Annotated in this window: 43 protein-coding genes, 2 tRNA genes and 1 pseudogene (1 of these 46 only partly in view); 17 read left to right on the forward strand and 29 right to left on the reverse strand. The window is 63.6% G+C overall.

Annotation, left to right across the window (positions count from 1 at the left end; all coding sequences use genetic code 11):
- The 7 genes from ACODSO_RS17460 to ACODSO_RS17490 form a co-directional block, all read right to left on the reverse strand.
- On the reverse strand, window positions 1-344 hold the start of the coding sequence (locus ACODSO_RS17460) for a class I adenylate-forming enzyme family protein (RefSeq protein WP_489038039.1). It extends 1,354 nt beyond the left edge of the window; the window shows 344 of its 1,698 coding nt (coding positions 1-344); it begins with the start codon at window positions 342-344; its stop codon lies off the left edge, out of view.
- Complete coding sequence (locus ACODSO_RS17465) at window positions 341-1,288, reverse strand: SMP-30/gluconolactonase/LRE family protein (protein WP_489038040.1); 948 nt, start codon at window positions 1,286-1,288, stop codon at window positions 341-343. Before ACODSO_RS17465 ends, ACODSO_RS17460 begins: the two co-directional genes overlap by 4 nt.
- Entirely contained in the window at window positions 1,285-2,433 is a 1,149-nt protein-coding gene (locus ACODSO_RS17470) for a CaiB/BaiF CoA transferase family protein (RefSeq protein ID WP_489038041.1), read from the reverse strand. Before ACODSO_RS17470 ends, ACODSO_RS17465 begins: the two co-directional genes overlap by 4 nt.
- Window positions 2,433-2,828 carry a Zn-ribbon domain-containing OB-fold protein gene (locus tag ACODSO_RS17475; RefSeq protein ID WP_489038042.1) on the reverse strand — a complete coding sequence of 132 codons (396 nt, stop codon included), beginning with the start codon at window positions 2,826-2,828 and terminating at the stop codon, window positions 2,433-2,435. Before ACODSO_RS17475 ends, ACODSO_RS17470 begins: the two co-directional genes overlap by 1 nt.
- Window positions 2,825-4,006, reverse strand: a complete 1,182-nt coding sequence (locus ACODSO_RS17480) for a thiolase family protein (RefSeq protein ID WP_489038043.1) — start codon at window positions 4,004-4,006, stop codon at window positions 2,825-2,827. The genes ACODSO_RS17475 and ACODSO_RS17480 overlap by 4 nt, the downstream gene beginning before the upstream one ends.
- Before the next feature lie 107 nt (window positions 4,007-4,113).
- A complete protein-coding gene (locus ACODSO_RS17485) occupies window positions 4,114-5,226 on the reverse strand; it encodes an NDMA-dependent alcohol dehydrogenase (RefSeq protein ID WP_489038044.1) in 1,113 nt (370 codons plus the stop codon).
- 33 nt (window positions 5,227-5,259) lie between these two features.
- Window positions 5,260-6,765, reverse strand: coding sequence for an aldehyde dehydrogenase family protein (locus tag ACODSO_RS17490; RefSeq protein ID WP_489038045.1), 1,506 nt, complete (start codon window positions 6,763-6,765; stop codon window positions 5,260-5,262).
- A gap of 180 nt (window positions 6,766-6,945) precedes the next feature.
- Here ACODSO_RS17490 and ACODSO_RS17495 point away from each other — a divergent pair, with 180 nt between their 5' ends.
- The 4 genes from ACODSO_RS17495 (at window position 6,946) to ACODSO_RS17510 (ending at window position 11,060) form a co-directional block, all read left to right on the forward strand.
- Window positions 6,946-7,674 carry a GntR family transcriptional regulator gene (locus ACODSO_RS17495; protein ID WP_489038046.1) on the forward strand — a complete coding sequence of 243 codons (729 nt, stop codon included), beginning with the start codon at window positions 6,946-6,948 and terminating at the stop codon, window positions 7,672-7,674.
- A gap of 175 nt (window positions 7,675-7,849) precedes the next feature.
- On the forward strand, window positions 7,850-9,154 hold the full coding sequence (locus ACODSO_RS17500) for an MFS transporter (protein WP_489038047.1): 1,305 nt from the start codon (window positions 7,850-7,852) through the stop codon (window positions 9,152-9,154).
- Between the two features lie 183 nt (window positions 9,155-9,337).
- Complete coding sequence (locus ACODSO_RS17505) at window positions 9,338-10,693, forward strand: MFS transporter (RefSeq protein WP_489038048.1); 1,356 nt, start codon at window positions 9,338-9,340, stop codon at window positions 10,691-10,693.
- 28 nt (window positions 10,694-10,721) lie between these two features.
- Window positions 10,722-11,060: a WhiB family transcriptional regulator gene (locus ACODSO_RS17510; RefSeq protein ID WP_489038076.1), complete on the forward strand. Its 339-nt coding sequence runs from the start codon at window positions 10,722-10,724 to the stop codon at window positions 11,058-11,060.
- A gap of 647 nt (window positions 11,061-11,707) precedes the next feature.
- Here ACODSO_RS17510 and ACODSO_RS17515 read toward each other — a convergent pair.
- A pseudogene (locus ACODSO_RS17515) lies at window positions 11,708-11,911 on the reverse strand (hypothetical protein); the annotation flags it as partial.
- A gap of 486 nt (window positions 11,912-12,397) precedes the next feature.
- Here ACODSO_RS17515 and ACODSO_RS17520 point away from each other — a divergent pair.
- Window positions 12,398-12,700 carry a hypothetical protein gene (locus tag ACODSO_RS17520; RefSeq protein ID WP_489038049.1) on the forward strand — a complete coding sequence of 101 codons (303 nt, stop codon included), beginning with the start codon at window positions 12,398-12,400 and terminating at the stop codon, window positions 12,698-12,700.
- 101 nt (window positions 12,701-12,801) lie between these two features.
- A complete protein-coding gene (locus ACODSO_RS17525; protein WP_489038050.1) occupies window positions 12,802-13,248 on the forward strand; it encodes a tyrosine-type recombinase/integrase in 447 nt (148 codons plus the stop codon).
- On the opposite strand, the gene ACODSO_RS17530 is transcribed toward ACODSO_RS17525, so the two are convergent.
- Together ACODSO_RS17530 and ACODSO_RS17535 are read right to left on the reverse strand one after the other, a co-directional pair.
- Window positions 13,214-13,287: transfer RNA gene (locus tag ACODSO_RS17530), tRNA-Lys, on the reverse strand. The two genes, ACODSO_RS17525 and ACODSO_RS17530, sit on opposite strands and share 35 nt — an antisense overlap.
- A 93-nt stretch (window positions 13,288-13,380) precedes the next feature.
- The gene (locus ACODSO_RS17535; RefSeq protein WP_068376457.1) at window positions 13,381-13,602 is read right to left on the reverse strand and encodes a DUF3618 domain-containing protein; all 222 of its coding nucleotides are present in this window, start codon (window positions 13,600-13,602) and stop codon (window positions 13,381-13,383) included.
- 92 nt (window positions 13,603-13,694) lie between these two features.
- Between ACODSO_RS17535 and bcp the strand changes: the two genes are divergently transcribed.
- A complete protein-coding gene (gene bcp / locus ACODSO_RS17540) occupies window positions 13,695-14,168 on the forward strand; it encodes a thioredoxin-dependent thiol peroxidase (RefSeq protein ID WP_489038051.1) in 474 nt (157 codons plus the stop codon).
- Here bcp and ACODSO_RS17545 read toward each other — a convergent pair.
- Both ACODSO_RS17545 and ACODSO_RS17550 read right to left on the reverse strand, forming a co-directional pair.
- Window positions 14,157-15,503 (reverse strand): dipeptidase, encoded by a 1,347-nt coding sequence (locus ACODSO_RS17545; RefSeq protein WP_489038052.1) that lies wholly within the window; start codon window positions 15,501-15,503, stop codon window positions 14,157-14,159. The genes bcp and ACODSO_RS17545 overlap by 12 nt on opposite strands.
- Window positions 15,504-15,575: 72 nt before the next feature.
- Window positions 15,576-16,949, reverse strand: a complete 1,374-nt coding sequence (locus ACODSO_RS17550; protein WP_489038053.1) for a DUF7159 family protein — start codon at window positions 16,947-16,949, stop codon at window positions 15,576-15,578.
- A gap of 349 nt (window positions 16,950-17,298) precedes the next feature.
- Between ACODSO_RS17550 and ACODSO_RS17555 the strand changes: the two genes are divergently transcribed.
- Window positions 17,299-17,928 (forward strand): TetR/AcrR family transcriptional regulator, encoded by a 630-nt coding sequence (locus ACODSO_RS17555; protein ID WP_082897913.1) that lies wholly within the window; start codon window positions 17,299-17,301, stop codon window positions 17,926-17,928.
- Between the two features lie 216 nt (window positions 17,929-18,144).
- Here ACODSO_RS17555 and acpS read toward each other — a convergent pair whose 3' ends face one another.
- Window positions 18,145-18,537 carry a holo-ACP synthase AcpS gene (gene acpS / locus ACODSO_RS17560; RefSeq protein WP_489038054.1) on the reverse strand — a complete coding sequence of 131 codons (393 nt, stop codon included), beginning with the start codon at window positions 18,535-18,537 and terminating at the stop codon, window positions 18,145-18,147.
- Between the two features lie 2 nt (window positions 18,538-18,539).
- Window positions 18,540-27,821: a fatty acid synthase subunit beta domain-containing protein gene (locus ACODSO_RS17565; protein WP_489038056.1), complete on the reverse strand. Its 9,282-nt coding sequence runs from the start codon at window positions 27,819-27,821 to the stop codon at window positions 18,540-18,542.
- A gap of 436 nt (window positions 27,822-28,257) precedes the next feature.
- Here ACODSO_RS17565 and ACODSO_RS17570 point away from each other — a divergent pair, with 436 nt between their 5' ends.
- Window positions 28,258-28,956: a DUF8548 family protein gene (locus tag ACODSO_RS17570; RefSeq protein ID WP_489038057.1), complete on the forward strand. Its 699-nt coding sequence runs from the start codon at window positions 28,258-28,260 to the stop codon at window positions 28,954-28,956.
- A gap of 6 nt (window positions 28,957-28,962) precedes the next feature.
- On the opposite strand, the gene ACODSO_RS17575 is transcribed toward ACODSO_RS17570, so the two are convergent.
- Window positions 28,963-29,733, reverse strand: coding sequence for a TetR/AcrR family transcriptional regulator (locus ACODSO_RS17575; protein WP_489038058.1), 771 nt, complete (start codon window positions 29,731-29,733; stop codon window positions 28,963-28,965).
- A gap of 156 nt (window positions 29,734-29,889) precedes the next feature.
- Between ACODSO_RS17575 and ACODSO_RS17580 the strand changes: the two genes are divergently transcribed.
- Window positions 29,890-29,971, forward strand: a tRNA-Leu gene (locus tag ACODSO_RS17580).
- Window positions 29,972-29,996: 25 nt separating this feature from the next.
- Here ACODSO_RS17580 and ACODSO_RS17585 read toward each other — a convergent pair.
- The 3 genes from ACODSO_RS17585 to ACODSO_RS17595 form a co-directional block, all read right to left on the reverse strand.
- On the reverse strand, window positions 29,997-31,595 hold the full coding sequence (locus ACODSO_RS17585; RefSeq protein WP_489038059.1) for an ABC transporter permease: 1,599 nt from the start codon (window positions 31,593-31,595) through the stop codon (window positions 29,997-29,999).
- Between the two features lies 1 nt (window position 31,596).
- Window positions 31,597-32,508, reverse strand: coding sequence for an ABC transporter ATP-binding protein (locus ACODSO_RS17590; RefSeq protein ID WP_489038060.1), 912 nt, complete (start codon window positions 32,506-32,508; stop codon window positions 31,597-31,599).
- 91 nt (window positions 32,509-32,599) lie between these two features.
- Window positions 32,600-33,580, reverse strand: coding sequence for an HAAS signaling domain-containing protein (locus ACODSO_RS17595; protein WP_489038061.1), 981 nt, complete (start codon window positions 33,578-33,580; stop codon window positions 32,600-32,602).
- 152 nt (window positions 33,581-33,732) lie between these two features.
- On the opposite strand from ACODSO_RS17595, the gene ACODSO_RS17600 reads away from it, so the two are divergent.
- Together ACODSO_RS17600 and ACODSO_RS17605 are read left to right on the forward strand one after the other, a co-directional pair.
- Complete coding sequence (locus tag ACODSO_RS17600; RefSeq protein ID WP_068377990.1) at window positions 33,733-34,122, forward strand: transcriptional regulator; 390 nt, start codon at window positions 33,733-33,735, stop codon at window positions 34,120-34,122.
- A 41-nt stretch (window positions 34,123-34,163) separates the two neighbouring features.
- Entirely contained in the window at window positions 34,164-34,490 is a 327-nt protein-coding gene (locus tag ACODSO_RS17605) for a DUF3817 domain-containing protein (protein ID WP_489038077.1), read from the forward strand.
- Window positions 34,491-34,494: 4 nt separating this feature from the next.
- On the opposite strand, the gene ACODSO_RS17610 is transcribed toward ACODSO_RS17605, so the two are convergent.
- The 8 genes from ACODSO_RS17610 to clpS form a co-directional block, all read right to left on the reverse strand.
- Window positions 34,495-35,283, reverse strand: a complete 789-nt coding sequence (locus ACODSO_RS17610; protein WP_489038062.1) for an esterase/lipase family protein — start codon at window positions 35,281-35,283, stop codon at window positions 34,495-34,497.
- Between the two features lie 13 nt (window positions 35,284-35,296).
- On the reverse strand, window positions 35,297-35,908 hold the full coding sequence (gene rdgB / locus ACODSO_RS17615; protein ID WP_489038063.1) for an RdgB/HAM1 family non-canonical purine NTP pyrophosphatase: 612 nt from the start codon (window positions 35,906-35,908) through the stop codon (window positions 35,297-35,299).
- Window positions 35,901-36,689 (reverse strand): ribonuclease PH, encoded by a 789-nt coding sequence (gene rph, locus ACODSO_RS17620; protein WP_489038064.1) that lies wholly within the window; start codon window positions 36,687-36,689, stop codon window positions 35,901-35,903. Before rph ends, rdgB begins: the two co-directional genes overlap by 8 nt.
- 20 nt (window positions 36,690-36,709) lie before the next feature.
- Complete coding sequence (locus ACODSO_RS17625) at window positions 36,710-37,468, reverse strand: cyclic nucleotide-degrading phosphodiesterase (protein ID WP_197480898.1); 759 nt, start codon at window positions 37,466-37,468, stop codon at window positions 36,710-36,712.
- Window positions 37,469-37,563: 95 nt separating this feature from the next.
- Entirely contained in the window at window positions 37,564-38,193 is a 630-nt protein-coding gene (locus tag ACODSO_RS17630; protein WP_489038065.1) for a rhomboid family intramembrane serine protease, read from the reverse strand.
- 52 nt (window positions 38,194-38,245) lie between these two features.
- Complete coding sequence (locus ACODSO_RS17635; protein ID WP_489038066.1) at window positions 38,246-39,304, reverse strand: P1 family peptidase; 1,059 nt, start codon at window positions 39,302-39,304, stop codon at window positions 38,246-38,248.
- Between the two features lie 12 nt (window positions 39,305-39,316).
- Complete coding sequence (aosR, locus tag ACODSO_RS17640; protein WP_489038067.1) at window positions 39,317-39,883, reverse strand: oxidative stress transcriptional regulator AosR; 567 nt, start codon at window positions 39,881-39,883, stop codon at window positions 39,317-39,319.
- A gap of 52 nt (window positions 39,884-39,935) precedes the next feature.
- The gene (clpS, locus tag ACODSO_RS17645; protein WP_489038078.1) at window positions 39,936-40,262 is read right to left on the reverse strand and encodes an ATP-dependent Clp protease adapter ClpS; all 327 of its coding nucleotides are present in this window, start codon (window positions 40,260-40,262) and stop codon (window positions 39,936-39,938) included.
- 91 nt (window positions 40,263-40,353) lie between these two features.
- Between clpS and ACODSO_RS17650 the strand changes: the two genes are divergently transcribed.
- Both ACODSO_RS17650 and ACODSO_RS17655 read left to right on the forward strand, forming a co-directional pair.
- On the forward strand, window positions 40,354-41,688 hold the full coding sequence (locus ACODSO_RS17650; RefSeq protein ID WP_489038068.1) for a nicotinate phosphoribosyltransferase: 1,335 nt from the start codon (window positions 40,354-40,356) through the stop codon (window positions 41,686-41,688).
- Between the two features lie 68 nt (window positions 41,689-41,756).
- A complete protein-coding gene (locus ACODSO_RS17655; protein WP_489038069.1) occupies window positions 41,757-43,808 on the forward strand; it encodes an ATP-dependent DNA helicase in 2,052 nt (683 codons plus the stop codon).
- Between the two features lie 13 nt (window positions 43,809-43,821).
- Here the strand turns inward: ACODSO_RS17655 and glgP are convergent, their stop codons facing one another.
- Window positions 43,822-46,404 (reverse strand): alpha-glucan family phosphorylase, encoded by a 2,583-nt coding sequence (gene glgP / locus ACODSO_RS17660; RefSeq protein WP_489038070.1) that lies wholly within the window; start codon window positions 46,402-46,404, stop codon window positions 43,822-43,824.
- Between the two features lie 171 nt (window positions 46,405-46,575).
- Here glgP and ACODSO_RS17665 point away from each other — a divergent pair, with 171 nt between their 5' ends.
- From ACODSO_RS17665 to ACODSO_RS17675, 3 genes are read left to right on the forward strand one after another with little or no spacing between them, the layout of a single operon-like run.
- Entirely contained in the window at window positions 46,576-48,585 is a 2,010-nt protein-coding gene (locus ACODSO_RS17665) for a maltotransferase domain-containing protein (RefSeq protein WP_489038071.1), read from the forward strand.
- A gap of 12 nt (window positions 48,586-48,597) precedes the next feature.
- Window positions 48,598-50,787, forward strand: a complete 2,190-nt coding sequence (gene glgB, locus ACODSO_RS17670; RefSeq protein WP_489038072.1) for a 1,4-alpha-glucan branching protein GlgB — start codon at window positions 48,598-48,600, stop codon at window positions 50,785-50,787.
- A complete protein-coding gene (locus tag ACODSO_RS17675) occupies window positions 50,788-52,260 on the forward strand; it encodes a neutral zinc metallopeptidase (protein ID WP_489038073.1) in 1,473 nt (490 codons plus the stop codon).
- A gap of 1 nt (window position 52,261) precedes the next feature.
- Here ACODSO_RS17675 and ACODSO_RS17680 read toward each other — a convergent pair whose 3' ends face one another.
- Window positions 52,262-53,149, reverse strand: a complete 888-nt coding sequence (locus ACODSO_RS17680) for a co-chaperone YbbN (RefSeq protein ID WP_489038079.1) — start codon at window positions 53,147-53,149, stop codon at window positions 52,262-52,264.
- Window positions 53,150-53,393: 244 nt separating this feature from the next.
- The gene (locus tag ACODSO_RS17685) at window positions 53,394-53,762 is read right to left on the reverse strand and encodes a DUF3817 domain-containing protein (RefSeq protein ID WP_489038080.1); all 369 of its coding nucleotides are present in this window, start codon (window positions 53,760-53,762) and stop codon (window positions 53,394-53,396) included.
- Window positions 53,763-53,907: the final 145 nt, after the last annotated feature.

Below are 53,907 nucleotides of genomic sequence, written 5' to 3' on the forward strand. Positions count from 1 at the left end.
TTGTCGTAGTAGAACAGCACTTCGATATCACCGTGGACTAGCGCGTACTGCAGTTCGCTTTCGCGGTACCACGTGTTCAGCGGCACCACTACTCCCCCGACCCGGGCGGTTGCCATTGCGACATAAAGCCATTCCGGACGGTTACCCGCCAGAATACCGACGTGCGTGGAGCGTCGAACGCCCGCAGCGATCAGGGCCTTGGCCCAGCGATCGACCTCTCGGTCGAGTTCGAGGAAGCTGGTGTCGTGACCGTCGAACGAGACCGCCGGGCGGTCAGGGAAGCGGTGTGCCATCTCACCGATCAAGGCGCCGATGGTGCGTGCTTGCGGTCGTTGTGTGCTCATCGTTGATCGCCTCCATTCGAATCCGTTGTCTCGGCCTCTGGACTGAGTAAGGCTGCCCGCGCGGAACGTGGTGTGGACAAACCGGCAGTGTCGATCGACAAGGCAAGGACCCGTCCACCTTTCGCGGCGGTGACTACGAGCGTGTCCAGGGTAGGGCCTGCGAAGCACACGCTGGTCGGCATGGTTCCTTTGCCTACGTCGAGTTCATCGGTCACGCGGCCGTCGACGTCGAAGTGGGTGAGCAAACCGGATTTGCTTCCGGCGACCCACAGTCCGCCGGCCTCGTCGACGGCAAGGCCGTCGGGAGTCTCCACTGCGAAACCGTCAGCGGGAGTGTCATTGATCAAGTGTCCGTCACCGAACCGGAAGCGTGACACGCGATTACGAGCGGTCTCGGCGACGTACAGGTGGCTGGGGTCGGCGCCGAACGCGATTCCGTTCGGAAAGTAGACATCATCGAGCATGACGTCGAGCTGGTGCGTCGTCGTGTCGTATCGGAAGACTCTGCCGGGCAGTGCATCGTCGCCGAACCCATGTCCGTTCGGATCGGTGAACCAGAGGCAGTTCGAGTCGAAAGTGCAGTCCGACGGTGAGGTCAAGTCCGTTGTGGTGGAGACCATCCTGGGTTTTCTATCGGCGCCTGGATGCCACGCTTGCAGACTGGGTGCTGCCGGCAGTTCCGATCGTGTGGGCATGACTTCGCCTCCGTTCTGGGTGATCCACAACGTGCCGTCGGGCGCGAGTGTCATACCGTTGGGTCCCCCGCCGGTCTCCACGGCGGGCTCCGCGGGCCGGCCGTCGAGGAAGACTTCGTACAGCAGTCCGCGGCTGACGCTGGTCACGAACAGCCTGCCGTCGTCGGTCCAGACCGGGCCTTCGGTGAACCCGATGTTCGACGCCACCGTGTGCAAATCCGACGTGGTATAGACCAAACCGGCGCTCATCGCGACACCTCGCTCTCTAGCTGGGCGACGCCGAGCTCCGGTCGTTGCCCACCCAGATCGACCCAGTCGGTGACATCGTCAGCGACGGCAGAGCGATCTATCGGAATCAGTGGGGTCCTACTGAACAGCGGAGCGGGGCCAGGCTCGGTGCGACCATCGTTGTCTCGCAGTGTTCCTCGGTCGCGGAGGTGGGGTACGTGAACTGCTTCCTTCATCGAAAGGACCGGGCTGACGCATGCGTCCAGGCCCGCAAAAATTCCGGTCCACTGCTCACGCGTTCGACCAGCGAAAATGTCGGCGAATAGCGTCTTCGTCGTCGCCCAGCTCGTCTCGTCGTTCTGGTCCGGTAGGTCAGCGTCGGTCAGTCCCAACCCGGTCAACAGTTGCCGGTAGAACTGCGGCTCGATGCTGCCCACTGCCATGTATTCTCCGTCTGCGGTTCGGTAAACGTTGTAGAACGGTGCCCCGGTGTCGATGCTGTTGGTGCCGGGTTCGTCTCTCCAGGTACCGGCCGCGGCCCGATTCCAGATCCCTGTCATCAGCATGGTCGCCCCGTCGATCATCGCGACATCGAGAACTTGACCTTTCCCGCTGCTGTGGCGTTCGAACAGCGCTGTGAGGATGCCGTTGTACAGCAACATTCCCCCGCCGCCGTAGTCTCCGACCAAGTTCAGCGGCGGAAGCGGGGCTTCGCCGCTGCGTGCGATGGACCGCAGCGTTCCGGTCAGCGCCAGGTAGTTGATGTCGTGCCCGGCTGTGGAGGACAGCGGGCCGCTCTGACCCCAGCCGGTCATTCGCGCATACACCAGGGTGTCGTTGCGTTCGTGAACCAGGTTCGGACCCAAGCCGAGTCGCTCCATCACCCCTGGCCTGAATCCCTCGATGAAGACGTCTGCGTAGTCGACGAGCCCCAGTAGTTGTTCGCGGTCTGCATTGTTCTTGAGGTCGAGTGTCAGCGAGGCGGCTCGGTGTCGGCCGAGAATTCCTGCATCTGCCGTCGATTGGCCGGGGCGATTGACACGCAGGACGGTTGCGCCGGCATCGGCCATCATCATGGTTGCGAACGGCGCGGGCCCAAGCGCCGCAATTTCGATGACGCGCAGGCCGCGGAGCGGCCCGGTGAGGCGCTCGGTCGGTGGATACATCACAAGTCCTTGGTCGTGGGGGCAAAGGTAAGGCCTGTGCGGCCCGGTGCCAGTTCGGTGAACTCGGCACGCATCGACATACCGATCTGCAATTCGGAAGGTCGAGATCGAACAATGTTGGTATAGATCTTCGAGCCCTCGTCCAGTTCGATCACAGCGACCGTGTACGGCACAGGCAAAGGAAAGCTGTCGTCATACCGTTTGTGGAAGGTGGAGAAAGACCACAATGTGCCGAGCCCGGTTGCCTCTTTCCACACCGGCTCGCCCGCTTCGCCGCACTCTGTGCACACTGCGCGGGGAGGAAAGTTGAGTGCGGAGCAGTTGCCGCACCAGCTCAGTAGCAGCCGGTGATCCGCGATGGCATCGGTATGGGGTGTGATCCGCGACGTGTTCATCGCGTCGCCCCGTAGAGCACCGAGGAGACTACAGGAGCCGCGCACACGTACTGAGCGAGAGTGGCGTCGGCAACCTGACGGGACCCACACTGATGCCGAATCTGTTTGACTGCTTCGATATTGAGCGCCCATCCCTGCATGTAACTTTCCGACAGATGGCCACCGGAGGTGTTGACGGGAAGTTCTCCACCCAGCGCGATGCGGCCGTCTTGAATCCAGTAGCCGCTCTCACCGGCTTCGCAGTACCCGAGGCCTTCCAGTGTGAACAGCACATTCGGGCTGAAGTTGTCGTACGCCATCAGGACGTCTACGTCCGTTCGTGTGCAGTCGGCCATTGCGTACGTGTCTTGACCCACTTGGTTCAGGGCGCTGCGCCAGAAATCGTCCGGTGGAAAGTTCGAGTCACGCAGTCGCCCTTGCTGTCCGAATCCGAGTATGTGGACCGGGGGCTGTCGACAGTCTCTGGCCCGGTCGTCCGAGGTCATGATGAGCGCTGTGCCGCCGTCGTTGATCAGGCAGTAGTCGTAGATGCGCATAGGTTCAGCGATGAATCGCGCACCGAGGTAGTCGGAAAGCGAGATTGCCTTGTTGAATACGGCTGCAGGGTTGTGCGCGGCGTGACTGCGAAAGGTCTGCGATATGGTTGCCAGTTGTTCGGAGGTCGTTCCGTAGAGCTGCATATGCCGTTCGAGCATCATCGCGTAGAACGCTCCTGGTGAGGTCATTCCGTACGGGGTGGTGAGATTGGGTTCGGTTCCGTACCCCTCTGCCGCCGGCGCCGCGGTTGCTCCTCCGCCACCGTACGAGTGCCCCTTCGACCGTCCGTCGTTGCCGTAGACGAGCGCGACCGTTCGTGCCGAACCGGTCGCGATCGCGGTGGCTGCCACCTGTATCGCGGGGCCCGTCATTCGTCCCTCCGCTGGGAGCTGGGCAACCCAGCGAGGTTCGATTCCACTTGCAGCTGCGATGGCTTCGGTGCTTCGCGCTCTGCTGACGATCAGACCGTCGATATCGCGCGGGTCCAATCCTGAGTCAGTCATGGCCTCGGTCAGGGCGTCCAGTGCCAAGCTGTCCGCCGTAGCCGCAGGGAAGCTGCCGTATGGTGTGGCACCGACGCCGACCACCGCCGCAGCGCTTTTCCCCGGGTCGATGCCGAGGGTGCTTCGGTGAGTGGTCATGACATTCCTTGACTTCAGTAGCGGAGGTGGCCGCGGTTGGATTCGCGAACTGCGGCCACCTTCGACTACGCGGAGCGATCCGTACGGGACTTGTCAGCCGCTGGCCGTCATAGCGAGAAGTCGATGATCCCGCGAATATTCACTCCGTCTCGGAGGTCCTGATAGCCCTGGTTGATCTCTTCGAGTTTGTATCGGGTCGTGATCAGTTCATCGAGCTTGAGTTGACCCGCGTCGTACATGCGCAGCAACTTGACGATGTCGTACTGGGGGTTCGATGATCCGAACAACGTTCCCTTGATGGTTTTCTCCATGAACACCATCTCTTGGCCGGACACGTGGACGGTTAGGTTGGCGGCATTGGACACACCGGTGACGACCACGGTCGATCCCTTACCGATGATGTTGAACGCTGCGGTGATGGTTTCTTCGTTCATGACGCCGATGAGAACGAGTGCTTGATCGGCGCCCTGACCCCAGGTGAGTTCGGTGACCTTGGCCTGGGCCTCTTCTGCTGTCGAAAACACGTGCGTTGCACCGAATTTGAGGGCGGTCTCACGCTTGAACTCGATCGGATCGATGCAGACGACAAACTTCGCGCCCGCAGCAAGCGCGCCCTGTACCGCGTTGATTCCCAGGCCGCCGACTCCGTAGATGACAGTCGTGTCACCGGGCCGGACGTTCCCTGCGTTCACTGCGGTGCCCCATCCGGTCGGAACGCCGCAGCCCACCAGGACTGCGCTTTGGAGGGGGAGCCATTCGTCGACTTTGACAACCGAGAATTGGGACACTGTTGCGTACTCGGAGAACGCGCCGAGCATGCAGAATGCGCTGTAATCGGTTCCGTCCTTGTGAAGCCGGAAGGTTCCGTCCGGCATGCTGCCTTCGAGGATGGTCGACCCGGCGTCGCAGAGGTTTTGGCGGCCGGTCGAACAGTAACGACAGGTTCCGCAGCTCGGCGTGAAGCTGCAGACGACATGGTCGCCTTCAGCGACTTTGGTTACTCCCTGGCCTACCTTGGTCACGATGCCGGCTGCTTCGTGTCCGCCCACCATGGGATAGCGGACTACCAGATCGCCTTCCATCATGTGCAGATCCGAGTGACACAAACCGGCAGCGGAGAGTTTCAGCATCACCTCGCCGGGACCGGGATCGTCGATCTCGAGCTCCATGATCTCGAATGGGGCATGTGGTGCGGTCAGTACTGCTGCGCGAGTCTTCATTTGATTATCTCCGATGTTCGGCGGTGCATGGGGTTAGTTGAGGAAGGTCCACACGGATTTGGTTTCGAGGTAGGCGTCGAGGCTCTGCGGTCCGAGATCTCGGCCGTATCCGGATTGGTTGTATCCGCCGAACGGTGCGGCCGGATCAGTCAGGCCCCAACCGTTCACATAGACGGTTCCGGCTCGGAGCCTGCTCGTGACCTTGTGTGCGGTCTTGAGATCGGAGGTCCACACTCCAGCGGCCAGTCCATAATCGGTCGAGTTTGCCCGATCGATCACTTCGTCGATGTCGTCGAAGGGCAGCACCACCACTACCGGTCCGAAAATTTCCTCGCGAACGCATTCCATGTCGTCGGTGGCGTCGGCAATCACGGTCGGTCGGTGAAAATTTCCACTCAGACCCTCGGTGTCGGAACTGGCGTAATGAACCGACGCGCCGGCATCTTTCGCCCGTTCGACGTAGCCGCGTATTTTCGAGAGTTGCGCTGGATTCACGATCGGTCCGAAATCGACGCCGTCATCGAGTCCGTGTCCGATGGTCAGGCCATTCGCGGATTCGATCAGCATTCGGACTACTTCCTCATGCACGTCTCTGTGCACGAACAGCCTGGAGGGAGCGCTGCACGTCTGACCGGAGTGCCAGAAGATTCCGCCCGCGGATCCGTTGACTGCCTGCTCGAGGTCGGCGTCGGGAAGGATGATGTTGGCGCTCTTTCCACCCAGCTCCAGGGTGACCCGCTTGACCTGGTCAGCGGCGTTACGCGCGATCTGCTTGCCGACTGCGGTCGAGCCGGTGAAGGTCAGTTTGCGAACATCGGGATGGTTTACCAGGGCTTCGCCCGCCTCCGGTCCGATACCTGGGACTACGTTGAGAACACCGTCCGGAAGCCCTGCCTCGCTCGCAAGTTCGGCCAACCACAGCGCGGACAGTGGTGTTTCCTCGGATGGCTTGAGTACCACGGTGCAACCCGCCGCCAGGGCCGGTGCCAGCTTCCAGCCGCACAGCAGGAGCGGGAAATTCCACGCTGTGATCGCACCGACCACTCCAACCGGTTCGCGCTCGGTTCGAATGTGTACGTCGGGGTGTGAGACTGGAACGGTCGAACCAACGATCTTGGTCGGCCATCCGGCAAAGTAGTGGAAGGCGCGTCCGGCGAATTCGACATCGATTGCCCTGGCGGCGCCCCGAACTTTGCCGGCATCGAGAACTTCGAGCTCGGCGAACTCGTCAGCGTGGAGGTAGACGAGGTCGCCGATTCGGTGCAGGATCCGCCCACGGTCGAGGGGGCTCATACGCCGCCAGGGTGCGTCGGTTTCGCCTGCGATACGGGCCGCGTCCACCGCTCGCGCGATGTCGGCAGCGTTTCCGCAGGCGGCGGTGGAGATCCTTTCGCCCGTGGCCGGGTCGAGGACCGAGAGCGTATCCCCGCTGAGGGCGCCGACCCGCGCACCGCCGATGTACAGGTGCGGTTCGATCTCCAGTCGGTCGCGTACGCCGGTCGACAACCTGCGGCTTGTGGTGGTCTCAACTAACGACATCATTCCTCCATTTGGATATTTGATACATATAGAGTGACTCAGGTTACGTTCACTGTCAAGGAAGCTGCTAGGAAGTGGCACTATCGGCGCAGTCTTCGTGCTTCTACAGGCGGAAGTCAGCTGCGCGTGCGCTCTGCGACTGTATGTTGATCAAGTATCACTCAACGGAAGGATCCGAGCATGTCCGATCGAACTCGCGCAGACATGCAGGCGACTACCCGCCGGATGAGTCGCGGCAGAGACCAGAACGCCCCAGTGTCCAGGAAGAACATGAGCGGTCAAGTCATCGATCGCATCAAGGAGATGATCTTCGACGGCTCGCTCCTCAGGGGGCAGCGGGTACCGCAGGACAGCATTGCCGCCGACCTGGGCGTGAGCAGACTCCCGGTACGCGAGGCGCTCATTTCACTCGAAGCCGAAGGTTTGATCGACTCGGAACCGCATCGCGGGTCTTTCGTGGTTCCGATTCGCCGCGAGGATATCGACGACCATTATCGGATCTACGGGATGGTCCAAGGGCTGGCCAGCAGGCGAGCAGCCAGCAGAATAACAAGCCCGACCCTGGATCGTCTTCGACAATTGCATGAAGACATGCAGGCCAGCGATGAAGCCGACCTGGTGCACAACTTGAATTGGGAGTTTCACAGCCTGATCAATCAGACCGGAGGTAGCCGCCGACTGCTGTCCATCCTTCGTCAACTGGCAAGAAACCTACCTCGGAGCGTCTACGAAGCGCCCCCGGCGGCAAGTCCAGAGGCCAACCGAGGCCATCAGCGAATACTCGACGCGCTGATCGCCGGTGATGGTGATGCCGCCGACGCTGCATCGCGTGCTCACGTTCAGACCGAAGGCGAGTACGTCATTGCAAAACTGCAACGGGACGGCATCCTGGCAGACGAAAGCTATTGAGTCGGCGCATGGCGCGGCCCGGGCGTGCATTCGATCTAGCTATTGATACTTGATACAAAATGCGTCATGATGGTGTGGCGCGCAACACAGCAGCGCACCTCTTCCTCCCCCGGTCCCAGGGCCCGCCTATCGCGCTCACCCTGTAGTGACCCCATCCTGCGCAGGAGACACTGCCATGCCCATCTCGACCGAAGATGGAGCGACCGAACAGTCAGTCGCTCACGACCCCGACACGCTGCGCCCGTATCACTGGATAGTGATGCTGCTCGGCGTGCTCGGATACGCCACCATCGCCGCGGACGCCGCAATATTTCCCACCAGCTACCCCCTGATCCAGTCCAGTCTCGGCTTCTCAGACAGCGCAGTCGGCTACATCTATGCCGCTGGCTTCTTCACATGCGGCGTCATAGCCATGTTCATGATAGGACCCCTCACCGACCGCTTCGGCCGCAAGCCACTCTTCATCTCGGCGATCTTGATCTGCTCCGTGTTTACCATTCTCGCCGGATTCGCTTGGAATACAGTGTCATTCGGCGCACTGCGGGCAGTGGCCACCATCGGCTACGTGTCGTGGGGATTGGCGACGGTACTCATCGCAGAATCAGTGCCGGCTCGCCATCGCGGCTGGATGACAGGAACGGTGCCCGTTGGATGGGCCATCGGTTTCGGATCGTCCGCATTCTTCTCCGAACACATCGCAGTCGATCTGGGATGGCGAGCGGTTTTCTGGATCGTCGGTGTCCTTCCGCTCTTCTTCGGGATCGCGGTCTTCTTCATCATCAAGGAAACTCCGCATTTCGTTGACTTGGCCAACGCCCGGCGCACTGGCAAGAGTGTATTCAAGGTCGATGTAGACAAGGCAGAGGGCGGACTTCTGACCCAACTCTGGGCGCCCGACATGCGAAAACGCACCATCGGAGTGACGGTCTTTTTCCTGTTCATCGTTCCGCAATATGCAATCATGTCGTACTTCGGACTGAGTTTCCTCCAATCCAACGACATCACCTTTCAGGATTCCAATAGAGCTATATCAATTGCAAACTGGTCGGGAATCATCACTATTCTCGTCGCGAGTTTCATTACTCGCGGTCGTGGCGCGCACTTCACGTTGACCGCAGTCGGCTTATTAGGCTCGATCTGCGCGGTATGCATGGTTCTTCTAGCCACCCCCAGCACAATTATCCCGTGGTTCATCGTGTACGTGCTGATCACCATCGGCCTCTGGGGTGGATCATCGAACTTCCTTCAGGAGGCGTTCCCTACCCGTATCCGGGGCACCGGTGGGGCGTGGGGGTCCGGAATGCTCTGGGCGAGCTATGGAACACTCGCGCTGATCGTCACTCCCCTGCTCGAGCATTTCTCCTGGAACCAGCTAGTCCTGTTCTTTGGCGCCGCCCTGCCTCTCGTGGCACTGGTCGGTCTGTGGTTGGTGCCGCGCCCAAATGCGCTCAACTCCAATCTCGAGGATCTCGTTCACTGAGTTGACGATGCAGCGCTGCGTATAGACGTAATCAACCCCGTCGAATGACCTCGGCCAATCGGGACGCGTAGTCGTATACAGAGCGATCCGCACGCGCTTGAACGACAGTCCTGGCGAGGCGTCCTGGGTTTCACGAGCGCCCGGGACGCCTTGAGCCCGACATACCTACGGAAAGCAGCTAACGTGAATACATCAAATGAATCGGAATACGTAAGTTCCAGAAAAAGTATGCTTCGAGTAGCTGCCGCCGGGTTTTCTGGAACTGCCCTCGAATACTACGATTTCTTCTTGTACGGCACTGCTGCCGCGTTGGTATTTGGACCTCTGTTCTTCCCCTCTTACAGCCCCCTAGCCGGCACACTCGCATCATTTGCTACGTTTGCAGTTGGATTCCTTGCTCGTCCACTCGGCAGCATTTTGTTCGGCAATATCGGTGATCGACTGGGCCGCCGCAAGACGTTGGTGTACTCATTGTCACTAATGGGTATAGCAACCGTGCTGATCGGCGCTCTGCCGACCTTCGAGCAGGTGGGTTGGTGGGCACCACTCATGCTCGTCGTCTTGCGTTTTCTGCAAGGGATCGCAATGGGCGGCGAATGGGGAGGCGCCGCGCTTATGCTGGTCGAGCATGCGCCTGCCAACCGACGTGGACTCTTCGGAAGCGTAGTCCAAATGGGAGCGCCCGGAGGGCTGCTGCTATCTACTTTGGCAATTAACATCAGCAGCGAGCTCAGTGGCGATTCCTTCAACTCGTGGGGCTGGCGAATTCCCTTCCTGTTAAGTGCCGTCATTTTCGTGGTGTCCATGATCATCCGGTTGGGCGTCGACGAAACACCGGCCTTCCAAACGCTGGATGCGGCCCAGGCCAAGCAAGCAAATCCGCTCCGATCCTTGCTGAGAAACAACTGGTTCGAGGTGGGTTTGGCGGCCGTCGTAATCGCACCCGGAGCGATACTCTTTTACCTTGTTTCTGCCTACTCGGTGTCCTACGGAACAGCCGAAGTCGGTCTCAGCCGCTCCACAGTCCTGAACGCAGTTGTAGTCGCCTCCTTCGTATATCTCGCTGCGCTGCCAGCTGCCGGGTTGGCCAGTGATCTCCTCTCGCGTCGGACGGTCCTCCTCGCTGGGTGCATCACAGCGTTCGCGAGCGGGTTCGTACTGTTCAAGTTTCTCGACATGGGAACATTCCTCATGGCGTTTGTCGGCATCGCGGTAGTGCTCTCCCTGGCTCACGCGAGTCTTCAAGCTCCCCAACCGGCTTTTCTCGCAGGCCGATTCGCAGCCGACGTCAGAATGAGCGGTGTAGCACTAAGCCAGGCGCTATCGACCAGTATGGTCGGCGGTACGGCGCCGTTCCTCGCCACACTCTTTTACAGTTGGACTGGGTCGACGGTACTGATCAGCTCATGGATCGCCCTTTGGAGTGTTGCCGCAGCTATTGCTTTGATCGTCCTGTGTAGACGTGGGCCAATCGGTAAGTCGGAAGATATGATCATGGAGACTCCGAGTTCGCTGGCACAAGGTAGTCAACAGAGGTGAAACCATCGTGGATTCCAGATCGATATCTGTGCGCATCGAAGAGTCGGAAAGGTGGGGAGCGAACCAGGATCGCATCGATCGAACCCTGACCTCACCAAAAAACGACACCGCTGGTAGTCGCTGGCGATGGCTGGCGGGCTGCAGTACATACGACACTGACCTATTTTTTCCGCCCGAGAATGAGCGGTTAGCCTGCCGCGTCAAGAGGGAAGCAACGGCAAAGCGCATCTGCGGTAAATGTCCAGTAATTGATTGGTGTCGGGCGGAGGCTCTTATTAATCAAGAATGTTTCGGGGTGTGGGGCGGTTTGTCCGAGCGTGACAGGTCGGAGTCTAGCGACGCGGCTGGCGTTCTCCTGGAGGCTTAGTGTTCTGAACGGTCCGTGGGTGGCGTCTATCTTGGCTTTTCGGTTCCCTCACCGCCCGCCGACTGCTTTGGCAACAAGTTTGCCTTTGCGCCACTTCTGGCATTTTCCCAATATTCATATTGATGGCGGATAGGAAGGCGGACGCGTAATGGCGAATCAACAACTGACGAAACCGAACGACCCCCGGATGTGCCGGACCGAGCAGCTCATGACTACAGAAGTAGATCACATGCTCGACTTCATCAGGTGTTGGTATCGTTACGGGGGCGGATCCGCCGAGGACATCTTCATTCGATTTGGGGTCACTGCCGATCTCTTCTTTGGCCGGGTCGATGCAGCGATTGCTCAACAACGCCCCTCGAGATCGTTGCCAGCGCAGGAAATCGCGGAAATACGCAATGTCTGCCGTCGCAGAATGCGGAGGTAGGCGTGCACATCAAATCCGTCCTACGATCTCGATGAGTGGTCGGCGCAAAATCAGCAGGACGTCGATCTGTTCGATCCGTCTGCCATCAACTTCGACGCAGACGGATCGGTGACGTGGTCCGGAAGTTCGGTGTCCACCATGCCCGGCTCGATAGTCGCCACACGAATGAGCTTCCGACCCAGTCCCTTTCGCAGCAACTTGGAAAGCTGAGTGAGGCCTTGGTGGCGGAATGGACTTGGAATCCTTCCAGAACGCGGACGGCCGCGATCGATGACGTCGTGATCAAATCCGCGCTTCGTCCCGCTGCAGCTGCCGCCTCCAGAGGGAGAACGAAAGCTTGGATCGTGTTCATGACCCCCTTCACGTTGAGACCGATCTGAGGATCCCAGTCCTCCGTGAGCAGATCGGTGATGCTGGAGATCAATTGTTCCCATACATCCGACGCGAGAAATCTCGATAGGCGGATTACATGTCATTGCGAGATCTCTTGAACAGAGGTGACTCGGTCAGGCCGCTCGGATGTGCGGTCGCCCCAGGCGTCGGTGTGAGTGCTTCGGATGCTGAACAGGGCCTGACCGACCGGCTCTGTCTGCTCCACGCCTGGTAGCCCCGCGTCCAGGTGGACGCGTGGCTACGCGGTATCGCCACTCGTCCGATGATCAGTCAGACGTGTGGTGCCTCGGGGCCGGTCTTCGAGGATTTACAAAAGGGTGCACAGGCCGGCGGCAGGCTGCTTTACGTCGGGCACTGCCTGAAAACGCTACAATTCGCCTGGAAGTCGCACTGCGCGAGTCCTATTGGAGAAGTACTCATCCGAGAGATAACGAGGGGGAAGATCGACGCTCTCATCTCTTCGGTCGCCGAAGGTACAACGAGCGGAGCACGGATCTCGCGTATCGTTCTGTCCGGCATGCTTCAAATCGCCGTCCGTTCGACTTTTCCTGCACAATCCGGTTCGCGAGGTACCGAGGCCGACGTCAAGCGAATGAGTGTCCGAGCGATTACCTTGGATGAGCTGGAAGAACTGGGAAACCGAATCAGGACCTACTGCCGTCACCAGATCGTCGACGAAGACGGGGTTGTTCACCCCAAACAGGGTCCCCGCCCTGGGGCCGATCTGGAAGACATTCTCATGGTCATGCTTGCCACTGGCGCCAGGATAGGAGAAGTGCTGGCTCTCACGTGGCCTCAGGTCGATCTCGACAGCGCATAGCTCGCGTCACAATCGACGCGACCCTCATCGTTCCCCAGGTCGCGACAGAGCGACTATTTCGCCAGGAGTACCTCAAAGGCGACTCACCGCCCCTCACGCTGATGCTTCCGTTGTTCGCTGCCGATGGGCTTCGCCGCCGCCGGGAACAACCTACGTACTACAACCCCGCCGATTCGGTCTTCGTGACCGCGACTGGAAACTGGGTCTCACCGAACAACGTCAGACGGTCTTGGAGAGCGGCAAGCGGCGACGACTTCGACTGGGTGACACCACACACCCTTCGAAAGATGGTGGCAACGTTGGTTAAGGAAACGTATGCGGTCGAGGCCGCGCAGATGCAACTCGGTCACGCCAACACTAGGGTCGCGGAAGCGCACTACATCCAGCTTTACCAACGCACCCGACTTGACCGAAGCACTCGACTCTTTGGCAGTAAAAGATGGATCGCACCAAGCCCGAAGAAAACCAAGCACCCCGCCACCGGCTTTACGCTGGTGACGGGGCGTTTCTGGGTGCGCCATCAGGGACTCGAACCCCGGACCCGCTGATTAAGAGTCAGCTGCTCTAACCAACTGAGCTAATGGCGCCGATCCGCACCGCGTGTACTTCTGCGGTGCGGGAGAAACATTAACAGGAGAAGCCGCCAGATGTGAAATCGGCAGCTCAGGGGCCCTGCAACGTCAGCTGAAGATCTTCCGAACGACGAGGACGGCGACGACTGCGCCGACACCGATCAGCGTGAACTTCACCGGCGGCTCGTTCAGCTTGGCGAGGACGGACTGCTTGGTGTTCTCTGCGATCCGCTTGGGGCTGGCCCGAACGCTGAGCTCGTCCAGGGTGCTGGCGAGCTGGTTCCGAGCAGCCTCGATCTCGCGCTCGATCTTGTCGGTGTCCCTGGCCACGTGTCCTCCAACTGGTCGCAAAAGCTTGTGTGTCACCGTCGAGCGTAGAGCACTCGCCGTCGCCGACGGACTCGCGCGGTTAGTCTCGTCAGGTGACCGACAACAACAGGCTCGAAGCCGGCGACACTGCTCCTGCGTTCACTCTGCCCGATGCAGACGGAAACGATGTCTCGCTCGCCGACTACACGGGCAAGAAAGTCATCGTCTACTTCTACCCCGCAGCCAGCACACCGGGCTGCACCAAACAAGCCTGCGACTTCCGCGACAGCCTCGCCGAGCTCAACGGCGAAGGCCTCGAGGTCATCGGCATCTCCCCCGACAAGCCCGCGAAGCTCGCCAAGTTCCGCGACGCCGAGGGCTTGAACTTCCCGCTGCTCTCCGACGTCGACAAGACGACGCTGCAAGCGTGGGGCGCGTTCGGCGAGAAGAAGAATTACGGCAAGGTCTACGAGGGCGTCATCCGTTCGACTTTCCTCGTCGACGAAGAAGGAAAGATCGAGGTCGCGCAGTACAACGTCCGCGCGACCGGCCACGTAGCCAAGCTCCGCCGCGATCTATCCGTCTGACGACCCCAGCTTCTGCAGGAACAGCGCTTCGGCCACCGCGAGGTTCTCGATCTCGCGGGGGTCGACGCTTTCGTTCGGGGCATGGATTCGACACAGCGGCTCCTCCACCCCCATCAGGATGATCTCGGCCTTCGGGAACGTCTGCGCGAGAACGTTGCACAGCGGAATCGAGCCGCCCTGCCCCGCCGAGACCACCGGTTCACCGAATGCGTCGGACAGCGCCTCGCTCAGGGCCGCGTACCCGGGTCCGTCGGTACGCGCTCGGAACGGCGAACCCACCGCTTCCGGTTCGACAGTGACGCGAGCGTTCCACGGGGCGTTCGCCTTCAGGTGCGCCGTGAGCGCGTCCTGCGCCTGCTGACCATCGATTCCCGGCGGAACCCGCAGATTCAGGCGGGCTGAAGCCGTCGGCGAAATCGCTGCCGCAGAACCGACGACCGGTGGGCAGTCGATCCCCAGCACCGTCAGCGCAGGCCGCGCCCACACCGCGTCGGCCACCGAGGACGTACCCGCGAGACCGACTCCATCGAGGACTCCCGCGTCGGCTCTGAATCGCTCCGGTGGGTAGTCGACCCCATCCCAGATCTGATCGGACGTCAGACCGTCGACGACGGTATCGCCGTGCTCGTCTCGCAACGTGGACAGCAGCTGTATCAACGCGGCCAGCGCGTCCGGGGCCGGTCCCCCGTACATCCCCGAATGAACTTCGCCCTCGAGCGTGTCGATCCGGACGACGACGTTCGCGATGCCCCGAAGTGTCGTCGTCACCGTCGGTTGACCGACCGCCGCATTTCCAGTGTCGGCGACAACGATGATGTCCGACGCGAACAGCTCGGGCCGGTTCTCGACGAGATTCTCCAGGCCGCCGGTCCCCATTTCCTCGGAACCTTCGGACACAACGGTGATTCCGACTTCGACATTGTCGCCGAGCGCACGCAGCGCGAGCAAGTGCATGATCACATTGCCCTTGCAGTCGGCAGCACCTCGGCCGTACCAGCGCCCGTCGCGTTCGGTGAGTTCGAACGGATCACTCCCCCACAGCGTGCGATCTCCGGGCGGCTGAACGTCGTAGTGGGAGTACAGCAACACGGTAGGCGCACCCGCCCGTGCGGCCCTATGCCCGACGACTGCCAGCGAACCGTCCACCGTCTCGATCAGCTCGGCTGACTCGATCCCGGCGTCGAGGAACGCATCTCGGACCCACTCGGCCGCGCCGACGCATTCCTCGCGCGGAAACTGACGCTCGTCGGCGACGGATCGAAACTTCACCAGGTCCGACAGCTCACGCCACGCCCGTGGCATGTCTGCGCTGATCCGGGCTCGAACATCCGACATGAGCACTCCTCGACATCTCGACCGATTCTCCTCGGCCATTCTGTCACTGAGCGCGTATGGAACCGCCGGACATCAGTTTCCGACGATCTCCTGCTGCAACCACGCGGCTGTGTGTGCCCAATGCTCGTCCCAGGCCTCCTGCTGGAGTTGCTCGTCCGACTTGCCCGGCTCGGGTTCATAGGTCGGCACCGCGAATACCGGAGGCTCGACGGTATAGCGCGGAACCACGGCGGCGGCAGGCGGAATGGCAGCCGCCGGAATCGGTACGAAGGCCTCGGCGGGACGCGCTACTCCCGTCGTCGGATCGATCGTCCACTGCACCTCAGGTGCCTCGGCGACGACTGGCTGCTGGGTGACGGGATCGATGACCACCGGAGGAGCGGGGTCAGTCGGCGGCGGTGGCTGCGTGGCCTCGACGCTCTGTGTGGCGCCCACGAGGCTGGCATCGATGCCGGTCGCCTCCGGCTCATTTTCACTCGCCTCGTTCGACACCGTCTCGCCCTGCGGAAGCGTCGACGCCAATGCGACGCCCCCCGACAGCACACCAGCCAGGACTGCGGCAGTCAGAACGAGCTTCTTCCTCGCAACAGTGCTTCGCACGGCCGTCACCGCAGGGTCCGTCACGCTCGGCGGTACCGATGGAACTCGAGCCGCGAGCAGTGGTGCGGGCGGAGCTGCCGCTGCGGCCGGTTCGTCACCGAGTGGGGCTTCGGTGACCCGCTCGACGGCAGCGGGCTTCACGACGGCGGGGACCGTGACGATTGGATCCGTAGCGATTGGGGCGGCGAGCATCTCGGCATCGCCCGCGGCCGCCAAGCTTGCTCCGCGTGCTGCGATCTGGTCGGAATCGCTCACGCGGACCACAGGAACGCCGAGTCCCAGCGCAAGAATGTCGATCAAATCCCGACTGCCGGAACGGTCACCGAACAATGCAACCGAGTCCGGCTTACGGCCCGCCTCGTCGAGAACCTCCCACGCCAACGGCACTGTGCTTCCGATGCGCTCGGGGCTCATGGAGTCGAGCGTCGCGGTTTTCGGCGACGACAGACTGGCGTTCGTCGCATCGGCGAGAGACAACGCCACGCCTGACGGGCCGATGTAGTAGAGGAGGACGCAGTCGGCGAACTCGAATTCGGGAGACCGCGCCAACCAGCCGAGGATCGCAGTCGAAGCGGAGACCAACTGGACGTCGCCGAGTCCACTCGCCTCGATGGACGAGGCAAGACGGTCACGCTCGTCGGCCGACCGATACACGAGACCGACCGCCTCGACGTCGATGTCCCGACGCGTCGCGACGGCCGTCATCGACTCGACCGCGGTGCGTAGCGATGAGGACTCGTCACTCTCCAGTGATGTCACCTGGTTCGCCACGGCGGCATCCGCTTCGAGGTCGAAGAGGACAGCATTGATCGCGCCTGACTCGATCGATAGACCAATGGTCGCCACGTAGTTCTCCTGTGCCGTTGGGTGAGGCTCCCGACCTTTTGCGCATCCGACACGAATTCGGCAACGCACAACCTGCACGAAAACGTAACTTCTTTCGATTACCATACCCAACGAATGTTTTCTTGACCAGAAAACAACCTATTACCTGTCACAACGCCGATACAAGGTTTGTTGTTGCTATCGACAGCCGAATCACCGCCCGGCGGTGCCTTGAGGTGTCTGTAACCGCGCGTAGTGGAGTTCGACCGCTCGAGGCCGCTAGCCTGGGTGCGTGGAGTCCTCTGCTAGCGCCCAGTCTGCGAGACGTCTCGATGCCGCTCTCGAATCGACGGCAGAGACTCAGGAGCTGATGCCCCGTCGTCGGCCCACCCAGGAGCGGAGCCAGCGCAAGTTCGACGCCCTGCTCGCCTCGTCGCGCGATCTCCTCAGCGATGTCGGATTCGAATCGTTCACCTGCGAGGAAGTGGCAGCGCGCGCCGAACTACCGATCGGCACCCTCTATCAGTTCTTTGCGAACAAGTACGTGATCGTCTGCGAGCTCAACCGCCAAGATCTCGTCGGAGTCCAACAGGAGCTCGCCGAGTTCAACGGTGAGGTTCCGTCGCTGGACTGGCTGCGCTTCCTCAACAAGTTCGTCGACCATATGGCCGGCTTGTGGATGTCCGACCCGTCGCGCCGCGAGGTATGGCTCGCGATGCAATCCACCCCGTCCACCCGCGCGACCGGAGTCATCCACGAGCGCGAATTCGCCGACCAGGTAGCCAAGATGCTCGGACCCTTGACCCCTCGCACTCCCCGTGCCAAGCGCAATCTGATGGCACAGGTCCTCGTGCACATCGTCTACTCGATGCTGAACTTCTCGGTGCAGGACGGCCAGAGTCATGAGGATGCAGTGGCCGAACTCAAGCAGATCATGACGGCCTACTTGCTCGTCGCAGAGAAGCAGTCGCGGCGTTCGGGTGCGTCCGTCGTCGAATAGTGATTCCGGGGTTTACCGGGCCCTTTCCGGTGACCGAATGTCTGTTTCGGTCACTCAGAGTGACCGAATGTCTGTTCGAGTCACTCAGAGTGACCGAATGAGTCGTTCGCTCCGCCGAAGGTGACCGAAACAGGCATTCGGTCACAAACCCCCACCCACACACGACAAACGCCGACCCACCCGAAGGTGGACCGGCGTCTGGGCGTGCTACTTAGCTCATTCCTCCAGGATTGCCACCGCTGCGGCGATGTCGCCGTCGTGGGTGAGCGAGAGGTGGATCTTCACCGTCGGCAGGAATTCGAGTGCCATTCCGTGCAGCTTGATCGACGGCCGGCCCCACGCGTCGTTGACGACCTCGATGAGCGGGTACGGGTTGTCACCGATCTGAGGCGGCCTCGCGAATCGCGATGTCGCCCAGGCCTTCAACACTGCTTCCTTGGCCGCCCACCGTGCTGCGTAGTGGCGGGCCGGGTCGGAACTCTTCGTCGCTGCATGCCGACGCTCCCCCGCGGTGAAGCTGTCGCGGATCATCGTCGTGCCGGCCCTTTCCATCTGCTCGGCGAAGTCGGACACGGTCACCAGGTCGAAACCTACTCCCAAGATAGCCATATCTACTTGCACCCCGGCAGACCCGAACGGTAGACATCGTCGTCGCCGAGGCGTGCTGCCTCGGTGAGCAGGACATCCGCTTCGAGCTCACGCGTTGCCTTCGCAGGCGTCCCGTCGTGTCCGAGCCTTCGATCGTCGGGCCGCTCGTACAGGGCGTCACCTCCCACCATCGCGGAGATCAGCCTGCGCTGACCGGCGATGCGACGCTCGTTCGCACGGGCGACGTAGTCGGCGCGACGTTCCGCCGGAACTGCTTCGATGAACGCTTGCGGGTGCACGAGGGCGATGAGGCCGGAGACGTGCCCGAAGCCGAGCGAGGTGAGCAGACCAGCCTTGAGAGGTACCGAGTCACCGAAGCGCAGCGGCTCGCGAGCCCACACGAGGTGCCCGAACTCCGTCATCTTGTCGTCGACACAGTCGAGACTGCGGTTCGGCGGGATGACGCCGTTGGCCAGCACCTGGCACAGACCGATCAGCTGCCACGCAGCCGCGCCGCCCTTCGAGTGTCCGGTGAGGCTCTTCTGCGAGACGACGAACAAAGGAGCTCCGTCGGTGCGGCCGATGGCATTCGCGAGGCGAGTGTGCAGTTCCGCCTCGTTCGGGTCGTTGGCTGCAGTCGAGGTGTCGTGCTTGGAGATCACTGCCACGTCGTCCGCGCTGACGCCGAGTGCGTTGAGAGACAACGCAAGCGCCGAGTCTCTGCCGCCGCGGCCGGCGCTGAGCGCACCGAGCCCGGGAGCCGGGATGGAGGTGTGCACACCGTCGCCGAACGACTGTGCGTACGCCACCACACCGAGGACCGGTAGGCCCATCTCCAACGCGAGGTCACCGCGGGCCAGCAGAATCGTTCCGCCGCCGTGTGATTCGACGAATCCGCCGCGCCTGCGGTCGTTGGCCCTGGAGAACCGTCGATCGCTGATGCCCTTGGCAGTCATCGCCGCGGAGTCCGCCGTGGCGGACATGTCGCCGAAGCCGATGATGCCTTCGGTGCTCAGATCGTCGAAGCCACCGGCCACGACCAGCTGCGCCTTGCCCAGCTTGATCTTGTCGACGCCTTCTTCGACTGAGACTGCTGCGGTGGCGCAGGCTGCGACGGGGTGAACCATCGCGCCGTAGCTACCGATGTACGACTGAACCACGTGCGCGGCAACGACGTTCGGCAGAGCTTCCTGCAGGATGTCGTTCGCACGAGCGTCGCCGAGCAGGGTGTCGATGTACAGCGAGCGCATCGACTCCATTCCGCCCATGCCGGTGCCTTGTGTGTTGGCGACCAGCGTCGGGTGAACCCAGCGCATCAGTTCCGAGGGGTTGAAGCCCGAGGAGATGAACGCGTCGACCGTGGTGACGATGTTCCACAGTGCGACACGGTCGACCGAGCTGGCCATATCGGGCGAGATGCCCCACTTGGTGGGATCGAATCCGGTCGGAATCTGTCCACCCACGGTGCGGGTGAGCTTCATCTTGCGCGGAACCCGAATCTCGGTGCCAGCCTTACGGGTGACCTGCCAGTCGCTCGAGTCCGGTACCGGCGTGATCAGCGTGTGCTCGGGATCCGCCGCAGCGAACGAGCGAGCGTCGATCTCGGTTCCGACGACGAACGTCAGGTCGTTGTCGAGGAAGATCGAGGTCATCAGCGGAGCGGTGTTGCCGACCATGGCGCCATCGTCGCCGTAGGTGCGGATACCGCACTTCTCGACCACGATGTCGTGGTACTTGTCGGCGATGTCCTCCTCCGGCACGAAGTCACCGGACTCGATGTCGTACCAACCCGGCTTGGGATCGTTCTCCCAGGCGATCAGGCCGGTGTTCCATGCGAGTTCGAGAACGCCTGCGGCAGAGAGCTCCTCGTCGACCTCCATCTCGAAGCGGGTACGAGCGCTGCCGTACGGTCCGAGCTCACCGGCTCCGACGATGACGACCAGGTCCTTCGGGTCCACGTCGAGCGTGGGCCATGCCGGAGCCGTGGTCGCGGTCAGACGCGGCGGTGCAGGCAGTGCGGCGATGATCGCGTCGTCGACGGCGTCCTCGGTCTTGTCCGCAGCGGCGGCTGCGGCTTCGCGAGCAAGTTCGACGAGGTTGAGCTTGGTGTTGGCCAAGCCGCCGGTCAGGTCCGCGAGCAGCGGAGCCTCGGCTGCCTGGCGTCGAGCCGACGCGTCGCACAGCTTCAGCAACTCGGTGGCCATCTCGTCCGTGGACCAGGTGCGCACACCCTCTGCTTCGACGGCTTCGACGATCGGATCGTTTCCGCCCATCAGACCGGTTCCACGAACCCAACCGATGTGAGCGTGTGCGATCGACACCCGCTCGGCCCAGTTCTTCTCCGAGCCCCACTTGGCTGCGATCGCATCGAGAGCGGCCTTGGACTCGCCGTAGGCACCGTCGCCACCGAACATTCCGCGGTTCGGCGAACCGGGAAGCACGACGTGCAGGTGCGTGTCGATGTCGTTGTCGTAGCCGATCTTCGACAGACCGCCGATCAGACGCTCGACGGACCAGAGCAGCACACGCATTTCCATCTCGGCGCGGCCACCGGCGTCGGACAGCTCACCGACGACGCGAGGAGCGGCGAACGGGAACAGCATCGTCGGGGTGATACCGGCCTTGACGAGGGTCTTGGCGCCGCCCGCATTGTCGACCTGGTCGGAGCCGATCCACTCGATGAGCGCATCGACGTCGCTGTAGGACGCGATGTTGGCAGGCACGACCCACAGCGATGCACCAGCGCGAGCGTTGGCGCGGTACAGGGTGCGGTAGAACTTGAGCCGCTCCTCGTCGAGACGCGAGGTGGTGACGAAGACCGTCGCTCCCCCGCCCAGCAGCTTGCCTGCCACCGACGCTGCGATCGAGCCCTTGCTGCCGCCGGTGACGACTGCGACCTCGTCGGACCATTCGCCCTTCGAGTCGGACACGAGCGCGATGTCGGCGATGCGGCCGTAGGTCTCGGCAAGAACGGTCTTGTTCTCGTAGTCGGCCTTCGCCTTCCACCACTGCGCCTGTGCAGCAACAGCTTTGCCTGAACCTGCGAAGGACTCGACGGTCAGGTCACCTGCGGTACCGAGCCACAGACGCGCAAGGTCCTCGCGGGCGGTGGCCCATCGGTCGTCGATCAGCACGGCCTTGCGGGAATCGAATGCCGGAGCGACGAGCCTCGGCCAATCCGAACCGAGCTCCGCCGCAACGAGATCTACGAGCGCGGCGTCCGGATTTTCGACGGCAAGCGCGTTCGGCGCCTCGGCGAGACCCAGCTGTTCGAGAACCAGGCGTGCAGCCGAAGCAAGCACTCCGTCGCGGCCGGTGATGTGTTCGGTGAACTCACCCAGTGCGGCTGCGTCGACGGTTCCCCCGCCGCCGCCACCGGTCTGCGGCAACGAGACTGCAACACCGCGTCGGGCAGCGACTGCGGCGACCGCCGAGTCGATGACGGTATCGACAGCACCGCCGTCGGCCAGCGCACCGTCGGCAAGTCCGCCGAGGGCTCCGCCGCGCACCGACACGCCGTCACGAGTGCCGAGGGCGACCTCGGCCGTGACGTGGTTGGCCCACCCGTCGCCCAGTTCCCAGACCTTCTTGACGCGGTCCGCGATGGAGGCCGGACGACGTCCCGACGGTCCGAACACCTTGCGCAGGTGATCGTTGATCGAGTCGCTCAGCACGGGGCCGAACGGCTTGTAGGTACGAGCCAACTTGTTGACGGTGCCGGAGAGCGCACCCATGTCGGCGTCGGCGGCACCGTCGATGGCGCCGAGCGAGAGCTCGGAACCGAGGTCGACGAGCAGCTGGTTACGACGCGAGGAGACGCCGTCGCACAGTGCCTCGATGGTGTCGGCGGGTCCGATCTGATCGAGCTGCAGCTTGGTCCACAGGCCGATGAGGATCTTGGTCGCATCCGACGCGCTGAACGCGATGTCGTCGGGACGGGGTCCGCCCGACGGCGCTGCGGCGGGTGCAGGGGCCGCGGCCGGAGCTGCAGCAGCGGCGGGAGCAGACTCGGCGACAGGTGTCGACTCCTCTTCGTCCACCGGAGCTGGATCGGTGTCGGTGCCGTAGACGATCGCGGCTTCGCGTTCGACGTTGAGCACCTCGACCGGGAAACCGAAGCGGCCCGGCAACTTCAGCGTCTGCGACGCGAGGTTGGCGACCGTCGGCGTTGCACTGAGGCCGATTTCGACGAAACGCTCGACGCCGAGTCCGCCTTCGGACTCGTCGGCGAAGAGCAGGTCCTGGGTCTCGATCCAGCGAACCGGGCTGGCGAACTGCCATGCCAGCAGCTCGATCAGGACAACTCGGCACAGATCGTGCGGCCGTGCGGCCCAGGAGTCGAAGTCGGAGAGGACGTCGTTCAGCGGTTCCGACGGGACCAGGTCCGCGATCTCCTGGATGAACGAGCGCTCCAGCGAGAACGGCTTCGGAACCAGGTTCGGGACGTAGCGGCCGAGCAGGATCTCGGGATCGAGATCTGCGGGCAGCAACGTTCCGAGGCGGGTGCGGAAGTCGTCGACTCCGCCGCGCAGCACCGACGAGTGGAACGGTACGTCGATGCCGGGAACCATGATGTACGCGGCCTTGCCACCGAACTCGGCGCGGCGGATCGCGATCTTCTTCTCCAGCTCCCCGAGGCCGTCGACCGTTCCCGCGATGGCGTACTGCGAGCCACGGAGGTTCAGGTTGACGATTTCGAGGAATTCGCCGGACTCTTCGGCGACACCGGCGACGAACGCCTGCACGTCCTCGTCGGCGAGACCGATCTGCGACGGCCGGATGGCGGCCATGCGGTAGTTGCTCCGCCCGGCAGCGTCACGTCGAACGAGTGCGTGCATTGCCGAACCACGCTGGAAGACGACCTCGAGGACGGCTTCGAGCGGAAGGACGCCGGCAACGGCAGCGAGCGCGTTGTATTCGCCGACGGAGTGGCCCGCGAGAATCGAATTCTCGACGAACACACCGGATTCGCGGAGTTCGGCGACCTGAGCGACACCGAGGACCGCCATGGCGACCTGAGTGAACTGCGTCAGGTGCAGAACGCCGTCCGGGTGCTTGTGCTCGACGCCCCGAGCCTTGAGCGTCGTCGGGTTGTCGCGTACGACAGCAAGAATGGAGAACCCGAGGGCCTTGCGGGTGTGCTTGTCGGCACGCTCCCAGACCTCACGAGCAGCCTTCGAGCGAGCCCGAGCGTCGAGGCCCATGCCCTGACGCTGGATGCCCTGGCCGGGAAATGCGTAGACCGTCTTCGGCGCCGCGGTACGAGCGGTGGCGACCATGACGAGTTCGCCTTCGACGCGGCAGGAGACCTCGACGAGTTCTGCGCCCTGGTCGAATCCGGTGCGATCGACGCGCACGTCGATCTCGGCTCCGGGACGGACCATTCCGAGGAACCGTGCCGTCCACGCGGTCAGGCGACGCGGCGGGGTCTTGGTGTCCTCGTGATCGACCGCAGTGACAACCTGCTGAGCGGCCGCGGAGAGCCACATGCCGTGCACGATCGGGCTGCCGAGGCCGGCGAGCAGTGCTGCCGGGTCGGACGTGTGGATCGGGTTGTGATCGCCCGAGACCTGGGCGAACGCGGCCATGTTGCGCGGGGCGACGATGGTCGCCTGACGACGGCGACGACGAGGGGTGTCCTTGGCGTCGGCCGAAACCGAGCCACCGGCGCGGGCCGGATCGACGAGTTCGCCCTTGCCGGTGCGTCCACGAATTGCGAAGCGTTCCACCAGTGTTGCGACAGCGGGGGCGTCGAGGCCTTCACCGAGCATTGCTCCGATTTCGACGGACACCTCGACGACGCGACCGAGATCGGTGTCGAGCACCTCGCCGGCCTCTGCCTTGACGACCAGGATCGACGCGTCGGTCGGCAGTGTGCCGACCAAGTTGACGCTGTGGTCGAGGTGGACCAGGTCGAGCATGCCCTCGATGACGTCGATGCCCGAGCTCGTACGAGTGGCACCGAGAACCGCGAAGACGGCCGGCCAGCAGGCTCCGACGAGCACGTCGGGCACTGCGCTACCGCTGACGGTCAGCGACTCGGGCAGGCCCGATCCGGTGACTCCTGCGTGATCGGCTACGAGATCGGGAATCCACGCGAGGTTGATTCGTGCCGCACCGTTCTTGACCTTTGGAAGATCCTGTCCTGCAGCAACTCCGAGAAGTGCCGACATGGACTTCTGCGCATCGTCGGCGGTGACGACGGGTGCGCCGCCGTCGATCGTGGACGCCGGGACGGTGAGTCGGATGCGCACCTCTTTGCCGGGCGCTAGCGGAACCGTCAGTTCGACGTGATCCGAATCGAGAACCGTCAAGGTGGATCCGGTCTGCACATGCGAGGCCACGGTGTCGGAATCGACTACCCACTCGGTGGGATCGCCGAGACGTGCAACCGGGTTCTGGGTCATACGCGACGCCCAGTTGACATCCGGTGCTGCCAACACGATGCCGAGCAGACCGGGTGCGATTTCGGCATGACGGCGGCTGGCAATCGAAGTCGCCTGTGCGCCCTCGGCCACCAGCTCGTCGGCTGCTGCCTTCTCGAAGCGATTCAGCAGGTCGCCGACCGGCTCGTCGACCTCGGTGATGCCCGCGACGGCGACGGTGCCGGGAATGATGCAGACCTGATCCGCCGAGTAGCGCGAATCGTGCGCCTGCCACAGCGAGTCACTGCGCCACCAGCGTCGGACGTCGCCGTCGACGACGGGCACGAAGTTGACGGGCTTGCCCGGCAGGCGGCAGAGGGAGGTGAAGAACGTGATGTCGGCGGGGTGGAGAACCACGTCGCCGGCGTCGGGGAACTGAGCGAGGAGTGAACGCAGCGCTGCGCGAGGGCGTTCGAGGGTGTCGACGTCGGAGAACAGCGTCGGAATCGGCCCGCGGTCGACCGGGTGCAGTCGAGCCTCCGCCCGCTGCAGCATTTCGAGGAAGCGGGTGCGCCACGTGATGTCGAGCCAGACCGATTCGCGTGCCTCGGAGACTGCGTCGGTGAACTCGCCGCCGCAGTCGAATTCAGTGTGGGAATCCGTTCCGATGGCCAGATCGAGGTATCGAGTGAGCCACTGCTGGTAGGTCATGTCGGCGACGTCGCCGAAGAACGGCTTGGCCGTCCCATCGAGTGCTGCGATGATCTCGTCGCGGCGCTCGGCCACGGCGTCGGAATCACCGGCGACCTCGTCGAGCAGACGCCCGCAACGCGATGCAGCGTTGTCGATCTCGTGAATGTCGGCGCCGAGCTGGCTACGGCCGGAGGCCATTCCGCCTACTGCGGTTCCTGCACCGACCCAGTCGGGCGTTCCCGGGGTGTCGACGAGGAGCTGCTTGACCTCGGGGGCCGTCGTGGCTTCGAGAGTGGCCATCGCCGCGGTCCCCACGAGGATGCCGTCGAGCGGCATCTTGGGGTATCCGGCACCCAACGACCAACGGCCGGTGAGGTATTCGGCTGCACGCTCGGGAGTGCCGATGCCGCCACCGACGCAGATGACGAGGTTCGGACGCGCCCGCAGCTCGGCGTACGTGGTGAGCAGCAGGTCATCGAGGTCTTCCCACGAGTGATGTCCGCCTGCGCGCCCACCTTCGATGTGGACGATGACCGGGTACGACGGAACCTCGTTGGCGATGCGGATGACTGCGCGGATCTGCGCGACCGTTCCCGGCTTGAAGCAGACATGCGAGATACCTGCCTCGGACAGTTCCTCGATCAGCGCGACCGCTTCTTCGAGTTCCGGAATGCCAGCGGTGACGATGACGCCGTCGAAGGCAGCTCCGGCAGCACGTGCACGTTGGACGAGGCGACGTCCGCCGAGCTGCAGCTTCCACAGGTACGGATCGAGGAAGAGCGAGTTGAACTGCACGGCACGGCCGGGCTCGAGCAGCTGCGTGAGCTCCGCGACACGGTCGGTGAAGATCTCTTCGGTGACCTGACCACCACCGGCGAGCTCGGCCCAGTGGCCGGCGTTGGCAGCTGCAGCGACGATCTTGGCGTCGACCGTCGTCGGTGTCATGCCTGCCAACAGGATCGGCGACCGCCCGGTGAGCTTGGTGAACGAGGTCTCGACGACGACGCGGCCGTCGGGCAAGGTGACCGGCTTCGGCGCGAATTCGGCCCAGGACGGCTGCACCTCGGGCGCTGCGCCCGGGGTCAGCAGGTTGCGGTGACCGCCACGCGTGGAGGCCGCGATGATTCCGACACCCTGGCCACGAAGGGCCGGGGTGGTCATGCGAGTGAGGAGATCCCCCGGGCCGAGGTCGAGAATCCAGTCGGCGCCGGCGGCAACGACACCGTCGATCTCTGCAACCCAGTCGACGGGATCGACGAGAATGCGCTGCGCGAGGCTGCGCGCCACATCCACGTCGAGCCCACAGCGAGCAGCCCAGGCAGAAACGAGTTCGACTGCGTCGTTCAGTGCGGGGTGGTGGAAGCCGATCTCGACGGGGAGGATTTCGAAGACGGGGGCGAACACTGCGCCGCCACGCTTCTTCGAATCACGCTCACGCTCTTCGGACGCGGAGATCTGCTCGGCGCGCTCCTGGACGCGGGCGATCTGTGCCGGCGGGCCTGCGAGTACGACGCGGCGACGGCCGTTGCGGATGGCAAGCACAGCGGAACGCTCCGGTGCGCCGTCGATGGCAAGGTCGTCGACGATGGCCTGGAGTCGCTCGGGTTCGACGTTCGAGACCGAGACCATGGGCGCGCGGTCGGCCGTGCCGAGGATCCCGCGGCGACGTCCGACGAGTCCGGCCGCAGCGCCGATCAGCTGTGCGACGGCCAGGAGGCTGGCGTCTTCTCCGCCGTGGCTCTTGACCGACTCGGCCGCGATGAGTCCCTGCGAGTGTCCGATGACGGTGACCGGGGGCACCTCCGCGGGATCGAGTCCCTGAAGCTTCAATGCGCGCAACGCCGCGACCTGAGTCAGGAAGACACCGGGTAGCGACACGGCGGCGGAAGTGAGTGCTGCCTCGGACGGGCCGAACGAGCCCGCGCCGTCGACGTCGTCGGCGAGGTCCTGCTCGAGCATCCAACCGATGGGATCGAAGCCGACCGAGCGGACGACGAGCAGGTCGGAGGCGACGGGGGCCAGGATGGCCGCCGATTCGTTGACCAGGTCCGTCAGCTCGGGCTCGAGGGCGGAGTCACGTGCGAGCTCCTCGAGGGAGCTCAGCCATGGCGATCCCTGTCCGCCGAACGCAAGCGCGTACGGCTCACCGGCCGCGAACCGGTCTGCGAGGGTACGAGAACCGCCACCGCTCTTGGGGGATCGTCCCGCGCCCTGTCCGTGTGATGGTGTGCTCTCGTTGATCGTCAAGGTGCAAATTTCCTCTCGTGAGCAACTCGGGGGTCCAAGGTTGCTTCGTCGGTGGCGTCCGTCATCGGCGCCGAGGGGCGAAGTCGAGGAGCCCGTCCGTCGCCGGCAGCGAGGTGGCTCTATCCGCGTGCCACAAGGTTGACACAAAATCATGAGGAAATCCTCACGTTTCGTTTGACGTCCAAGCGCTACCCGTCAGTACGCACCTGAACTGGACTTTTCGTACCGATCGTCCAACTCGCCAGTAACAAACATCGCTGCAGGCAGTGGCCGTATTGCGCTCGACTGAACATGAGGATTTCCTCGCATTTATCGTTATCATTCTGTTATGTGAAGCTGGCCACATCCGAAGTTCGGCCGTCCGAAACGTGTCGGTGGCGCGCAGTACCTTCCGCACACACCGCAAAACCGGCACATCGAACATGGGGGGGAATTCATGTATTCGTCAGTCACACATATCTTTTCGCAGCACGATCGGGACGCGATCGCTCGGCACATCGAAGCCACTGCAGCACAGGACTATTCACCGTTCTGGACAACAGGATGGCCGAGTGAGACCGAAGCTGCGCTGCTCGATGCCGTCTTTTCGGCGCGTGCGACCTACGGCGGCACCAACACCGGCGTACGACGCGTCGTCTCGCGGTGGCGCGCCTATCGCAACACCGATCACCTCGATGACCTCGCGGCACTCGCGTCCTTCACCGAACGCCCGGAGGCCCTTGCGGAGATACTCGGCAACCGTCAGCGAGTGGCAGGTAACTCCACCGCCAAAGCGGAGGCGGTGGCGAAGAGTGCTGCCGTCCTGGTCGGGTGCGGGGTTCGGGCCGCGGACCAATTGTTCGACGCCGACGATCAGCGCGAGGCTTTTACCGCCGTCGCCGGGGTCGGGCCGAAGACCTGGGAATGCGCCCTCTTCCTCGTCGGGCGACGCACACTCGATGCGCTTCTTCATTTCGTTGCGTTCGCCTCGGACGCGGTCGGTCGCCGAGTGGAGGGAGAACTCGCCGAGCACTTCCTCCAACTCACGGCAGAGTCGATGGGCGCCCCACACGCAGCCCTGGAACACGCGGTCTGGCGCTACCAGCGGCGTATCGGTCCGGCCGCTCCTCTGCCTTCACTGAGCGAAACCGGGTAAAGGCTGTCAGTGTGGCTGCGCTCGCGCGACGAGCGCCGCCACACCGTCGAGAATGCGCTCGACGCCGAATTGGTACTCGTGTACCGGATCGCTCGCCGCGTCGTACGACTCGGATGCAGCGGTTCCTACCCGTGACGACACCGGATACCTGTTGCGATCCATGACCTGCTCCAATACCGGCGCTGTCGCTTCCCACCATTGAACGTCGGTCATGCCCGACTCCTCGCGAACCCGATTGAAGCGGGCGAGCGCGCGAGCCGTGCCTGCGACGTGCGTCAGAACCAACGTCAGCACCGAATCCATCTCGACGTCCGTCAATCCGATCCCGTCGATGACCCTGAGCTCGGCCTCGTACTTGTCGTTGGTGTGTGGGCCGAGCACCGCGCGCGCCCCTTGGGCGTCGAGGAGCCACGGGTGCGTGCGGTAGAGCTGCCAGTTCCGCTCCGCGACGAAACGCAGTCCCTGTTGCCATCCAGTCGTCGACGCCGTCGGCTCGTCGATCCCCGAGTACAGCGATCCCAGCGCACTGTCGGTCATCAGATCGGTCAGGTCGGTCCGCCCCGGCACGTGGGTGTACAGCGACATGGCGCCGACGCCGAGTCGGTCCGCCACCCTGCGCATCGACACCGCGTCGAGACCCTCGGCGTCGGCGATCTCGATGGCTGCCCGCACGATCGAATCCACACTCAGCCCTGTACGGCTCGGCTTCTCACTGACGCGCCACAGCAGGCCGAGAGTGCGGACCGGGTCGAACTGTGTGTCCTTCTTGCTCGCCACGCCTCGCACAGTACGCCGTACTATGCGCCGTCCTGTGCGCCCCTGATCGCTTGAATGGTCCATTCATACGATCAGATAGCGTCGCAGTCACATTCAAGCGGTCATGCCACGCGTGCAATCGAGCGCCGACGGCGTTGTAGACTTTCCCGAGCACTCGCGCGAGTGGCGGAATTGGCAGACGCGCTGGATTTAGGTTCCAGTGTCTCAGGACGTGGGGGTTCAAGTCCCCCCTCGCGCACACACTCCTCAGATCCGTGCAGCTCTCAGTACGCCAGATCGCGGCGTCGGCAGCCGGCGACGGCAATACCTGTCAGACCGGCCACCACCGCCAGCAGGAAGAGGCCCTGCCCGAGATCGAATGACTCGAGTGGCACCGACGCGGTGTAGCGCCAGGGCGAGGCGCTATCGAACCACTCGGGTAGGTCGAACGCGTCGGCGAACATCACTGCGACCGCCACGTAGCCGAAATAGAGCCACGACACTGCGGCTGCCCGACGCGCAACGCCGACGACGACGGCTGTGACCGCCACAATCACCCACACCGCCGGGACGTACGCCAGCGCGCAAGCTGCCAGGCGCACAGCCTGCAGCGGATCACCGACCGTCACGCCGTAGGCCAGACCGTCGCCGAACCCGCCGACAACCAGTACCAGCGCACTTCCTGCCATCGCTACAACGAGGTACCCAGTGAGCCAACGCACGCGTCCGACCGGTGCTGCCAGGATCATTTCCGCCCGTCCAGAGGTCTCCTCGGACCGAGCACGCAACACACAGCTCACCCCACATGCGGCGGCCAATAGCGCGATGATCGACAGTGTGAGCGAGTGATACGAGTCGACGGCGTCGCTCGCGTCCGGCAGGTAGGTGGCGATTTCGGGGTTGTCCGCCAGAAATTGTTCGATGCTGTCCGCGAAGGATCCGTAGGCGCTACCGAGCACGAAAACCCCGATACACCAACCAATTACAGATGTGCGCTGCACACGCCACACCAGCCCGACGGGCGAGCTGAGCATGCGTGAGGCCGTACCGCGGCCCGGCCGGTACCGAAAGACCCCGGCGCCGAAATCTCGTCGCTCGGCAAGCACGAACGCCGCAGCGATGAGTGCCGCTGACATCACGACGAACAACAACAGCGGCCACCAGCGATCGTCCACGAAGGGATAGGTGCGTTGTCCCCACCCGATCGGCGACGCCCAGGCCGCTGCGTCGTTGCCCACATCACCGACCGCGCGCAGGATGTACGCCAGTGCGATCAGTGCACTGACGGCTGCGTAGACGCCGCGGGGGTTCTGGTACATCTGTGCGGCGACGGTTGTGGCTGAGGCGACAGTCATACCGAAGCCCGCGATCGCCAGTCCGAACAGAACCGAGCCTTCGATTGCCAGCCCGGTCACCACGGATGTGACTACCAGGACCACCGCGACTGCGGTGTTCGCGAGCACGGCGATACCGAGAGCAGCGAGTACAGGAGCGCGGCGCCCTACCCGCATCGACCTGATCAACTCGGTTCGTCCGGCTTCTTCGTCCGATCGCGTGTTCCTACCGACCAAGAACATGTTCATCAATGCGACGACAATGGCGAGATAGGCGAAGATCTCGAAGAGCACCTCGCCTCCGATGGTCTCCAAGAGTCGAGTCGGACCGCCCATCGCCACCAGCGCCGCGTTTGCACTCATGGTGGACCGCAGCTGGGCCAGTTTCTCGGGCGAATCGTAGAAGTTCTGACTGCTCGTGGATTGCAGCGCCATCAGGGCGACCATCCCTGCCAACCACCACGGCAGTATCCAGCGCTCCCGACGCAACGAGAAGCGCACCAGCGTGGTGGCGCCCGCTGTGCGAGGGAAATCCGTCTCGATACTCAACTTATTTCCCCGCCACTGAGTACGTATCCACTTCGTAGTGGCGCAGAAAGATATCTTCCAAGCTCGGCCTACTGCTGTTCATCGCGACAACACCGAGATCGGCGAGTGCACGGAGTACACCGTCGAGTTGCGCCGTATCGACGGTGAACCGTGCGTGGGTGCCCTCCGAGATCAGCTCGCGCACTCCTGGCGTCGCCGCAAGAGCAGCGGTGGGGCGCACGGTCTCGACCGTGATCGACGTGGTGTTCAAATGCCGTAAGTCGGCGAGAGACCCGCTCTCCACCGTACGACCGTGACGAACGATACTGACTCGATCGCACAGCGCCTCGACCTCGGCCAGCAGGTGACTGGACAACAGGACCGTGCGTCCCTCGCTCACCAGCTCGTGAACACACCGTTGAAACTCCGCTTCCTTCAGTGGATCCAGACCCGCTGTCGGTTCATCGAACAGAAACAGTTCCGCGTCCGATGCCAGCGCGGCAACCAGTGCCACCTTCTGCCGATTCCCCTTCGAATAGGCGCGAGACTTCACAGTCGGGTCGAGTTCGAATCGTTCGAGCATCTCGGCGCGTCGAGCCGAGTTCACACCGCCGCGCAGTCTCGCCAGCAGATCGATGGTCTCGCCACCGGTGATACCGGGCCACAGGGTGACCTCGCCAGGCACGTAAGCGAGCCTGGCGTGCGCGGCGACCGCGTCCGTCCAGGGATCCAAGCCGAGCACCCGGACCGTGCCGGCATCCGCTCGAAGCATCCCGAGCAGGATACGAATTGTCGTCGTTTTCCCCGCTCCGTTCGGCCCGAGGAACCCGTGCACCTCACCAGCGTTCACCGTCAAGTCGAGTTGGTCGAGCGCGACTGTGTTCCCGAAAGACTTCGTCAGCCCGGAGATGGCAATCACAGCGTCGTCGGTCATCATTCGATCGTGGCCCACGGCACGGCCCTGCCGGCAGGGCCGAAAGTCCCTGCGATGCACCTCTGTCACCGTCGGTGAATTCGCGTCCCTACTAGAGCTCCTGGCGGTGGGCGAGGTACTTGCGGACGGTGGTGACGATGTCGTTGGCACAGACGAGAATCACAGCGATGGCACCGATACCTATCGCGATGTCGAGTGCCGTACCGAGATTGTCGGCGTTACCTCCGTAACGGCTGGCGATGAAGTCCGCCGAGAAGTACGGCCGGTTCACCAGGACGGCGACGGCTGTGGCAACGGCGAGCAGGTTTGCGGCAATGGACATCACCGTGACCGGCAGCGTCCAGGCACGCACGATCAATTGCGCACCTGCCACACACACCCACAACGCAGCAACCACGACTACAGCAGGCAACAACCGCTCGACCACATCGGCATCGAGTCCCTCCGCAGTTTCAGCGAGGAACGACGGTGCCAGCGACGGGAAGAAGCACAGCGAAACGACCAGCAAGGCGACGGCGAACACAAGATCGGCGATCGCGTCACCGAGGGCGATCTCGTGCCCGTGCGGAACCGGCGGGAGATCATCGGGATCCCAATCGTGTAGCACCGCATCCGGGGCGAAACGCTCGATGACCGCAAAGACTACGGTGACCCAGAAGGCGGCGTATACAGCGCCCGCGAAGGCCGATGTGAGACCCTCTTCGACAATTCTGCCGATTGTCGGCGTCGTCTCGTTGTCGACCAGGACGGGCAGCAGACTCACCCCTCCGAAGACGATCGCCATCACACGGACAGCAGGCCACAGAACACGCACATACGTGTCGTAGAAGCGCGGCCCGATGAGCCGACGCGGCGCGCCGCGGAGTCGGCGCGCTTGATCTTCCGGTGCACCGAACTCGGTGAGAACCTCGCGTGTGGGGCGCCCGTAGGATTCGTTTCGGACCCGCTCCCGCAGCTCTTTGTCAGCCTGGTCACGGCGAGACCTCGGTAGATGCACGAGCACACCGTGGACGTAGCGGTCGACCAGGTCATTGTCGGACAGCGTGTCGGTCATCATCACTCCCGCAACCATTCGATGTCACTTCCTGCCACCAGTCGATCAACCCGCCGGATCAGGCGTGAGAGCCGTTGGTCCTCGCCATGTGGGCCATCCGGACCACTCGGAACTGTCGGGGCTCGGAACCGAACTACCAGAGGTAGTAGAGACTCGGGTACCTTCGGGGAGTGGCAAAATCCCGCTCGCACCATCGTCCGGCGCTCATCGCGCTGGTCCTCGTGTCTGCGGTGGCATGCCTGGCACTCGGTTGGTGGCAGTGGGAACGTTTCGAAGCCGTCGGTGGAGACGGCCAGAATCTTGGCTACGCCTTCCAGTGGCCGTTGTTCGCTGCCTTCGTGATCTACGCCTACCGCAAGTTCGTCCAGCTCGAAGGCGACGCCGAAGCGTCGGAGGCGAACGGCGACGAGCCTGCTGACGAGACGGTCCGCGAAATCCCCGCCGACCTATTGCCGAAGCGCCCCGTCTACGCCGATACAGACGACCTGGACGATGTCGAGGCCCGCCAACTTCTCGAATACAACAGCTACCTCGCCGAGCTCGATCGCTCCCGCGAGTGAAGACAGGAGCATCACACGTGAGCACTGCTGCGCAGAAGCCCATGACGACCGATCGCAAGAAGAAGATCGGGTCGGCGCTGCTGCGGTACCGGGTACTGGCATATGTCACCGGCATCTGGCTTCTCGTGCTGACGGGCGAAATGGTCGCCAAGTACATATTCAAGGTCGAGAACGTACCCAGCTGGATCGCCGTCGTGCACGGGTGGGTCTATCTCGTGTATCTGATCTTGACGGTCGATCTCGCAATCAAAGTTCGCTGGCCGGCGGGGCGCACGATCGGAACCCTGCTCGCAGGCACCATCCCGTTCCTGTCGTTCTTCGTCGAGCACTGGCGCACCACGCAGGTCAAGCGCGACTTCGGCGTCTAGTTCCTCAGCACCTCACAGCGTCGAGGTCGCCGTCGGCAAGAGCGTCGAAGACCAGTTGCTGCGCGAGAAGATCGTACGAGATCCCGGTGTGCTCGACCGTGTTCGCCGGGCACAGATCCTGAATCACCACGTTGCGGGCACCAGGTCCCGTCAGTAGCGACGCTTGGTACGGCACCACCTGGTCGTAGCGGGTCACGATGACCGTGTACTCCACGCCCGGCACAGTGTCGACCGGCGAATTCAGCTCCGCCAGAGCATCGTCGACGGGTGGCCCCGGGGTCGGGTAGTTGGGCGGCGACAGGGCCACGATCCTCGATACCCGATCCGCCCCGCCGAGGTACTCGACGTAATACCGCGGCACAGTCCCACCCTTGGAATGGCCGACGATCGAGACTTTCGATGCGCCCGTCGCCGCCGATACAGCGTCGACGAATGTCGACAGCTCAGCGGCGCTGTCCGCGATAGAACCGAGTCCGCCGAACGGAATACCTTCGGGAGCACCGTAATCGAGAGCGAATACGCAGTAGCCTTCGTCCACGAGCTTGGGTGCCAGGGAAGCCCAGTTGCCGTAGGAGTTCTCCAGGAATCCGTGCACGAGCACGACAGGTTCCGGATGTTCGGCGGACGGCGTGCACTCGAAATCGTTGACGCCCAGTGGCTCCGCACCCGGGTGCACTACCGAATACAGCACCGCCTCGGGGAACGATTCCGCCGGCGGTGCGGCATACGCCGCACCGCCGGACGCAAGCGCCAACGCCCCCACCAATCCTGCAACAACGACCGTTCGATGCACGGCCACCAGTGTCCTACGAACTCAGTGTGCGCAGTGCCGGAATCAGCAATCCGAGCGCCCGGCCACGGTGCGATGCTGCATCCTTCTCTTCAGGGCTGAGTTCGGCGGCGGATCGACGCTCCCCTTGCGGAACGAACACAGGATCGTATCCGAAACCATTCTCTCCCAACGGGCTACGCGCAATCGATCCGCGCCACTCGCCCCGAACGACGCTGTCCGAGCCGCCGGGAATCGCCAGTGCGCAGGCAGACACGAAGCCCGCTCCCCTGCGCTCGTCCGGCACATCGCCGAGCTGAGCAAGCAACAGTGCCGTGTTGGCGTCGTCCTGCCCGTGCACACCCGACCATCTGGCCGACAGCACACCCGGCATTCCGTTCAGCGCATCGACTTCGAGACCCGAGTCGTCGGCGACACAGGGCAAGCCGGTTGCCGCTGCGCCATCTCGCGCCTTTGCCAGCGCGTTTTCCTCGAACGTCGCGCCCGTCTCGGGCGCTTCGGGGAACTCGGGTACCTCGTTCAGGCCCACCAGTTCGATCCCGGATATTCCTGCCGCGTCCAGGACCCGTCGCAGTTCACGGAGCTTCTTGGCGTTGCGGCTCGCGACGAGCAACCTCGTCTCAGCCACCGAACTTCTTCTTCGGCGATCCTGCCGGCGCAGGCTCGGGCAGGACGCCCGGATACGGCTCCGCGAGAGCGGCTTTCTGAACCTCGAACAACTTCTCGATACCGTCGAGCGCGGAATCGAGCAGCTTGTCCAGCGTCGAACGCGGGAAAGTAGCGCCCTCTCCGGTTCCCTGGATCTCCACGAGAGTGCCGGTGTCGGTGGCCACGACGTTCATGTCGACCTCCGCGCGCGAGTCCTCCTCGTACGGGAGATCGAGGCGAACCCTGCCGTCGACGACGCCGACGCTGACAGCGGCGATCGCGCACGAGATCGGCTGCGGATCCGCCAGTCGACCGGCTGCGCGCAGGTAGGTGACCGCGTCGGACAACGCGACGAACGCGCCGGTGACTGCTGCCGTTCGGGTGCCACCATCGGCCTGCAGAACGTCGCAGTCGAGCGCAATGGTGTTCTCACCGATCGCAGCGAGGTCGATGCACGCGCGGAGCGATCGACCGATCAGTCGGGAAATCTCCTGGGTGCGTCCGCCGACCTTGCCCTTGACGGACTCGCGTCCGCTGCGGGTGTGCGTCGCTGCGGGAAGCATCGCGTACTCGGCGGTGAGCCATCCGAGGCCGGATCCCTTGCGCCAGCGCGGAACACCCTCCTCGACGCTCGCCGTGCACATCACGCGGGTGTTGCCGAACTCGACAAGCACCGAGCCTGCCGGGTTGCTGGTGAATCCGCGGGTGATCTTGATCGGGCGGAGTTCGTCGTCCGCTCTTCCATCTTCTCGTCTCGACACGCGGCCAGCCTATCGCGCGCCTACACCGTGAATACATCCCCGGGCGACACCGCGTGCACCGGTCCGCTGAATTCGGCTTTGGCCTCCGCGATGACATCTTCCCGCGACGTCCACGGCGGGATGTGGGTCAACAACAGCTCGCCGACGCCTGCGTCGCGAGCTAGTTGTCCCGCCTCGGTGCCCGACAGGTGAACTCCGACGGGCCGATCGGGACTGTGCGTCCACGAGGCCTCGGACAGCAACACATCTGCCCCGTGCGCGATGTCGCGCACTGCCTGACACATACCGGTATCGCCGGTGTAGGCGAAGATCTTGCCCGCGCCCGTCGTAACCCGCATTCCGTATGACTCTGGAGGGTGATACACCTGCCGCGCTTGCACTGTCAGTTGCCCGTGTTGGATCGTTCGGCCGTCCGCCCACCGCCGCAGGTCCAGCGTGTCGGACATGTCGTCGATCTGACCGCCGCACTCCGCCGACGCGACACCGAGGCGGAACGCTGTGTCCTTCGGCCCGTAGACCAACGCGCGACCTTCTGGTGGATTGGGGTGATACCTCCTCCACACGAGCAGTCCCGGAACGTCCAGGCAATGGTCGGCGTGCAGATGCGAGAGGAACACACTCACGTCCCCGGGATCTGCGTAGCGTTGCAGCGCGCCGAGTACACCGGGCCCGAAGTCCAGCACCACCGGTGAAGTCCCCGGTTCATCGAGCAGGTAACCCGACGCGGGAGAATCGGGCCCGGACACACTGCCCGAACATCCCAGGACGGTAATACGCATACGGGTCATGCTGCCACGTCATCCCCCGACGCCGAAACGCATCGGCAGTTTTCACGCAGCGGCAGAGAACCGGGCCACGTCACAATTGCGGCACCTCACAGCTGCGAGGTGCCGACCGACTTCTGTTTACGCGCCTCGCGAGCGTCGGACGACAGCGCCCACGCCGCGACGACACCGCCGACAGCTCCGAACAGGTGACCTTGCCACGACACTCCGGGGGTGCTGGGGAGTACTCCCCACAAGGCACTTCCGTAGAGCAAGAACACGACGACGCCGATGGCGAGTTGGCCGAGGTTGCGGGTGAAGAAACCGCGCACGAGCAGGTACGCGAGGAATCCGAAGACCAGGCTCGACGCGCCGATGTGGTTGGAGTTGCCGCCCCCGAGCAGCCACGTCCCAACGCCGGCGACGATCCAGATGATGCCGGTCGCCGCGAGCCCTCGGCCGATACCGGACAGCAGAACGAGGAACCCGAGGACAAGCAGCGGGACGCTGTTGGCAGCAAGGTGCGCCCAGTCGTCGTGCAGCATCGGCGCGAACAGAATCCCCCACAGCCCGTCGCTGGTGCGCGGGTTGATTCCGGCCGTCTCGACCCGACTTCCGGAGGCCACATCGATGATCTCGACGACCCATAGAAGCAGGACGAAGCCGCCGGTGTACATCGCGGCCGACTGCCACAGCGCTCGCTTGGGAGTCGGGGCAGGTAGATACGGGTTCGCGCTCATCGAAGACGACACCTTTCGTCTGTCGGATCTGTCTCTTCGAGAATACCGCTGCTCAGGATTCGAACGCGGACGGAAATATCTGGCGATACGTCGGAATCCCAGCCACGGACGTCGCGTCGAGCAGCGCACGAACGATTGCACGCTCGACGACGTTTGCCGCCACCGCAGCCAGGGCGTCGAGAACCGGCAGATCTCGTGCGAATGCCTTCGGCATCGACGTCTCGGTCACGACGGAACGTGTACCCGTCGACAGGGCGAAAATCGTGTCTCCGTCGAGCGGCGAGTGTGCGGGTCTGATCGCTCTGGCCAATCCGTCGTGGCCTGCTATGGCGAGTCGCTTGCACGAGCCCGGCGAGAGGTCGACGTCGGTGGCGACGACTCCGATCGTCGTGTTCAGCGCCGTTCCCTTCGGTTCCAAGGCATTGGCGTTCCACAGTTCGTGAACGTCGGGCTTACGCATGCCGTAGGCCTGCGGCCCCTCGGATCCGACGCCCCACGGCAACCCGGTGCGGGGATCGAAAATGGATCCGACGGGGTTGGTGACGATCAACGCGCCGACGGTAACGCCGTCGGCGGGGCCACCCTCGATCACGGTGCTCGCCGTTCCCACGCCGCCCTTGAGCACTCCTGCGCGCGCACCGACACCCGCGCCGACCGAGCCGGTCTCGAACTCTGCCGCGGCCGCTGCGGCCGCAAGGTAACCGAACTCTGCGGTGGGACGTATGCCCCACTCACCCACGGGCAGGTCGAAGATGACGGCGGCGGGGACGATCGGAACCACCTGATCCGGGCTCCCCATCGCGATCCCGTGTCCATGCTCCTCCAACCACTGCATGACACCGTCGGCTGCGGCGAGTCCGTAGGCACTCCCGCCACTGAGCAATAGTGCGTTGATCTGCTGCACCGAGTTGCTCGGATCCAGAAGGTCGGTCTCCCTGGTGCCCGGCCCACCGCCGCGGACGTCGACCGCAGCCACAGCACCACCGAGGGTTCGCACCACCGTGCACCCTGTCGCCGCACCCGAGCCCAACTCGGCATTGGAGTCGATGTCGTGGTGATGCCCCACCAACAAGCCGCTCACGTCTGTCAATGAATCGCGAGAACCGGACACGGGGCGACGCTCCTATGGAGTAAGGACCTGCACGAGGGAATCCTGCATCCAGGTGAGCCAGTGGTACACATCGAGGTGCGGAGCTCGTGGATCCCCCTCGTCGAGAACATCCGGGGTGTCCGCGTCGATACCCAGTGTCGTTCCGAGGGCCAATCGTAAATCGTTCAGGCCCGCCAGCCAGGCTTCTGCTTGCTCGGGAGTCAAGGCGATCTTGCCACCCGAGGCCGGAAGGGTGTCCAACATGACGCGGCTCGACCGAACCTTCTCGTCGATGATCTCGGGCTCGTGCAACCCTCGCAGTGCGCCGTTCAGGTTCGCGGTGTCGGCGTCGTCCGACGGTTCGTGGCGGTGAAAGTCCGGCAGCAGCCTCGCCAGCGCCGCGTCCTCAGGTGGCGTGCTGTGACCGGTGCGGAGTCCCGTCATGGCCGCAAGTTCATCGGTGGGAGCACCTGCGGCTCGGTCGCTCAGCAGTCCGACCACCGACTCGACGAGCGACCGCAGCACCGTCGCTTCACGCGCATCCATTTCCGAGCGAATCTTGACTCCGCTGAGTGAGTTCTTTCTGCTCCACGTGCGCACGGCTCGGTTTTCCTTCGTGTCGGAGACGTTCGAAACTGCTTGACGCTGGCGACTATTTGTCCTGCTGCATGGTCGCCCACAGACCGGCCGCGTGGAGTCTGCGCACGTCGTTCTCCATGGTGACGCGTTCACCGCTGGACACGACCGCCTTGCCCTCGGAGTGCACCTGCATCATCAGCTCGGTGGCCTTGGCTTTGCTGTAGCCGAACAGCTTCTGGAACACGAAGGTCACGTAGTGCATCAGGTTGACCGGGTCGTCCCAGACGATGGTCACCCAGGGAACGTCATGAGCCTCCTCGGTCGCCTCGACAGTGGATTGCTCGGGCACGGCCTGCGGGGAAGCAGCCAGGGTCGGCGACTCGGCAACTACTCCCACCATCTCGTCAGCCGTCGATGAAGCCATGTGGACAGGGTACGACGACCGGGGCAAGGTGCGCACCGTCACCCCCGCGCCTCGTAGTGTTGATCAGGTGCCTACCGACTCTGATACCGGACCGCATGTGACGGACACATTCCGGAGCGCCGCCCTGTTCACCGATCAGTACGAATTCACGATGTTGTCGGCAGCCTTGGCCGACGGCTCGGCAAACATTCCGTGCAGCTTCGAAGTGTTCGCACGCCGACTTCCGAACGGGCGACGCTACGGTGTCGTCGCCGGCACAGCGCGCCTTCTCGAAGCGCTCACTCGGTTCCGTTTCGGTCAGGACGAACTCGATACGGTGTCGGCGTTCCTGGATTCATCCACCGTGGAGTGGTTGCGGAACTATCGGTTCACCGGCGACATCGACGGTTACCGCGAGGGAGATCTCTACTTCCCCGGCTCGCCCGTGCTGTCCGTGCGAGGGACGTTCGCCGAATGCGTCGTCCTGGAAACGTTGGCTCTGTCCATCCTCAATCACGACAGCGCGATCGCCTCCGCTGCCGCACGAATGTCCAACGCGGCAGGCTCGCGTCCGATCATCGAGATGGGATCGCGACGGACCCACGAGGAGGCGGCGGTCGCGTCGTCGCGGGCCGCGTACATCGCCGGCTTCTCCGCGACGTCGAATCTGGAGGCCGTGCGTCGGCACGGCGTACCCGGCGCCGGCACCTCGGCCCACGCGTTCACCCTGCTGTACACCGGTGAGGCGGGACCGGATGAGAAAGCCGCGTTCGCCGCCCAGGTCCGTGCGCTCGGCGTGTCGACGACGCTGCTGGTCGACACCTACGACATCGCGCAGGGTGTCGCCAACGCGATCGAGGTAGCCGGTCCCGAACTCGGTGGCGTTCGCCTCGACTCCGGCGACCTCGGCGTGCTCGCCCGGCAGGTCCGGCAGCAACTCGACGATCTCGGAGCAACCGGCACCCGAATCGTCGTATCGGGAGATCTCGACGAGTACGCCATTGCTGCACTGCGTGCCGAGCCCGTCGACTCCTACGGCGTCGGCACTTCGCTGGTGACCGGATCCGGGGCTCCCACCGCAGGAATGGTCTACAAGCTCGTCACCGTGGACGGGCGTCCGGTCGCCAAGCGCAGCAGTCACAAGGAATCGCGTGGCGGTTCCAAAGCAGCGGTTCGCACCAGCCGCGCCTCCGGGACGATCGTCGAAGAAATCGTGTACCCGCTCGGCAGCAATCCCCGTGTCGACGACGGTCTTGTCGCGACCGAATTGAGCGTCCCTCTCGTGCGTGGCGGCGAGCAGGTCGACGGGGCGCCCTCGCTCGACGATTCGCGCACACTGCTGGCGGAGCGGCTCGTCTCTCTTCCGTGGGAAGGCCTGAAGCTCTCGCAGGGCGAGCCGGCGATTCCGACTCGGTTCCTCTGATCGCCGCCGCTGGGGCTCCCCCGGTGTCGGTCGAGAAATTCGTCGGCGACAAGCAGTAGTCTTCTCCGGTGCCGAAGACCGAACTGCCGACCGTGCCTGCCCTGCTGAAGGTCGCGGTCAACGCACTCGGAGGCAAGGAACGCAGCAACCAGCTGACGATGGCATCGGCCGTTGCGCATTCGATCGACACCGGAGAGCATCTCGCCGTGCAGGCAGGCACCGGCACCGGTAAGTCCCTGGCGTATCTCGTTCCCAGCATCAGGCACGCCGTCGAGTCCGGACGTACCGTCGTGGTTTCCACCGCGACTATCGCGCTGCAGCGCCAGCTCGTCGACCGGGATCTTCCCCGCCTCGCCGACGCCCTGACCGGAGCCATCGGGCGGCGTCCCAAGTTCGCAATCCTCAAGGGCCGCAACAACTACCTCTGCATGAACAAGATCCACACCGGCGCCTCGGAGGAATCACCAGACGCCGAACTGTTCGATGCCTTCGCCATCTCCCGCCTCGGCCGCGAGGTGGTGCGGCTGACCAAGTGGTCCTCCGAAACCGAGACCGGTGACCGCGACGACGTCGTTCCCGGCGTCAGCGACCAAGCCTGGCGACAAGTGAGCGTCACCGCTCGCGAATGCCTCGGTAAGTCGCGCTGCCCGGTAGGCGAGGATTGCTTCGCCGAACGTGCACGGACCGAAGCTGCACAAGTCGACGTCGTCGTCACCAACCACGCGCTCCTGGCGATCGACGCGATCACCGGCATTCAGATCCTGCCCGAGCACGACGTCGTCGTCATCGACGAAGCCCATGAATTAGTCGATCGCGTCACCGGCGTCGCCACCTCGGAGCTGTCCGCTGCCACCATCACTGCGGCTGCACGCCGATGCAGCAAGCTGATCGAGGAAGAAATCGTCGACTCACTCGACGGCGCTGCCGAGAACTGGGGAGCAGTACTGGACGACCTGCCTCCTGGGCGCTGGGCGACCCTACCCGACGATGTAGCGCCTGCGCTGGCCTCCATCAGGGACTCGGCCTGGTCTGTCCGCACCGCGATCGGACCGACTCAGCGGGGGCCGGCAACGCTCGACCCCGAGGCCGCGGCGGCCCGCAACGCCGCACTCGTCGCTGTCGACGAGGTACACGACAGCGCCGTGCGAGTCCTCACGGCCTTCGACGAACCGGATCCGGCCAAGCGCAAAGACGTCGTGTGGCACGCCGTCGACGACTTTCGCGGGTCGGTGAAGCGAACCGTGCGCATGGCTCCCCTGTCGGTCGGCGGACTGTTGCGCTCACGCCTGTTCGCAGAAGCAACCGTCGTGCTGACCTCCGCGACCTTGACGGTCGGCGGGTCGTTCGACGGTCTGGCAATCAACTGGGGTCTGCCCGCCGAGAACTCCAACCGCAGTGACACCGCGATGGCAACCGGCGTCGAGCCACCGTCGGATACTGCCTCCATTCGCTGGAATTCGCTGGACGTCGGTTCGCCGTTCGACCACGCCAAAGCGGGCATCCTCTATGTCGCCAAACATCTTCCAGCCCCCGGCCGCGACGGATTGTCTCCGCTCTACCTCGACGAGATCGAGAAGCTGGTCAGCGCTGCAGGCGGACGGACGCTCGGATTGTTCTCGTCCATGCGCGCAGCCAAGGCCGCCGCAGAAGAGATGCGTGAACGCCTCGACACGCCGGTGCTGTGCCAGGGAGACGATGCCACCGGCGCCCTCGTCGACAAGTTCGCCGCCGACGAGGCAACGTCATTGTTCGGCACGCTGTCACTGTGGCAGGGCGTCGACGTGCCCGGCCCGTCGCTGAGCTTGGTGATCCTCGACCGGATACCGTTCCCGCGACCCGACGATCCCCTGCTTGTCGCCCGGCAACAAGCAGTCCAGTCACGCGGCGGCAACGGATTTTTGTCCGTGGCCGCCAATCACGCAGCGCTTCTGCTCGCTCAGGGCGTCGGTCGACTACTCCGCAGCGTCGACGATCGCGGAGTCGTCGCCATGCTCGACTCGCGTTTGGCAACGGCACGGTACGGGGGCTACCTGCGGGCGTCACTGCCACCGTTCTGGGAAACGTCCGACCCCGAAGTCGTCCGCAAGGCGCTGACCCGCCTCGCCGGCGGTGGCGGCTGACCCCTGCGCACGACTACGCGTTGGGGGTTCTCACCAGGCCCAATTCGGCGTCCCCTACCAGTAACTCGTGGTGCGGCAGCACCCTGACGGTGTAGCCGACAGCGCCGCTGATGGGCAGGGCCGTATCGGTGACGAACACCTCACCCAACGAGTCGGTTCCTGCATGACTCATGGTGACCGTCCGTACATCGGTCAGGTTGTCGTTCTCGTCGACCCGCCCGAGGACGGCCTGAACCACCACGTCGGTCGGAGCCAACTCACCCAGCCGAACGTATGCGCGGAGAGTCAGTTTCGCTCCGATCACCGGCGTGTCCGGCAGCCCTTCGCTGTCCACCTGGACGATCTCGACCGAATGCCACGTGCCTTCGACTCGCCGTCGGTACACGGCGACGTCCTTGGCCCCGGCGTATCCGTCGGCGTTCGCGGCCCGCGCCGCTTCCGCGGCGGGCGCATAGTAACCGAGTGTGTAGTCACGAACCATCCTCGACGCCAACACTTTCGGGCCGAGGTTCTCCAGCGTGTGGCGTACCATCTCGATCCACCGCGTCGGAACTCCGTCGGTGCGGTCGTAGAACTTCGGCAGCACCGACTGCTCCAACAACTCGTACAATGCCGCTGCTTCGAGATCGTCCCGACGACTCTCGTCGGTCACCCCGTCCGCGGTCGGTATGGCCCAGCCGTTCTCACCGTCGTACATCTCGTCCCACCATCCGTCACGAATGGACAGGTTGAGGCCTCCGTTGAGTGCCGACTTCATACCGGACGTTCCGCACGCTTCGAGGGGACGCAGCGGATTGTTCAGCCACACATCGCAACCCCAGTACAGGTACCGTGCCATCGACATGTCGTAGTCGGGGAGAAAGACGATGCGGTGTCGGACATCCGCCTCGTCGGCGAACCGCACGATCTGTTGAATGAGTGCCTTGCCGCCGTCGTCGGCCGGGTGCGACTTCCCCGCAACGACCAACTGGACAGGACGTTCCGGGTCGAGCAACAGCCGCTTCAGCCGCTCAGGCTCGCGCAGCATGAGCGTCAGACGCTTGTAGGTCGGCACGCGCCGAGCGAACCCGACCGTCAACACGTCGGGATCGAAAACTCCAGCAGTCCAGCCGAGCTCGGCTTCGGAGAATCCACGTTCGAGGCTCGAACGCCGAACACGACGCCGAACTTCGCCGACGAGCTGCCCCCGCAGTTCATTTCTGGTGGCCCACAACGTCGCCGCCGGAACCGTGTGCAACTGCTCCCAACCTCGCGCCTCTTCCAGAGCCTGCGCGCCGACCACCTCGTGCGCCAGGTCCATCCACTCCCGAGCTGCCCACGTCGGCGCGTGCACACCGTTGGTCACCGAACCGATCGGTACTTCCGTTGCGTCGAATCCGCGCCAGAGATCGCTGAACATCTCGCGGCTGACGATGCCGTGAAGCTTCGAGACACCGTTTGCACGCTGTCCGAGACGCAGCCCCATGTGCGCCATGTTGAACACTGACCGATCGCCCTCCGCGCCGAGAGCGAGGACTCGTTCCATCGGAAGCCCCGGCAGCAGAGCTGAATCGGAAGATCCGTCGGCGCTACCGAAATAGTGCCGCACGAGGTCGGCAGGGAATCGATCGATGCCGGCCGGAACCGGAGTGTGCGTCGTGAAGACCGTTCCGGACCGCACCGAGGCGAGTGCCGCGTCGAAATCGAGGCCCTGCGTCGTCACCAGTTCGCGAATTCGCTCGGCGCCGAGGAACCCCGCGTGTCCCTCGTTCATGTGGAACACTTCCGGGTCCGGAAGACCGTGCTCATGGGTGTACGCGCGGATTGCCCGGACACCGCCGATGCCGGCCAGAATTTCCTGCTTGATGCGATGGTCCTGATCGCCGCCGTACAGACGATCGGTCACGCCGCGCAACTCGGCGTCGTTGTCGGAAATGTCGGAATCGAGCAGCAGCAACGGTACTCGACCGACTTGCGCAATCCACACGCGCGCGCGAAGCACTCGCGATCCCGGCATCGACACGTGGATGAGTACCGGCGCCCCACCGGAATCGGTCAGCAGTCGAAGCGGCAACCCTTGCGGATCGAGCGACGGGTACCGCTCGGCCTGCCAACCCTCTGCGGTGAGCGATTGCCGAAAGTAGCCGGATCGATAGAGCAGCCCGACGCCGATCAGTGGCAACCCGAGGTCGGACGCCGCCTTGAGGTGATCGCCGGCGAGAATTCCAAGCCCACCCGAGTAGTTGGGCAGTACCTCACTGACGCCGAACTCCATCGAGAAATAGCCGATACCCGCTGGTAGCGAACGCCCGGCTTTCCGCTGAACCTGGTACCACAGCGGACGCGTCAGGTAGTCGCGAAGATCGGCGGCGAGGGCGTCGAGACGTTCGACGAAACCGCTGTCCGCGGCCAGGTACTCCAACCGCCCTGGGGCAACTGCTCCGAGCAGACCGATCGGATCCCACTCGGTCTCTCCCCACAGCAACGGGTCGATTTCCTCGAACAACTGTTGCGTGGGCGAGTGCCACGACCAGCGGAGGTTTGTCGACAGCTCCGCGAGGGCATTCAGCCGCTCGGGCAGGTGGGCTCGGACAGTGAACCGACGCAAAGCTTTCACGGGCCGAACCCTACCCACCCACAGCCCAACGTGCGTCGACTTGCCAATCTCGTCCGACAACGACGCAGCCTCTGTGACTGCACTACGGTTGTAATAGAGCACGCCGACCATCAGTGACCGACCGGCCGCAGTTGCTGCGACCGATCACCGAAGCGAAGAACGGAGCGTGAAGTGACAGGTCGACTCGGTATCGACAATGTCCTTCCAGACACGGCCACCGGAAAGTTCCCCGCGAAAGCAGTGGTGGGCGAAGCATTTCCGGTATCGGCAGACGTATGGCGCGAGGGCCACGACGCTGTAGCCGCGACTCTGGCGGTTCGCGGCCCCGGATTGCACTCGCCTCTGCGCATCACTATGACGCCAGGTGTCGAACCAGACACGTTCGACGCGATTTTCACGCCCACTGCCCCGGGTTACTGGATCTGCCGGATCGAGGCCTGGAGCGACCCGGTGGCGACGTGGCGGCACGCTGTCGAGGCCAAGCTCGGCGTCGGACAGAGCGCCGCCGAGTTGGCCAACGATCTCGAGATCGGTGCACAGGTGTTCGAGCGCGCGGCAGACGGCGTGCCCGACGAACACAAGGGACTGTTGAAGGACGTCGTCGTCGCACTCCGCGACACCAGTCGTCAACTACCCGCTCGGGTGTCGCCGGCGTTCGCACCCGCCGTCGCCGAGCTGCTGCACGAGTATCCGCTGCGTGAACTGATCACCCGCTCGAACGGCATCAACATCTGGGTGGATCGTTCGCGTGCACTGAACGGTGCTTGGTACGAATTCTTCCCCAGGTCGACAGGGGGATGGAACGAGGACGGCACGCCGCGTCACGGCACCTTCGCAACGTCCATCGAGCAACTCCCCCGAGTCGCACGCATGGGCTTCGACATCGTGTATCTTCCGCCGATCCACCCGATCGGCACGATCAACCGAAAAGGACCGAACAACACCCTCACTCCTGGCCCGGAAGACGTGGGGTCCCCGTGGGCAATCGGTTCGAAGGAAGGCGGCCACGACGCCATTCATCCCCGATTGGGAACCGAGGCGGATTTCGTTGCGTTCGTCGACGCCGCGAACGCTCTCGATCTCGAAGTGGCCATCGACCTTGCGCTGCAGGCCGCTCCCGATCATCCATGGGCGAGCGAACACCCGGAGTGGTTCACAGTTCTCCCGGACGGCACCATCGCGTACGCCGAGAATCCGCCGAAGAAGTATCAGGACATCTATCCGGTCAACTTCGACAACGACCGCCGGGGTATCTACGATGAAGTGCTGCGCATCGTGCGGTACTGGGTGTCGTTGGGCGTCAAGATCTTCCGGGTGGACAACCCACACACCAAGCCACCGGACTTCTGGCAGTGGCTGATCGCGGAGGTCAAGAAGACCAACCCCGAGGTTCTGTTCCTGGCCGAAGCGTTCACCCGCCCGGCCCGCATGTACGGCCTCGCGATGCGCGGATTCACCCAGTCCTACACGTACTTCACCTGGCGGGTCGCGAAGGAGGAACTGACCGAGTTCGCCGAGGAGCACGCACGTCGAGCGGACGACGCACGGCCCAACCTGTTCGTGAACACTCCGGACATCCTGCACGAGAGCTTGCAGCACGGCGGACCGGGAATGTTCGCATTGCGTGCAGCCCTCGCTGCAACGATGTCACCCACGTGGGGCGTCTACTCGGGCTACGAACTCTACGAGCACCAAGCTGTTCGTCCCGGCAGCGAGGAATACCTGGACTCGGAGAAGTACCAGCTTCGACCACGCGATTTCGAGGGCGCGTTGGCACGCGGAGAATCGCTCGAACCCTGGTTGGCAACGCTGAACTCGGTGCGACGCGCTCATCCCGCGCTCCAACAGTTGCGAAATATTCACTTCCATCACGTGGACAACGACGCGTTGATCGCGTACTCGAAGTTCGATCCGAACACTGGGGACTCCGTTCTGGTGGTGGTCAACCTCGATCCGTTCGGCCCGGAAGAAGGGACGATCTGGCTGGACATGCCTCAGATCGGACTGGACTGGCACGACAGCCTGACTGTCACCGATGAAGTCTCTGGCCAGCAATTCCATTGGGGGCAAGCCAATTTCGTCAAGCTGGAGCCTTGGAAGGCCGTGGCGCACATTCTGTCGCTACCGCCCATCCCCTACCCCGCTCGACTCGAACTGGCATACCGCGGCAACCGGAAGTAAGTGGGAATCAACGTGAGCGAGAATACGATCACACCGAGCAGCAACGACCTCGATCTGCTGGCTCGAGGCAAGCACTACAACCCACACTCGATCCTGGGCGCACACTCCGTCGAGGGCGGGACCGCGATTCGAGCACTCGAGCCCAACGCGGAATCGGTCGTTGCCCGAGTCGGCGGCGTCGACTACCCGCTGACGCACGTGGCACACGGGGTGTTCTCGGCTCTCGTGCCGATCGACGACCTCATGGACTACCGACTGATCGTCACCTGGCCAGGCGGCAACACCACAACCTCCGCCGACGGATACCGCTTCCTCCCGACGCTGGGTGAGCTCGACCTCCACCTCTTCGGCGAGGGACGCCACGAACGGCTGTGGGACATCCTCGGTGCCCACGAGCAGAACTACACCACGCCCGACGGCGACGTGAGCGGAGTGTCGTTCGCGGTGTGGGCCCCCGCGGCGTCCGGAGTGACCGTCATCGGCGAGTTCGACGGTTGGACCGGACAGAGCTTTCCGATGCGCGCGCTCGGGTCCACCGGCGTGTGGGAGCTTTTCATCCCCGATATCGGTCCCGGCACGATCTACAAGTACCGCGTCCACGGTTCCGACGGAGTAGCACGAGACAAAGCTGATCCGATGGCATTCGCCACCGAGATTCCTCCCGCCACAGCGTCGGTCGTCTCCAGCACGGAGTTCGAGTGGACCGACGACAACTGGATGGAAGCGCGCGGCGACGTCGAACCGACTGCGGCACCGATGAGCATCTACGAGGTTCATCTGGCGTCATGGCGTCCGGGCCTCGACTACCGCGAGGTGGCCAGGCAGCTCGCCGAATACGTGCTCGAGACCGGCTTCACCCACGTCGAACTGATGCCCGTCGCCGAACATCCGTTCGGAGGCTCGTGGGGGTACCAGGTCACCTCGTACTACGCCCCGACCTCCAGATTCGGCAGCCCCGACGACTTCCGCTTCTTCGTCGACCACCTCCACCAGGCCGGCATCGGCGTCATCGTCGACTGGGTCCCCGCGCACTTCCCCAAGGACGAATGGGCGCTGGCCCAGTTCGACGGCGGTCCACTGTACGAGCACGGCGACCCCAAGCGGGGTGAGCAACTCGACTGGGGCACATTGGTTTTCGACTTCGGTCGCCGCGAGGTACGAAACTTCCTCGTTGCCAATGCACTCTTCTGGCTCGACGAGTTCCATATCGACGGGCTCCGCGTCGACGCCGTCGCATCCATGCTCTATCTCGACTACTCACGTCCTGAGGGCGGTTGGACGCCGAACATCTACGGTGGCCGTGAGAATCTCGAAGCGGTGTCGTTCCTGCAGGAGATGAACGCGACGGTTCACAAGAAGTTCCGTGGTGTAGTGACCGTTGCCGAGGAGTCGACGGCATGGCCCGGCGTCACTCGTCCGACCAGTGTCGGTGGGCTCGGCTTCAACATGAAGTGGAACATGGGGTGGATGCACGACACCCTCGGGTTCCTCGGTCGCGATCCGATTCACCGCACCTTCCACCACCACGAGATCACGTTCTCCCTCGTCTACGCGTGGAGTGAGAACTACCTGCTGCCGATCAGCCACGACGAGGTCGTGCACGGCAAGGGAACACTGTGGACTCGGATGCCGGGCGACGATCATCAGAAAGCCGCCGGGATGCGAGGAATGCTCGCGTACATGTGGGCCCACCCTGGCAAGCAGTTGCTGTTCATGGGTCAGGAATTCGGCCAGACGCGCGAGTGGTCCGAGGAGCGCGGGTTGGACTGGTTCCAACTCGACGACAACAACGACAGTGGGCTGCATCGCGGCGTGTTGAACCTCGTCACCGATCTCAATGCTGTCTACCGCGAGCACTCGGCTCTCTGGACACTGGACACTTCTCCCAGCGGCTACTCGTGGATCGATGCCAACGACACCGAGAACAACGTCCTGAGTTTTCTCCGGTACGGGTCCGACGGTTCGGTGGTCGCCTGCGTCTTCAACTTCTCAGGAGTCGTGCGGGGGGACTATCGTGTCGGACTACCGGAACCTGGACGGTGGCACGAGATCCTCAACACGGATGCAACCTCGTACGGCGGCAGCGGAGTCGGCAATCTCGGAGAAGTGACGGCAACTTCGCACTCATGGCACGGCCGACCGGCGTCTGCGCAGGTCGCGCTGCCCGCCAACGGAGCGATCTGGATCAAACTGGAGCGATAGATGAGTGGCGGTCCTACCCGACGCAGCAGTCGTACGCGGCACGTACTGTGGGTGACCGCCCTCATCGCCACCTCTGCGTTGCTCAGCTCGTGCGCTCAGACCATCGACGGACGCGCAGTCTCGATCTACGACAACCCGTTCACCGTGGCGGGTCTGCCGGTCACGGACGGGCCGAGTGGGCCTCGTCCAGGAGTCAAGAACTCCTCACTCAACGTGCGCAACGCCGAGGGCACCGACTCCGACATCATTGCGACCAACGCAATCGACGACGTTCAGCAGTACTGGTCGCAGACCTACCCTGAGTTGTTCGGTAGCCCGTTCACACCCGTGTCGGAGCTCATTTCGTGGGATGCCAGCGAGGACGAAGACGAGGGCATCCGATTCTGCGGCTTCCGCACCGGCGGCGTTCCGAACGCGGCGTACTGCACGAAAGACGACACCATCGGCTGGGATCGGACGATCCTGCTGCCCGCATTGATCGACGCGTTCGGACCGATGGCAGTCGTCATGGTCATCGCACACGAGTACGGCCATTCGGTGCAGCACCAGTCGGGACTCGTCGGCGACGACACTCCGACCATCGTGGCCGAGCAACAGGCCGATTGCTTCGCAGGTGCTTTCATCCGGCACGTCGCGGAGGACAAGTCGCCACACTTCACCATCAACACCTCCAACGGCCTCAACGACGTTCTGGCCGCGACGGTCTCCGTTCGAGATGTCGACCCCAACGATCCAGAGTCCGTGCACGGCTCGGCATTCGAACGGGTCACCGCCGTTCAGATCGGGTTCACCGACGGAGCCTCGGCATGTGTGAGCATCGACGAGGACGAGATCGAGTCTCGCCGGGCCGATCTGCCGCAGAAATTCAGCGACGCCGACGACGACGGTGAACTGCCGATCACCACCGAATCACTCGAGGCTTTCGTTCGATCGTTCGAAAGCCTTCTGAAGCTCGACAACCCGCCGACCGTGTCGTACACCGGTAGCGACACCGACTGCCCCGAGGGCACCGCAACCGAGCCGGTCTCGTACTGCAGCACGACCAACACTCTCGGTGTCGACGTCGACGCACTCGCAGAACTCGGCACAGCCGAACGACCTCGACGCGGAGATGTAATCCCGCTCAACGTTTCCGGCGACTACAGCGCGTACGTACTGTTCGCGTCCCGCTACACCCTCGCGGTGCAGAACGCAGCCGGGCAGCCGCTGGACAATCCACAGACCGCACTCCGGTCGGCGTGCCTGGCCGGTGTGATCACCGCCGGCCTGAGCTCCGAGAACCCGGAGGCCACCGACCTCGAAGTGTGGCTCTCTCCCGGCGATCTCGACGAAGCAGTGTCAGGACTGCTCAGCGACGGCCTCACCGCGAGCGACATCAACGGTGTGACGCTACCCAGCGGGTTCTCGCGTGTCGACGCGTTCCGCTCGGGTGTGCTGGGCGGACAGGACACCTGCAACGCCCGCTACCGCTAGCTCAGTACAGCGCGGACGCCAACTTCCGACGAGCCGCGACCACGATGGGGTCCGCCGGATCGAACAATTCGAACAGCTCGAGCAGACGCGTTCGCAGCTGAGTCCGCTCGTCTCCGGCCGTGCGCTTGACGCCTGCAATGAGTCGAGCGAAGGCTGCTTCTGGGTTCTGTTGCGACAGTTCGACATCGGCGGCTTCGATTTGAGCTGCGACATCTGCCGGTGCTGCATCTGCCTTCGCCACAGCGTCGGCATCCACATTCTGTACACGCGCCAGGAACTTGATCTGCCTCAGCGCGGCCACCGCGTCCGTGTTGGCCGGTTCCGCGTCGATGATCGCCTGATACGCGGCGATTGCCGAGTCGAAGTCGCCCGCGTCGAGCGCTTCCTCAGCGGCGATCAGTCGTGGATCTTCTTGCTCGGGTTCGCTTTCGACCGGTTCTGCTCCGGGAGGTCCAGTGAGCTTTCCTGCAGTCGCCTGCTCGATCGCCTCGATCCACTTACGAAGCTGGTCATCGGACTGCGACCCCTGGAAGTCAGCGAGCGGCTGGCCACCGGCGACAGCAATGACCGTCGGGATGGCTTGGACGCCGAACGCCTGGGCGATCTGCGGGTTGCTGTCGACATCGATGCGGGCGTGAATCCACGTTCCGCCTGCCTCGACTGCGAGCTGCCCGAGCTGGCGAGTGAGCGCGACCGATTGAGGAGAGCGAGCCGACCCGAGATCGACGATGACGGGCACCTGCGACGAACGTCGAAGAACTTCCTCTTCGAATGTGGCAGTTGTCACATCGACGATCGGGGGTAATCCCCCACGACCGTCACCGGCTTCCGCAGCCGGCGGGGGTGCCGGCCGATCTTTCAACGCCGAGAGGTCGAAGGCACCCGCAATGGATGCGGGAACGGCAGCAGGCGGACGGGTTGACGAGCGAGGTCCGGGTCGAGTCACGCTCTACAGTTTGTCACTAACTCGGTTCCCTCACTACTGCCGAGGTCAGCTCCCGCCGGACCTGGCCGTTCCGCAGGCTCCACTCCTGACCGACCCCGGTCATTCCGCAGGCTCCACTCCTGACCAACCCCGGTCATTCCGCAGGCTCCACTCCTGACCGACCCCGGTCATTCCGCAGGCTCCACTCCTAGGCGACGGGCTTGGCGAGTTCCGGCTCGGACGCACTGAGTTCCGCGAGCTTGCCGGTACGTGCGGCCCACACCTCGAACACGATCGTTCCGAACGGCGGCACACTCGCAATACCGGCGAGAAGAGTCGTGACGATGCTCCACCGGAGCTTCACAGCCGTCACGACGGTGATGACGAGATAGATGACGAACACCGCTCCGTGGATCGGTCCGAAGATTTTGACACCGATTTCGTTGCCGTCCGCAGGGATGTACTTGAACGCCATCCCGATGAGCAGTCCGAGCCAGGTAAGGGCCTCGAGGACTGCGATGAAGCGGAAACGCTTCGCGGTGGTGCTCAGGTCGAAGAAGTTCAGCATGACGACTATTGTGCCTGACCGACTACGACACGACGTAGTGGCTCTGATCTCACTCCACCGGCTCGATCAGAACCACTACCCCGTATGTACGAAGCCTCGCTACTTCTTGGGGACTCGCAGGATCAGTGCATCACCCTGACCACCGCCACCACAC

This window comes from Rhodococcus sp. FG69, from assembly GCF_057808915.1.

What these genes read in the sequence shown, in the direction of transcription:
- ACODSO_RS17480 (WP_489038043.1), bottom strand. Translation starts at nt 4,006, where the DNA reads ATGACCACTCACCGAAGCACCCTCGGCATCGACCCGGGGAAAAGCGCT.
- ACODSO_RS17495 (WP_489038046.1), top strand. Translation starts at nt 6,946, where the DNA reads ATGTCCGATCGAACTCGCGCAGACATGCAGGCGACTACCCGCCGGATG.
- ACODSO_RS17490 (WP_489038045.1), bottom strand. Translation starts at nt 6,765, where the DNA reads ATGTCGTTAGTTGAGACCACCACAAGCCGCAGGTTGTCGACCGGCGTA.
- ACODSO_RS17630 (WP_489038065.1), bottom strand. Translation starts at nt 38,193, where the DNA reads ATGAGCGCGAACCCGTATCTACCTGCCCCGACTCCCAAGCGAGCGCTG.
- ACODSO_RS17465 (WP_489038040.1), bottom strand. Translation starts at nt 1,288, where the DNA reads ATGAGCGCCGGTTTGGTCTATACCACGTCGGATTTGCACACGGTGGCG.
- ACODSO_RS17470 (WP_489038041.1), bottom strand. Translation starts at nt 2,433, where the DNA reads ATGTATCCACCGACCGAGCGCCTCACCGGGCCGCTCCGCGGCCTGCGC.
- ACODSO_RS17485 (WP_489038044.1), bottom strand. Translation starts at nt 5,226, where the DNA reads ATGAAGACTCGCGCAGCAGTACTGACCGCACCACATGCCCCATTCGAG.
- ACODSO_RS17570 (WP_489038057.1), top strand. Translation starts at nt 28,258, where the DNA reads ATGTATTCGTCAGTCACACATATCTTTTCGCAGCACGATCGGGACGCG.
- ACODSO_RS17520 (WP_489038049.1), top strand. Translation starts at nt 12,398, where the DNA reads ATGCTTCAAATCGCCGTCCGTTCGACTTTTCCTGCACAATCCGGTTCG.
- ACODSO_RS17590 (WP_489038060.1), bottom strand. Translation starts at nt 32,508, where the DNA reads ATGACCGACGACGCTGTGATTGCCATCTCCGGGCTGACGAAGTCTTTC.
- ACODSO_RS17675 (WP_489038073.1), top strand. Translation starts at nt 50,788, where the DNA reads ATGAGTGGCGGTCCTACCCGACGCAGCAGTCGTACGCGGCACGTACTG.
- ACODSO_RS17500 (WP_489038047.1), top strand. Translation starts at nt 7,850, where the DNA reads ATGCCCATCTCGACCGAAGATGGAGCGACCGAACAGTCAGTCGCTCAC.
- clpS (WP_489038078.1), bottom strand. Translation starts at nt 40,262, where the DNA reads ATGGTGGGAGTAGTTGCCGAGTCGCCGACCCTGGCTGCTTCCCCGCAG.
- ACODSO_RS17625 (WP_197480898.1), bottom strand. Translation starts at nt 37,468, where the DNA reads ATGCGTATTACCGTCCTGGGATGTTCGGGCAGTGTGTCCGGGCCCGAT.
- ACODSO_RS17595 (WP_489038061.1), bottom strand. Translation starts at nt 33,580, where the DNA reads ATGGTTGCGGGAGTGATGATGACCGACACGCTGTCCGACAATGACCTG.
- ACODSO_RS17605 (WP_489038077.1), top strand. Translation starts at nt 34,164, where the DNA reads ATGACGACCGATCGCAAGAAGAAGATCGGGTCGGCGCTGCTGCGGTAC.
- ACODSO_RS17475 (WP_489038042.1), bottom strand. Translation starts at nt 2,828, where the DNA reads ATGAACACGTCGCGGATCACACCCCATACCGATGCCATCGCGGATCAC.
- ACODSO_RS17545 (WP_489038052.1), bottom strand. Translation starts at nt 15,503, where the DNA reads ATGTCGGATGTTCGAGCCCGGATCAGCGCAGACATGCCACGGGCGTGG.
- ACODSO_RS17525 (WP_489038050.1), top strand. Translation starts at nt 12,802, where the DNA reads ATGCTTCCGTTGTTCGCTGCCGATGGGCTTCGCCGCCGCCGGGAACAA.
- acpS (WP_489038054.1), bottom strand. Translation starts at nt 18,537, where the DNA reads ATGGCTATCTTGGGAGTAGGTTTCGACCTGGTGACCGTGTCCGACTTC.
- ACODSO_RS17555 (WP_082897913.1), top strand. Translation starts at nt 17,299, where the DNA reads ATGCCCCGTCGTCGGCCCACCCAGGAGCGGAGCCAGCGCAAGTTCGAC.